A 57,671-nucleotide genomic window follows, 5' to 3' on the forward strand; every position below is an offset into this window, starting at 1 on the left:
TTTGGATACAGTTTTATCCATTATTCCTTTTTATAAAATAAGATTTATCGGTGGAATTATTTATTTTATTGGATTCATTTTAATGATTTATAATATAGTTAAGACTATAAAAAAAGGTTATTTTCTTAATGATGAATTTTTTCAAGGAATTCCATTTTATGATAATTCTCATAATAATAAAAATGAAAAGTTTCATAGTTGGTTAGAACAAAGGCCTATACAACTAACTATCCTTTCTTTTATAGCTGTTGCTATTGGGGGATTTATAGAAATCATTCCTACTTTAGTAATCAAATCTAATGTTCCTACTATTAATAGTGTAAAACCTTATAAAGCTCTTGAATTAGAAGGGAGAGATCTTTTTGTAAGAGAAGGTTGTAACGCCTGTCATAGTGCACAAGTTCGTCCATTTAGAGATGAAGTGGTTCGTTATGGAGAATATTCTAAAGCTGGAGAATTTGTATATGATCATCCATTTCTTTGGGGATCTAAAAGAACAGGACCTGATTTAGCAAGAGAAGGAGGGAAAAATCCTAATTCTTGGCATTATAAACATATGCATAACCCTCGTTCAACATCTCCTGGTTCTATTATGCCAAGGTATCCTTGGTTAATTTACAATAAATTAGATAGATCTAATACAGAAAAAAAAATAAAAGCTATGATAAAATTAGGAGTTCCATATACTTCGGTAGATATAAAAAATTTGAATCATGATATGGATTTTCAAGCAAATAAAATTGTTTCTGATATATATAATGAATATCCAGAAATAAAAAAAGAAATAGATTTACAAAAAGTAAAAGAAAAAGAGAAATTTATCCCTTTGGAAAAAAGAGAGGTCATAGCTCTTATTTCTTACTTACAACGTTTAGGAATCGATATTAAGTCTTAATGATAAGTTTTTTTAAACAATACTTTTCAACAGAAAAGTATATTGGAATTTTTCAATCTATTATATTAATTTTATTTTTAATGACTTTTTTTTTCATTTTATTTTTTGTGTTTTCAAAACCTAAAAAATATTATGAAAAAGTCAGGGAGTTGCCTTTAGAAGGGAATAAAAAAAAACAGGAATATTTATGAGATCAAAAATTCCTTATTTTATTATGATTCCTTCTATTTTATCTGTTATAATGTTTATGTTCTATATTATTTTTGGGGATCATTATATAGGACATCCAATAACTATATCCTTTTTTATAACGATAACAATTTTACTATTTATTTTAGATTCTATTGATGATTTAATATTTCGTAGAAAAATAAAATTTTTAACAGAAAAAAAAAGACGTCAGATTTTGGAGGAAAATGAAGGAAATTATTTTTTTATATTTTATAAATTTATATTTCATGATCCTAAAATAAATCAAGAAGTTAAAAGAATAGATCATGGATTTGATGGGATTATAGAATTAGATAATAAATTACCAATGTGGTGGATTCATCTTTTTTATCTTACAATTGTTTTTTCCTTTATTTATTTTTTTTCTTATTTCTTAACAGATTTTTCTAATCCTTATAAAGAATATGAAATAGCTTATAAAAAACAGTTAAAAGAAATAGAAATTTTTGAAAAAAAAACTCCTCAAGTTACTATAGCAAATGCTTTTTTTAACAAAAAATTTATAGATAGTGGAAAAATTCTTTTTGAAGAAAATTGTGCTACTTGTCATCAGTCTGATGGAAGTGGAAATATAGGACCTAATTTGACAGATGATTACTGGATAAATATTGTGGATAAAAATTTATTTAAAAATATATTTTCTATAATTTGGAATGGAAGTAAAAATAATCCCACTATGCGAGCTTTTGGAGAATCAGGAGAAATTAAAGGAAATGATATTCAAAAAATATCTAGTTATGTTTATTTTATAAATACAAAATCAAAAAAACCTATAAAATCTAAAACTCATCAAGGAAAAAAAATTATGGATTGGAACTGATTTATTAAATTTGAATAATGAAAATAAAATTTTCCTGGGAAACAGGAATTGTATTATCTTTGTTTGTTTTTATAATTTTTATTATTTACACTGCATTTTTTTTTCCTCATGTAGAAAGTCAACTTGTATCAGATAGATATTATGAAGAAGAAATAAGATATCAAGAAATTATAAATGAAAAAAAAAATGCATTAAAACTTCCTAAAAAAATTAAAATATCCATTTTATCTTCTGGAATTAAAATCATATTTCCACAGATTTTAGATAATGTTCATGGTTTTTTTACTTTATTTAGATATTCTTCTAAAGATTTAGATGTTTCACGTTCTTTTTCTTTTAAAACGATAAGAAATTCAAATAAAACATTATTTATTTCTAAAAAATTTTTGAAAAAAGGATATTACAAACTTATCATTAGATGGAAATCCAATGAAAAAAAATTTTTTTTAGAAAAAAATTTTTTTTGGTCATAAAAAAAATATTGTGATTGTTTACTTACAATTTATTTTTTTTATCTGTTTTCAGAATTTAATAAAATATAATGAGAAAAAATATAAGTAGGAGTTTTCGTGAAGAATCCTTAGACTATCATAGTCAATTTCCTTCTGGAAAAATACAAATTACTCCAACTAAAAAATACAGTAGTCAAAGAGATTTATCTTTAGCGTATTCTCCGGGAGTTGCAGAACCTTGCAAAGAAATAGCTCGTTCCTCTAATGAAGTTTATAAATATACATCTAAAGGAAATCTTGTTGCGGTGATCACTAATGGAACAGCTGTATTAGGTCTTGGAGATATTGGTGCGTTAGCATCTAAACCTGTTATGGAAGGAAAAGCTCTTTTATTCAAAATATTTTCTGGAATTGATGTCTTTGATATAGAGATAGATGAATCTGATCCAGAAAAATTTATAGATGCAGTAAAAGCTATAGCTCCAACTTTTGGAGGAATCAATTTAGAAGATATAAAAGCTCCAGAAGCTTTTGAAATAGAACGAAGACTAAAATCTGAATTAAATATTCCTGTCATGCATGATGATCAACATGGAACAGCTATTATTTCAGGTGCGGCATTAATTAATGCCATTAACTATGTTGAAAAAAACATTCATGATATCAAAATGGTAGTTAATGGAGCAGGATCTGCTGCTATTTCTTGTACAAGAATTTATAAACAACTTGGAGTCAATCCGAAAAATATTCTTATGTTTGATAGTAAAGGATTATTACATCTTTCACGAAAAGATTTAAATGAAGAAAAAAAAGAATTTGCAGTAAACACTTCTTCTTCTATTCAAAAATTAGAACAAGCTATTCAAAATGCGGATGTTTTTATCGGATTATCCATAGGTGGGGTTTTAACTCCAAAAATGTTAAAAAGTATGGCGAAAGATCCTATTGTTTTTGCTATGGCTAATCCTGATCCAGAAATAGATTATAATTTAGCAGTAAAAATACGTCCAGACGTAATTATAGCTACTGGTAGAAGTGATTATCCTAATCAAGTCAACAATGTATTAGGATTCCCTTATATTTTTAGAGGGGCATTAGATGTTCATGCAAGCATCATTAATGATGAAATGAAATTAGCAGCGGTTCATGCTATCGCTTCTTTAGCAAAAGAACCTGTCCCAGAACAGGTAAATATTGTTTATAATAAGAAAAATATTTCTTTTGGAAAAGAATATATTATTCCTAAACCTTTTGACAATCGATTAATAACTCGTGTAGCTCCTGCTGTTGCTAAAGCGGCTATGGATTCTGGAGTAGCAAGAAATCCTATTTTAGATTGGAAAATCTACCAAGAAAAATTACTTGATAGGATGGGATACGAAAGTAAAATACTCAGAATGATTCAAAATAGAGCACGTACGAATCCTAAAAAAGTTGTTTTTTGTAATGGAGTAGAATATGACATTCTAAAATCTATTCAAATTCTTAATGAAGAAGGAATTATTTCTCAAGCTGTTGTTTTAGGAAATGAATATAGAATAAAACATTTAATAAATGAAAATAATTTAGATGTTGAATTGATAATAATAGATCCTGAAAAAGAAGAAAATAGAAAAAAAATAGAAGATTATGCTCAAATTCTTTGGAAAAGGAGAAATAGAAAAGGATTAACTCTATATGATGCAAAAAGTCGCATACGTACTCCTGATCATTTTGGAGCAATGATGGTTGATCAAGGAGAAGCAGATGCTATTATAACAGGATATTCAAGAAGTTTTTCATTAAGTTTACGACCTTTGTTAGAAGTTATAGGAAGGGCAGATTCTGTATATAAAATAGCAGGAATGATGATTTTATTAACTAAACGTGGGCCTCTATTTTTAGCAGATACGGCCGTTATTCCAGATCCAACTAGTGAAGAATTGGCTAGAATAGCATTAATGGCTTCTTATGTAGTAAAAGCTTTTGATATAGAACCCCATATAGCTATGTTATCTTTTCAAAATTTTTCATCCAGTTCGAAAACTTCTTCTAAAGTATCTCAAACCGTTGCTTTTTTACATAAAAAATATCCAGATTTAATAGTAGATGGAGAATTACAACCAGATTTTGCATTAAATGAATTTTTGTTAGCTAGTAAATTTCCTTTTTCTAAACTTGTTAAAAAAAGAGCAAATATTTTTATTTTCCCAAATCTTGAATCGGGAAATTTAACTTATAAATTTATTAGAGGATTAGGAAATGTTCAAACTATTGGACCAGTTATGTTAGGAATGCGAAAACCAGCACATGTAATGCAAATGCAATCTAGTATAGAAGAAATTGTGAATTTAGCTACTTTATCCGTAATAGATGCGCAAATTAGAAAAAATTAAAAATATGTGTTTTAAAAAAAACTTTTTTTCCAAAAAAAATTTGAACTTGTTTTTTAAAAAATGAAGAAACAGAACTTGATGTATAAAAGATAGAGATAGGATTATTATTCCATGTAGGATTAGGATGAAATAAATTATTTTCATATAATTTTTTTTGTATATCTTGAACTACTATTTTTTGTACATCAATTATGCGTACTTTTCCATGATAAAAATTATTTATTTCATTTTTTATAAATAGATAATGAGTACAAGCTAATAATAATGTATCTATTGATTTCAAATGATTCAAATAATATTCAATGATAGAATGAATCTTTTTTTTTTCAAATCCATTTTCAATAATAGAAGCTAATAAAGGGGTCTCCATTTGAACTATATCCAAATCTAAATGATGAAAATATTTTTTTATTTTTTTTGGAAAAAAATTTGAACGTATAGTAGCAGGGGTTGCCATAATTCCTATTTTTTTAGAGGAAATTAATGTATTATTTTTTATTACAGGTTCTATCACGTTAAATATTAATAATTTTTTACAAAATTCTTTTTTAATGATCTCTAAAGCGTTAGAGACTATTGTATTGCAAGCGATGACTATTGCTTTGCATTTTTTTTTGTAAAGAAAAGAAGCAATTTTTATTGAATATTTTTTAATAAATTCTTTAGATTTATCTCCATAAGGCATATTTGCAGTATCTCCAAAATAAATAATACATTCATTAGGCATATGTATTTTAATTTCTTTAGCTATCAGAAGTCCTCCAATTCCAGAATCAAATATTCCTATCGGAGATGATGATGATGGAATCATTATCATTTTTTTTTCTTCTTTTATTTTTTTAATAAAAAATTTTTACTTAATTTTTTTTTTAACCTTGCAGCTTTATTCATATGGATGATATTTCTTTTAGCTAACTTATCTATCATAGAAAATATCTTGGAAAATTCTTCTTTTTTATTTTCCTTTATTTTTATTAATTTTTTAATAGCTGTCCTTGTACTTTTATATACATATTTATTCCGTAAACGTCGGGTGTGGTTCTGTCTAATCCTTTTTATAGCAGATAAATGATTTGCCATGTTTATATATATAATAAATAAAATAATAGCCCATAGGGGAATCGAACCCCTCTTTCCAGGATGAAAACCTGATGTCCTAACCAATAGACGAATGGGCCTTTACTTCAGATTCTTCATCTCATTAAAAAGTACAAATTAAATTTTTTTTATGTTTAATACAAGTATTTTACTTATATTTGTTTGATGGTCTGAACTTTTGTTCTTGGAAATTTTTTTCAAAAAGTAAAAATTATCCTGATCATAAAAAATTCTAAAATTGTTTTTTTTATATTATTTTACTCTCATTTTTTTTCTATTCCTCTGTTTGGAAATATAGAATATAAGAAGAATAAGAAAAAATATGAAAAAATTTTTTTTAGAAAAAAGAAACAAAAACCTTCATCCACAAAAAAATCAAAATCAAAAAATGATTATAAAATTTTTGAGAAAAAACTTTTTTCTCAAAAAAAAACTGATTCTATTATTCAAAAAGCTAAAGATTATATCTATACTCCATATAAATATGGAGGAAATAACAAAGAAGGAATAGACTGTTCTGCTTTTATAAAAAATATTTTTGATTCTCATCAAATATTATTACCACGGGTATCTTACAATCAAGCGAAAAAAGGATTTTTCGTTCCCAAAAAACAGATAGAAAAAGGAGATCTATTATTTTTTTCTACAGGAATAGAAAGAAAAAAAATTAATCATGTGGGAATGGTAATTCATGTAGAGAAAAAACACAACAGCATATTCTTTATTCATGCCTCTACATCAAATGGAGTAATTATTTCTCAATTATATCAAAAATATTGGAACAATAGGTTTATTACAGCAAGAAGGATTCTTCATTCATCAAAATAATCAATTGAAAATCCTAAATGTTTCAAATCTTTCCAAAAATCAGGATATGATTTTTCTACAACATTTGGTTCCTCTATTCGCAAAGAATAACATAATCCAAATGGAGAAAAAGCCATAGCCATTCTGTGATCTTGATAAGTTTTTATTCTGATAAATGAATTGATTTTTTTTTTTGAAAAAAAATCTGTTATTTCTAAACAAGAACTTGTAATGTGAATTTTTACTCCTAATTTGAATAGTTCATTCTTTAATGCTTGTAATCTATCTGTTTCTTTAATTTTTAATGTTTCTAATCCTTTTAATAGACATTTTATTCCTAATGATGCACAAGTTACAACGATAGTTTGCGCAATATCTGGAGTTTTATTTAGATCCAAATCAATAAATTTGAATGGAGTAAAATCGAACTTTTTATTCAGTACTATTTTATTTCTATTAAAAATAGTGGATATTCCAAAATATTTATCATAAATGGAAGTGACTTCTTTATCACCTTGTAAACTTTCATTTTTATGATTATATGATTTTAAAGTAATATTGCATTTTTTTGATATAGCTGCCATAGAATAGTAATATGAAGCTGAACTCCAATCTGATTCTATAGAGAAACATTTTTTTCCTTTTTTTTTTCCTGGATAAATATGAATCATATTGTTATTCCAAAAAGCTTTTATCCCAACTTGGGTTAATAAATCAAAAGTCATTTTGATATATGGAATTGATGTAATCTCTTTTTTTAAATAAATTTTCAGTCCTAAATCAAATTGACTGGCTATTAACATTAAAGAACTAATATATTGACTACTTATTTTTGCATTAACATCAATTTCTCCCCCTAATATTTTTTTTCCAATAATTTTTATTGGAGGAAATCCTATTTCTTCTAAGTAATAAATTTCTGAACCTAATTTTTTTAAAGCATTTACAAGAACGGATATAGGTCTTTCTTTCATTCTATTTGATCCTGTTAAAATCACTTTTTTTCCTTCTTGTATAGAAAAATAGGAAGTTAGAAACCGCATAGCGGTTCCCGCATGGTGAATGTCTAAGATTTTAATAGAATTAGAAGAAGTATTATGATTATTCAAACTTTTTTTTAGAACTTCTGTATCCTGACAATTAGAAAGATTTTCTAGATGAATATCATCTGGATAAATAGCTTTTAAAATTAAAAGACGATTAGATATACTTTTAGATCCTGTTATAGATATAGAACCATACAGTGAAGAATTTTTTAATTTCTGAATAGTAATGTAAGAATACATATTATTTTTTTAGTTTTTCATTACTGTGGTGTCTTTTGTGATCTCTTATTTTCTTTTTTTTTAACTTTTTATTAAAAGATTCTTCCAAATTGATTCCAGTTTGATTTGCCAAACAAATTAAAACAAATAATACATCCGCTAATTCTTCTCCCAAATCATCCATTATTGAGGTTGTTGCTTCTATATTGTTTTTGAAATCTTTCTTTTGGGATTGTTCTCCATAATTTCTTGCAATAATTCTAGAGACTTCCCCTACTTCTTCAGATAATAGAATAGTGTTGGTTAATACGTTAAAATAACGTACTCCATGAGTTATAATCCAATTATGAACTAATTTTTGTATATTTCTTATTTCTAACATTTTTTTTTATCGATTCTTTCTTTTTAGTATTCTTTTAACATGATCTATGATGGATTCACGATCAATTTTATATTTATTTAACAATTCCATTGGTTTTCCACTTTCTCCAAAAGTATCATTTACTGCCACTATACTTTGACAAATAGAATGTTTTTTATTATTTGTTGTAGTAGTAATAATTCTAGCAATACTCTCTCCTAATCCTCCTAAATAATTATGTTCTTCTGCAGTGACAACACATTTTGTTTTATTAATAGAATTTAAAATAGTTTTCTCATCTAATGGTTTTATTGTATGAACATTGATTACTTCACAATTAATTTTTTCTTTTTCGTATAATATTTTAGCGGCTTCTAAAGATTCCCATACCAAATGTCCTGTGCTAACAATAGTTACATCATTTCCTTGAGTTAAAAGAATTGCTTTTCCAATTTCAAATTTTTGATTTAACTCTGTAAAATTAGCGACAGCAGGACGTCCAAAACGCAAATAAACAGGACCTAAGTAATCAGCTATAGCTAAAGTAGCGGAGTAAGTTTGATTATAATCACAAGTATTGATTACTGTCATTCCAGGGAGCATTTTCATCATTCCAATATCTTCTAAACTTTGATGTGTTGCTCCATCTTCTCCTAAAGTTAATCCAGAATGGGAAGCACATATTTTTACATTTTTACAAGAATAAGCAATGGATTGACGTATCTGGTCATAGACACGAGATGTTGCAAAATTAGCAAATGTTCCAGCAAAAGGAATATATTTTCCAATACTGAGTCCAGCTGCTATGCTCATCATGTTCGCTTCTGCAATTCCAATTTGGAAAAATCGTTCAGGAAATTCTTTGGAAAATTTATTCATAAATAAAGAGCTAGTCAGATCAGCACATAATGCAACAATTTTTTTATTTTTTCTACCTAATAATGTCAAAGCATTTCCAAATCCAGCTCTAGTTTCTTTCAATCCTTTATTTTCATATAATTTCATAATTTTTTTCTATTCATATTTATAATGGATAATCTCCTAAATAAGTTTCAGGAAGTTGAGAAAGTGCTTTTTTTAATTCCTTTTGATTAGGAGATTTTCCATGCCATACATGATTTCCTTTCATAAAATCTACACCATACCCCATTTGGGTATATAAAATAATTAAAATAGGTTTTCTTTTCCCAGTCTCATTTTTTGCTTTTTTTAAAACATTAATAACTTTTTCTATATTATTTCCTTCTAATTCTTCTAAAACCATCCAATCAAAAGACTCAAATTTTTTCTTAATATTTCCAAGAGGAAGTACTTTGTCAATAGGGCCATCTATTTGTTGTCTATTATAATCTACAGTAGCTATATAATTATCTATGTGATTGGCTCCTGCATATAAAACGGCTTCCCATATTTGTCCTTCATTTAATTCTCCATCTCCATGTAAACTATAAATGATTCTATTAAATTCTTGACTCAGTTTTTTTGATATAGCTGCTCCAATTGCAACAGACATCCCTTGTCCCAAGGATCCAGAAGAAATTCGTATTCCTGGAAGACCTCCATGGATGGAAGGGTGTCCTTGTAAACGAGAATTCAACTTTCTGAAAGTTGATAATTCTTTTATAGAAAAAAAACCCGTACGAGCTAATACACTATAATAAACAGGAGATATATGTCCGTTAGATAGAAAAAAAAGATCTTCTCCTTCACCATCCATAGTAAATTTTTTTGGATCGAAATACATAATTTTTTGATATAAAGCTACTAAATACTCTGTACATCCTAAGGATCCACCAGGATGTCCCGAGTTTGCGTGATTTACCATACGTAGAATATCTCTTCTTACTTGAGTACATAAGTTCTTTAAATCATTTATATTCATCATATCTCATATTATCATTATTGATTATTAATTAAAAGAAAAATTCATAATTTACACGACATGAATTGAATTTGTTTTATTCAAACAATTTTTTCATTTTAAAATCATTAAAAAAGTAAAATTTTCAAACACACAAAAGTAACAATTAATTTAATTATGAGTATTCTAAACAGAAAAGCAAGATTTCAATATAAATTTATTGAAGAATATATAGCTGGTATACAATTATTTGGTACTGAAGTAAAAGCTATAAAACAAAATAAGGCAAATATAACGGAAAGTTTTTGTCAAATAAAAAATGGAGAATTATATTCTATGAATATGTATATTTCTGAATACAAATTTGGAACTTATAATAATCATCAAAGCAGAAGAGAAAGAAAATTATTATTAAACAAAAAAGAATTAATGAGAATAGAAAAAAAATTGAAAATTCCTGGATTGACTGTGATTCCTACTAAACTATTTATTAATGATAGAGGATATATAAAATTACAAATTGTTTTAGCAAAAGGAAAAAAAATATACGATAAACGTGAATCTATACGAAAAAAAGATATTCTTCGTGAATTAAAAAAAATGGGTTAAAAAATTGTTGTTAAATTCATTACTCCAATAAATAAATAAAATGAATGAATGATTCATGATCATATCATAAAACATAAAATCAGAAAAATTCATCATACTCATATTCTAAATAAATAGATTCTTAATTTATTATATTTGTTTATATTCAAAGAAATTATATAGTTTTATGAAAAACGTAAATTTTTTTATTATTACTTTATTTGTTTTTTTTTCATTTGTATTTTCCCAATCTTCTCATTCTACTAAAAAAAAATGGTCTCTTAAAATAAGATCGCATGATATAAATTATTATCCTGTTAAATCTCCTTTTATTATTAAATCTCCTTTTATAAATTTTTTTCATAAAAAAAATAATACGATTAATCCTTTTTTTTCGGATATAGAAATCGTGCATCATCTCACTAAAAACATAGGATTATATTTTAATAGTACATTAGGAATGGTTGATAATAATAGATGGAAAATCATGAATTGTTTTTTTGTGAAATTAACCCATGGAATTAATTTTCATCCATTATATCAATATAAAATTGATCCTTATTTAAGATTGGGAGGTGGATATCATCAATTTAATTACGAGAATAGCATATTGAAATTCAATAATTCAAAATTTTATAAATTAAACCAAAAACATTTTTTTTTGTTGGATGGTGGATTAGGAATAAATTTTTGGATTGTTTCTAATGTTGGAATTAATGTTCAAAGTAACTACAATCATGTCATTGCACATCTTTCTAAAGACTATTTGAATTTTTGGGATCATTCTATGGGATTTGTATTTCGTTTTGGAAATGGGAATAAAAATCAAGAAGAAAAAGAAAAATCTGACTCTGATGTTCTTCTAAAAAAAGAAGAAAAAGAAAAGAATATTATTACAGATAATTCTGAAGAATATGAAGAAAAGGATAATAGAAAAAATTGCGGAGAAGAGGAAGGGATTGATAAAGATAGAATTTCAGATAAGAAAAATTTATGTCCTAATCAATTAGGATTAAAAAAATTTAATCTTGAGAAAAACATAATTTTCAAACCTATTTTATTTGGTTCTGGTCAACATGCATTATCTTCCAATTCACTATCTATTATTAATGAAATAGCTGAAATTATGATAAAAAGGATTCCTCATTCTAAATTTTATATAAGTGGATGTACAGATTTTTATGGTAAATATTCTTTTAACAAAATTTTATCCATGAAAAGAGCTCATTCTGTATTTAAAGCTTTGGTTTCCAGAGGTGTTAATCCTTATAGGATGAAAATGAGAGGATTCATAAAATGTAATAAAAAAAATAATGATAAAGGACGACGTGTTGAAATAATCATACGAACAACAAAAAAGAATAAAAAAACCTCTTAAACAAGAGGTTTTTTATTCTTCTTTTTCTTCTTATTATTCTTCTTAGTAGTAGAAAGAGAAAAGGAAATACAGATACTTAATTGATAAAGAATTATCAAAGGAATCAAAACAATTATTGTACTTAAAATATCTCCAGGAGTAATTGCAGAAGCAATAATTAATATAATCAAAAAAGCATGTTTTCTATACTTTTTTAAAAAAGAATAAGATAATAATTCTATTTTTGTTAAAAAATATATAAGAATTGGAAACAAAAAAGTAATTCCCATAGATAATATAGAATGCATCATCAAAGATATGTAATCTGATAAATCAAATATATTCTTTGGAAAAGAACTAATTTTAAAAGTATAACCAAAATGAATTAAAAACGGACACAATATAAAATAACCGAAAAAAATTCCTAATAAGAATAAAAATGTAACGATTGCAATGATTTCTCTAGAATATTTTTTTTCTTTCTCAGAAAGAGCAGGTTTTATAAATTTCCAAAATTCATAAAAAACATAAGGAAAAGACAAAATAATTCCTCCTATGAAACAAGTCCATATATACACATTAAATTGACCAAACATTTTTCTATTTTGTATTTCTAAGTTTTTCGAAAAAAAATCCATTTTTTTTTTTTGAAAAAAAAAATTTTCTAATTTGGAAAATATTCGGTAAGTAATAAAATCCGTTTTTGCAGGACCAAAAAGAATATAATCGAATATAATATGTTTATTATTCATCAAAAGAATCGTTGCTATTACAATAGCACATATACTATGAATCAAGTGTTTTCTGAATTCTTCAATGTGTTCCAAAAACGGCATTTCTTTTTTTTCATTTTTCATATTTTTTTTTCATAAAAAAATGAAACAAATTCTAAAACAGAGAAAGAGAAAATTCTTTGTTTTAATTTAATAAAAAAAACAAATCCAAAAAATAGATAGGATAGCATATTAAAAAAACGAAAAAAATTTTCATTAGTATGAAATGTGGAATCATAGGACTTCCAAATACAGGGAAATCAACCCTTTTTAATCTTATTTCTAATTCTAAAGCTTTGTCAGAAAATTTTCCTTTTTGTACCATAGAACCCAATTATGGAATTACAAATGTTCCAGATAAAAGGTTATATGAACTAAAAAAATTCATTAATCCAATAAAAATAATTCCATACAAAATAAAAATTGTAGATATTGCTGGATTAATTAAAGGATCACATAAGGGAGATGGATTAGGAAATAAATTTTTATCTCATATTCGTGAAACAAATGTCATCATTCACATGATACGTATTTTCACTGATGTTAGTGTTATTCATGTGGAAGGGTCCATCAATCCCATTAGAGATAAAGAAATTATTGATTTAGAATTACAGTTAAAAGATTTAGAAACAATAGAAAAAAGATTAGAAAAAGAGAAAAATAAAACCAATCAATCTTATATTCTGTTGAAAAAAGTTTCTTCTTTTTTAAAAGAAGGAAAAAATATTAGAATGTTTCCGTTTCAAGATCATGAAAAAGAATTTATAAAAGATTTACATTTATTGACCATAAAACCTGTTATTTATGTCTGTAATGTAGAAGATGATAATAAGGATTGTAATAGTTTTTATGTAAAAATTATAAAAAAAATGGGAGAAAAGGAAAAAGCCCCCACAATCGTTTTATCATTGAAAAACGAATCAATGAAAAAAAAAAAAGAAAATTTCCATGAACATGAATCTGGAATTAATAAGTTGATCAAAAAAGCATATCAACTGTTAAATTTGCAAACTTTTTTTACGATAGGAAAAAAAGAAATTCGCGGATGGTCTATTCCAAATCACTGGACAGCTTATCAAGCTTCTTCTGTAATCCATACAGATTTAAAAAAAGGATTTCTTTGTGCAGAAGTCATTCATTACAAAGATTTTATTAAATATGGATCCTCAGAAAAAGCAAAAAAAGCAGGAAAAATGTTTTTGGCAGGAAAAAATTCCTTTTTACAAGATGGAGATCTTATTCATTTTCGATTCAATAAGTGATCTATTTTTAAATTATTAATCTCTTTTAAAGATTCAAAAATTAATTGTATAGTTTTTTTTATGTCTTCTTTATGAATCATTTCTACTGTAGTATGCATATATCTAAGAGGAAGAGAGATTAATGCAGATGCAACTCCTTTATTTGAATAAGCGAAAGCATCTGTATCTGTTCCAGTAGATCTAGATGAAACTAAACGTTGAAAAGGAATTTTTTTATTTTTAGCAGTATTTATAATAAGTTCTCTCAGATTTTTTTGTATTGAAGGAGCATATCCAATAACAGGTCCTTTTCCACATCGAATATCTCCTTGTACTTTTTTATCAATCATAGGAGTAGAAGTATCATGTGTTACATCCGTGACTATAGCCATATTAGGTTTTATAGTATTGGAAATCATTTTAGCTCCTTTCAATCCTATTTCTTCTTGAACAGAATTTACCACATATAATCCAAATTCAAAATTATATTGATATTCCTTTATCATTTTTGCGACTTCAGCAATTATAAATCCTCCTATTTTATTATCTAACGCTCTGCATACAAAATAATTATTATTCATGATAAAAAATTTATCAGGATAAGTAATTACACAACCTATATGAACTCCCATTTTCTCTACTTCCTTTTTATTTAAAGCGCCTATATCTACAAATATATTCTCTATATTAGGGGTTTTTTCTTCTGAAGGTTTTCTCGTATGAATAGCAGGCCAACCAAATATTCCATGAATATGTCGTCCATTTTCTGTGTGGATGATGACTCGTTTAGATGTAGCTATTTGATGATCTGATCCTCCATTACGTGATACATAGATGATCCCATCATCCGTTATATGATTCACATACCAAGATATTTCATCAGCATGTGCTTCAATAATTAATTTTTTTGAAGAATTTGGATTAATGATTCCGACTACCGTCCCGTATAAATCGGTTTCTATTTTTTCTACATAATTCCTTATGTAGTCTTTCCATATTTTTTGTCCTTCATTTTCATATCCTGTTGGAGAAAAACTATTTAGATAATTTTCTAGAAATTTTATAGACTCTTCATTTATTGAATAAAAATCTTCCATTTTTCATGTTTTAAATATTGATACATCCTTCAAATATAAATTTGACAGAACCAGTTAAATAAATTTCTTTATATTTATTTTGTATTTTTTTTAATGAAACCCACAATTTTCCTCCTAAAGTATGAACTAAAAATTCCTTAAAATTGAGATGAGGGTTCCTACAACACGGAATTTTTTCCATTTCATATGATGCGATCACAGAAGCAACAACTCCTGTTCCGCAGGATAAAGTTTCATTTTCTATACCTCTTTCATAAGTACGAACTTGTAAAGTATTATCTTCAAGTATATTTACAAAATTTACATTAACACCACCTATTTGAGAATAACGATTATGAAATCGTATAACTCTACCTTGTTTATAAACATCTATTTCTTTTAGATCTTTTTCTACAAAAAGAATATGATGTGGGGAACCTGTATTTAAAAAAACATGATTCGAATTAACCTTTATCATATTTCTATTTATATCAAGTAACTTTACAGAAACTAAATCTCTATTTTGGATTATTCCATAATGATATCCATCTATAGCTCTGAAATAGGTTTGATTTTCTTTTGCTATTTTTAATTTTTTTGAAAAAAAAACGGCACAACGTCCTCCATTCCCGCACATTGTACTTTCTTTTCCGTCAGAATTATAATATTTCATATAAAAATCACTTGTGGAATCATTTTTAATGAAAATAATTCCATCTGCTCCAATTCCAAAATGTCTATCACACAATTTTTGAAAAAAGAAATGATTTTTTTTTTCCTGTATTTCCTTTATTTCCTTGTTTCGAATATCTATTAAAATGAAATCATTTCCTGTTCCTTGAAATTTTAAAAAATCTATTTTCACAAAAGTAAAAATACAAAATTATTTAAATGAAGTTAACATTATTTTTTTGAAAAAGTTGAATTTTAACTATTTTTAATCATCATTATATAATATATTTGCGTTGTGTGTGTAGAGTTGATTATTTTGTTTTTTTTATAATTTCAAAAATATGAAGAAAATAGTCGCTTATATTATTATTAGCAGTTTGATGAGTTCAGTAGTAACTATTGCTGCATACAAAAAATATGCTGACAAAGAAAAATCTTTTCTCTTTCCTTCATATTCCGTTTCTCCTTCCTTAAAAACAAAACTGACATCATCTGATGCTTCGTTAGTTAGTTCTGCAGGATTACCTGATTTTACTAGAGTTGTAGAAAAAACAATTCATGCAGTAGTGAATGTGAAAAATTATTCTAAAAAATATAATAATAATGGAGTGGGGAATAGTAAATTTGATCCATTTGATTTTTTCTTTGGATTTCCTGATGATTTTGGAGGAGAAAGAGGAAGAATTCCTAAAAAAAATGATTTTATAGGGCTTCATGGATCTGGGGTGATTATATCTCCTGATGGATATATTGTAACCAATAATCATGTCATCAAGAATGCAGATAAAATAGAAATAACTCTTAATGATCAAAGATCTTATAGAGCAAAACTCATTGGAACAGATCCAAGTACAGATATAGCATTGTTAAAGATCAACGAGAAAAATCTACCATTTATTTATTTTTCAGATTCTAATAAAGTACGAGTAGGAGAATGGGTTTTAGCGATAGGAAATCCTTTTGATTTAAATTCCACTGTTACTGCAGGAATTATAAGCGCTAAGAATAGAAGTTTAGGAATTTTGAGAGGAGAAAATCAATCCAATCAAGCCGACGCAGCTACTACTATAGAATCTTTTTTTCAAACAGATGCAGCTGTTAATCCTGGAAATAGTGGAGGTGCATTAATCAATACAAATGGAGAATTAATTGGGATTAATACTGCTATTTCTTCAGTATCAGGAAATTTTATAGGATATAGTTTTGCAGCTCCTTCTAATTTAGTGGGAAAAGTAATACAGGATTTAAAAAAATATGGAACTGTACAACGTGCATTTTTAGGAGTTAGAGGAATAGATCTTTCTAAAGATGAATCTTTAAAAGCTTATAATCATGAAACACATCAAAATATAAAACAACAACAAGGGTTTTTAATTGGAGAAGTTCTTTCCGGAAGTGGAGCTGATAAAGCAGGAATTAAAAAAGGAGACATTATCAAAAGTATAGATGGAAATCCAATACAAAACATTGCTGATTTATCATTTATTGTTGGAACAAAACATCCAGGAGATCAAATAAAAGTGAATATTCTTCGAAATGGAGAAAGAAAGAATTTTTACGTGATTTTAAGAGATATGCAAGGAAGAAAAAAAATTAGAAGAAGAGAAGAAATCACTTCATCGGAATTATTGGGAGCAACCTTTGAATCTCTTGGAAAAGAGGAGAAAAAATATTTAGGAATTAATTACGGAATTAGAATAAAAAAAATAAGTCCAGGTCGTTTGAGTAATATGGGAATGGAAGAAGGAGATATTGTTTTATCTATTAATGGAGAAAAAATGGAAAAACCTAATGATGTCGATCGTGTCTTATATCGTGTATTAAAAAAATATTCAGGAGACGTAACTATAAAATCCATTAAACAAAATGGTCAAGTCTATATAGTAGGATTTGAAATAAATTAGATTAGATTTCTATTCCAGTAAAGTAAAATTGTTATCATTCCAAAAATTCCATTTGGAAGCCAAATAGATAAATAAGAAGGAAAATAATCTTTTGAAGAGTATACTTTTGTAATTTCTATGAAAAAAATATATAAAAAAGCTAATATGATTCCAATTATAAGATTGTTTTCTGTGCTTCCTATTTTTTTTCTTGATGAAATAGATAATCCTAAAATAGTAAATATAAAAGTAGAAAAAGGCAAACTTGTTCTTTGATAATATTCATTCAAGTGAATATTTATATTTTTAGATCCCCTTTTTTTTTCTATTTCAATAAATTTTTTCAGTTCAGGAATGGTCATTGTTTCTGCTGTATATTCTTCAGGTAAAAGTTCTTCTGGAGAAAGAGGAAAATAAATTTTCCTATAAATTCCTCTTAAAAAGAGATCCTTATTTTTTCTTATGTAGGTTTCACTATAATCATATAGGATATATATCCTATATTTTTTTGACCAAAATATATTTTTGGATTTGAGAATATATACTAATTTTTTTCCATTAAATTTTTGATAGACACATTCCTGTCCTATATTTTTTTTTTTTGAAAAATTTCGAATAAAAATATATTCATTTTTCGATATTTGAGTACTAATTGTTTTATAGTTTTCATATTTATTCTTATATCTTGAACTTAACAAATATTGGTAATGGAATTTATTTTTCCTTTTATTAGCTAAGGGTAAAAAAGAATAGTTTATTGTAAAACTAAACAATCCTATAATAGAAGATGAAATAAGATAAGGAATTGTGATTCTTTTGAAACTAATTCCGCTTCCTAGAATAGCAGTAATTTCTGAATTTTGGTTTAATCTGGAAGTAAAAAAGATAACAGATAAAAAAATGGCAATAGGAGAAAAAGTATTGGCTAACCAGATCGACCAAAATGGATAATAACGGATTAAAGCTTCTTTAATTGATCCTTGGTTATTTTCTAACCTATGCATTCGTTGAGTGATATCGATAACTATCGATAATACTTGTATTCCAATAATAATAAATAAAAAGGTTCCAAGAACATTACGAATAATATAACGATCAAGTATTTTCATATTTTATTTTATAAACGTTTTTTCAATAAAGGGATTACTGATTTTTTCCAAGAATAAAAGGTTTCTTGCATAAGATGATTTCTTGCTTTCTTAATTAGATTGAAATAAAAAGAAAGGTTATGTAAAGAAGCTATTTGTTTTGCTAAATGTTCTTTGGAATAAAAAAGATGTCTCACATAAGATTTGCTATATGATTTATCTACATAAGAACTTCCAAATTCATCTAAACATGAAAAATCTTTTTCCCATTTTTTATTTTTTATATTAATGATTCCTTTCCATGTAAATAACATTCCGTGACGTCCATTTCTTGTAGGAATTACGCAATCGAACATATCAATCCCAAGAGATATTCCTTCCAATATCTCTTCAGGTCTTCCTATTCCCATTAAATATCTAGGTTTTTCTTTAGGCAAAATATCTGTGACTATATCCGTTATATATTGTGTTTTTTCTTGATCCTCTCCTAAACTTAATCCCCCTATAGCATTTCCTTCAGTATCTTCTAATAAAGAAATTTCTTCTGCAGAAAATTTTCTTAAATCAGGATAAATGCTTCCTTGAACTATAGGAAAAAAACTTTGTTTATAACCGTATTTTTCTGGATTTTTTTTTAAAAAGGAAGAACATCTTCTTAACCAATTGTGTGTTCTTTGAAGAGATGATTTTGCATTACTATGACTACAAGGAAAAGGGGGACAATCGTCCAAGGCCATAATCATATCTCCTCCTATAAAACGTTGAATTTCCATAGATTTTTCTGGAGAAAAAAAATGATAAGATCCATCTATAATAGATTGAAATCTTACACCGTTTTCTGTTATCTTATTCAATTTTTTCATAGAGTAAATTTGAAATCCACCACTATCAGTTAAAATAGATTCTTTCCAATTCATAAAAGAATGAAGTCCTCCTGCATGAAATAATACTTCAATCCCAGGACGAAAATATAAATGATATGTATTTCCAAGAATGACCTTATATCCTACATCATATAGTTCATGTTTTGGGATCGATTTTACACTTCCTTTTGAAGCTACTGGCATAAAAATAGGAGTTTCTATTTTTCCATGATCTGTTTCTATAATCCCGACTCTTGCTTTAGAAAAATTATCTTTTTTTATTAAATGAAATTTCATTTTTTTTGTAAAAATTAAATCAAATGATTATAAAACATAATTTCGTAAACAAAAAAAACCGATTACAAAGAAAAAAAACAAAAAATGAATTTACAACATTATTCTTACTACCATAATCCAGTTCTTCTGAAAGAAAGTATAGAGAATCTGATTACAGATAAAAATGGAATTTATGTAGATGTCACATTTGGTGGAGGAGGACACTCTTCTGCTCTTTTAAAAAGGTTAGATAGGAAAGCTATTTTAATTGCTTTAGATAAAGATAAAGAAGCAATTAAAAATAATTTCATAAAAGATGAACGATTTCGTTTATTTCACGATAATTTTATTCACATTAAACATATATTAAATTACAACCATATTCAAAAAGTATCAGGGGTATTAGCAGATTTAGGAATCTCTTCTTACCAAATAGATAATCCTATAAGAGGATTTTCTTATCGATTTAACTGTATTTTGGATATGAGAATGAATCAAGATGATCCTTATTCTGCTCAATATATTCTTAATAAATATTCTAAAAATAAATTATTTCATATATTTTATGAATATGGAGAATTCAAAAATGCAAGAAAAATTGTTGAAAAAATATTAGAAAGACGTTTTAACAAACCTATTAAAACAACATTCGATTTAATGAATATTTTTTTACTAAAAAAAGTATCTTTTAAAAGAAAAAGAAGATTTTTTTCTAGACTTTTCCAATCTCTACGAATAGAAGTTAATAATGAAATAAATTGTTTAAAACATTTTTTGCTAGAATCTTCTAAAATTCTACTACCAGGAGGTAGAATTGCTATTATTTCCTATCATTCTATAGAAGATAGGATCATAAAATATTTTTTTAAAACAGGTATTTTTCAAAAAAAAAAAGAAGAAACGATTATAATAAGTAGTGATAAAAAAAGTATGATTCCATTCAAAATGATCCATAAAAAAATCATTAAACCAAATAGTTTAGAAATTATAAATAATCCAAGATCTAGAAGCGCTAGATTAAGAATTGCTGAAAAACTATTATAAATATTTTAATTTAAAAACAATCTATATATAAAATAATATATAATCAAATGAAGAAAAATTTTTCTCTCTCTATCAAAGACATCCTGAAAGGAAAATTTTTAGTTAAAAAAAATGCATATCGTAGTTGGAATTTTATTGTTTTTCTGACTGTCCTTTCTTTAATAAGCATTACGAGTTCTCATATTATGGACAGAAAAATTAGAAAGATGACTAAGATTAGTGAAGAAATAAAAGAATTAAAATCTGTATATGCAGATGTGCATAGTCAATGTATGCAAATGCAATTGGCATCTGTTTTAAAAAAAAAATTAGTCAATAATAAATTGAAATATTTAAAGGAACCACCATACGAATTAATTTTAGAAGAAGAAAAACATATGGATTAGAAAAAATGATGAACCAAAAAAGGTTATTATATAGATCTTATTTAATTGGTTTTTTATTCATATTTATTGCTGTACGAATTATTTTTAACTTATTCCAGATTCAGAATTCTTCAGAAAAAGATAGAAAATCTGTTATTAGAACCAATTTAATTAAAGCAAAACGTGGAAATATTTATGCTTCAGACAATAGTCTAATAGCTATGTCTATCATAAAGTATGATATTCATATAGATTTTAGATCTATTTCAGAAAAATTATTTCAAGATAATATTTCTTTTTTATGTGATTCTTTGGAATGTTTGTTGAAAAAATCAAGATCTTTTTTTTATGAAACATTTCAATCAGAAAAAAAAAAGGGGAATAGATATTTTTTGTTAGTCAAAAATTTGAATTATCCATATTTCAAAATATTACGAGGATTTCCTATTTTCAATCAAGGACAAATACGAGGAGGTTTTATTGTAGAAAAAAAAATATGTAGAATTCATACATTAGAAAATATAGGAAAAAGAACATTAGGATATGATGATCATAGAGGAAAAGCGGGATTAGAGGGAGCCTTTAGTCAATTTCTTAAAGAAAAAGATGGAAAAAGACTAGAACAACGTATTAGTTATAAAATATGGAAGCCATTAAAAAATGAAGTAGATCCAGAAGATGGAAAAGACGTTTATTCTACTATAGACATAGACTTACAAGATATTGCTTATCATGCATTACTTAAAGAATTGTCCATTTCTCATGCAGAACATGGATGTGTGATTCTCATGGATGTAAAAAGTGGAGAAATCCCTGTCATGATGAATCTGGAAAAAACAAAAAAAAATACTTATGAAGATTTAAGAAATTTTGCGGTATGGGAAGGAAATGAACCTGGATCAACTTTCAAAACTATGGCTATTCTTGCTGCTCTAGAAGATAAAAAAATAGATGTAAACATGATTATAAATACTGAAGGAGGTGTTTTTAAATTGAAAGGAAAAGAAATACGCGATAGTCATTATAGAGGAGATAAAAAAATGAATCCCAAACAGATTTTGGAACGGTCCTCAAATGTAGGAGTAGCAAAAATTATTTATGATCATTATAAAAATGATCCAAAAGGATTTATCAAACATTTATACAAATGGAAATTAGATAAAAAAATAGGAATAGATATTCCCGGAGAAAGTGATCCTTTTATTCCAAAACCTGGAAAAAAAAATTGGAGCGGAATAACGTTACCATGGATGACTTTTGGATATAACATTAAATTAACTCCTTTACAAATTCTTACTTTTTATAATGCTATTGCAAACGAAGGGAAAATGATAAAACCTCTTTTTATTAGAGAAATTAAATTTCATGGAAAAAGTATAAAAAAATATACAAAACCTATAATCATCAATCCTTCTATAGCGGGAAAAACCTCTTTAAAGAAAATTCAAGACATGTTAGAAGGAGTTGTCAAAAATGGAACAGCTAAAAAATATTATCATCCAGAGTATCCTTATGCAGGAAAAACTGGAACAACACAATTAGATTATTGGAAAAAAGGATTTGTAACAACTTATAATAGTTCTTTTGTAGGATATTTTCCTGCTCATGCCCCAAAATATTCCTGTATTGTTGTTATTTCAAAACCAGAAAAAGGCTATTATGGAATAGAAGTAGCAGTTCCCGTATTTGATAAAATAGCTAGATACATCTATACAAGAATAGGAAAAAAAGTGTTTTCGAAAACAAGAAAAATAAATATTGATTTTCTTAAAAAAATTAAAGAATCGAAAAAATATTCTCTTGACAAAGGAATCATGCCAAATATTATTTCTGTTCCTGGAAAAGAAATCATTCCCATTTTAGAGAATCAAGGGTTCCATATAAAATATAATGGAATAGGAAAAGTTATTCATCAATCAGTGAAACCAGGAGAAAGATTGAAAAAAAATCAAATTATAGTTCTTGAATTAGAAGAATGAAAAAAATATTAAAAGATCTTTTAAAAAAAGTACATGTATTAAAAATTATAGGAAATACTTCAAAATTAATAGAAGGAATTTCTATGAATTCTAAAATAGTAAAAAAAAATATGATTTTTGTAGCCAATAAAGGAAAAAAAAGAGATGGACATCAGTTTATTATGGAGGCTATACAAAAAGGGGCCAATACTATAGTTTGTGAAAAAATACCTTTTAGACTACTACTCCATCAGAAGATTACCTATATACTTGTTACAGATTCAACGGATTCTTTAGGAATGATTTCCTCTAATTTTTATGATCATCCTACAAAGAAAATAAAATTAGTAGGAATTACGGGAACAAATGGAAAAACTTCTGTTGCGACCATGCTTCACCAACTATTTTATAAAATGGGAGAAAAGTCTATTCTTATTTCTACCATGGGGATAAAAATACTATTAGAAGAATTTCCTACTATCCATACCACTCCTAACATTATTGAAATTAATAAATATTTAAATCTATCTATACAAAAAAAATGTAAATATGCATTTATGGAAGTTAGTTCACATGGAATTCATCAAAAAAGAATTTCAGGATTATTATTTACAGGGGGAGTATTTACTAATATTACACATGATCATTTAGATTATCATAAATCTTTTGATAATTATCTATCAACTAAAAGGTCTTTTTTTTCAAATTTTTTGCATAAAAATGCTTTTGCATTAATTAATTCAGATGATAAAAATTCACATAAAATCATAAGAAATGTTTTGGCAAAAACTTATTTTTATGGAGTAAAAAAAAAAGCAGATTACAGTATAAAAATTTTAGAGAAAAATATTAATGGGAACAAGTTGCTGATAAATGGGAATATTTTTTTTACCCGTTTAATTGGGGAATTTAATGTTTCCAATTTATTAGCAAGTTACGCAACAGCTATGCTATTGGGGAAAAAAGAACATAAAATATTGAAAAGAATAAAGACAATCCACCCCATTAAAGGACGTTTTGAACAATTTTTATCCAATTCAGAAATACGTATAATTGTTGATTACGCTCATAATCCATATGGATTAAAGACCGTTTTAAATACTATTAATAAAGAAATGAAAAGAAAAAATGAAAAATTAATTTGTGTGATAGGTTGTGGAGGAAACAGAGATAGAGGAAAACGTTCTTTAATGGGGAAAATAGTTTATGAAACATGTGATTTCTCTATTTTCACATCAGATAATCCTAGGGAAGAAGATCCAAATCAAATATTAACAGATATGAAAAAATTTAGATCATCTCTAAATAAAAAAAAATCTGCTATTAGAACTATTCTAAATAGAAAAGAAGCTATTAAAACCGCAATTCAAATTGCAAAAAAAAAAGATATTATTCTTATAGCAGGAAAAGGACACGAGAATTATCAGGAAATTAAAGGAAAACGTTATCCTTTTGACGATATGAAAATCGTTAAAACATTATTATTAAATAAATAAAAAAAATTATTATTGTATGTTCTTGATTCATTCAATAATACTTTGTAAGTATGATGATTTTTCAGAGTTTTAAAAACTTTATTCCTGATTCTTATTTTTTTGTAAATTCTATTTTTTTTAGATCAGGAATTGCTTTTATTTTATCTATTTGCATCGCATTGATTTTTTATCAAAAAATTATTTGTTGGAATCATAGAAAAAACAAAATAGGAGAACATATACGAGATCTTGGACTTGTTGGACAAAAAGAGAAAGAAGGAACTCCCACAATGGGGGGAATTATAATTATAATTTCTGCATTAATTCCTACATTTTTTCTTTCTACATTAGATAATGTATATGTGATGATTTTAATTGTCACTACACTATATATGGGATGTCTTGGATTTATAGATGATTATATAAAAATCAAATATAATAATAAAAATGGACTAAATGTCATTGGTAAAATATTTGGTCAAATCATTTTAGGAATTTTTATTGGAAGTACTATGTCTTTTCATAAAAAGATTACTATTAAAAAAATAGATCATGATCCTATCAAAAATATTCAACCCCATTTAGTTGAAAAAGAAAAACATGTTTTTAAAACAACTCTTCCTCTGATTGTTCAATCAAATTCATTTGACTACGCTTGTATTTTAAGATGGTATAATAAAAAATGGGAAAAATATGCATGGGTTATTTTTATTCCTATCGTGATTTTAATTACGGTCTCTTTATCCAATGGGGCAAATCTTACTGATGGAATGGATGGGTTAACCGCTGGAATTTCTTCTATTATTTTACTTACATTATTTTTATTATCTTTAATTTCCAGTAATAAAAATTTATCCTTTTATCTTCATAGTCTCTATATTCCTAATATAGGAGAAATATTTATATTCTTTTTTTCTTTTTTAGGATCCTTGATTGTATTTCTTTGGTATAATACGTATCCAGCACAAATTTTTATGGGAGATACAGGGAGTTTAACAATAGGGGGAGTTATTTCTGCATTGGCTATTATTACTAGAAAAGAATTAATACTTCCTATTTTATGTGGTATTTTTTTTATGGAAAATCTTTCTGTCATAATACAAGTATTATATTTTAAATGTTCTAAAAGAAAATATGGTATAGGAAAAAGAATTTTTCTAATGGCTCCTTTACACCATCATTTTCAAAAATTAGGATATCACGAAAGAAAAATAGTCAATCGTTTTTTTATTATACAAATGATGCTTTCTATAATTGTATTGATTTTGTTAATAATAAATTAAATAATACAATGAAAAGAAATTTTATAGTTGTATTAGGAGGGGGAGAAAGCGGAGTTGGAGCTGCTTTATTAGCGAAAAAAAAGGGGTTTATCCCATTTGTATCTGATTCTGAAATTATTCCTAATAAATACAAAAAAATTTTAATAGAAAATAAAATTCTTTTTGAAGAGAATGGACATACAGAAAGTTTAATCGCTAAAAAAGCAATCAAAGTAATAAAAAGTCCTGGAATTTCTAGAAGAATTCCGTTGATAAATAAAATAAAACATTTGAAAATCCCCATTATTTCTGAATTAGAATTTGGAAAAAGTTATAGTAGGAAAACTTCCTATTTTATTGGAATTACAGGAAGTAATGGAAAAACGACTACCAGTTTCATTGTTTACAAAATTCTTCAGAAAGAAGGTGTTCGTGTAGGAATAGCAGGAAATATTGGACATAGTTTTTCACGGGAAGTTCTAAAAAAAAAAGAAAAAGATGTTTATGTTTTAGAATTGAGTAGTTTCCAACTAGATGATGTCTTCAAATTCCGTTCTAATATTGCAGTCATATTAAATATTACAAGAGATCATTTGAATAGATATAATAATAATATTGAAGACTATATTTTTTCTAAATTTAAAATTGCAACCCTTCAAAGGAAGGATGATTTTTTGATTTATAATTACGATGATCCTCTTATCAGAGAAGGATTAAAAAAGTATCCAATTCAATCTAAATGTATTCCCTTTTCTATTAAAGAAGAATTACATGTAGGAACTTATATAAAATGGAATAACATATTTTTTAGAAAAAAAGAAAATGAAGAAAGAGATATTCTAAATGTGGAAAATATTCCTTTAAAAGGAGATCATAATCTTTATAATATGATGGCTTCAATTACCATATCAGAAACATTAAATATTCAAAAAAAATCAGTAATCTCTGCTATATTAGGATTAAAACCTATAAAACATAGGATGGAAAGAGTATTAAGCATTAATGGAGTCCAATTCATCAATGATTCTAAAGCGACTAATGTCAATGCTGTTTTTTATGCATTAAAAAGCATGAGTTCTCCTATAATCTGGATTGCAGGAGGAAAAGATAAAGGAAATGATTATAGTGAACTTGTCCCCTTGGTTAAAGAGAAAGTAAAAGCAATAATTTGTTTAGGGAAAACAAATAAGAAATTTGTAAATTTTTTCCAAAATATTATTGATATTATTGTGGAAACAGATAGCCTGAAAAAGGCTGTTCGTATGGCTTCCATTTTATCTACTCATGGAGATAATATTCTTTTATCTCCTGCATGTTCTAGTTTTGACCTTTTTCAAGATTATAAAGAAAGAGGAAATAAATTTAAACAAGAAGTAAGAAACCTTTTCTATGAAAAAAATAGATATTTTTTTTAATAGATATATAAAAGGAGATAGATATTTATGGGCTTTTATCACGTTGTTAGCTCTATTTTCTTTTTTACCAGTTTACTCAGCGAGTACAAATTTAGTGACTACATATGGAGGAACAAATACAGTATTCAGTTATTTATTCAAACATGCTCTTTTTTTGCTAATAGGGTTCTGCATTCTTTTTTTTACTCAATTCATAGACTATAAATATTTTTATCGTCTATCTATCCTTTCAATGCCTATAGTATTCATTTTACTAATTTTGACTATTAGTCAAGGAAAAGAAGTATATGGCGTCAATGCTTCTCGTTGGTTGCATATTCCTATTATTAATATATCTTTTCAAACTTCTAATATTGCTGGATTAGTTCTCTTTATTTATTGCGCTAGATATTTAGCAGCTAAAAAAAAGAAAAAAAGAATCAATATTTTGAATTCTTTTTTCTCCTTGATATTTCCTATATTTTTTATTATTGGACTGATTTTTCCATCTAATGGATCTACAGCAGCAATTGTTTTTATTTCAGTTTTAATTTTACTTTTTATAGGAGGATATCCATTTACAGGGATTATAGGTATCTTATTAATGGGAATCATAGCTGCAAGTGGATACATTTATTCTGTTCTCAAATGGGGAGAAAAAAATCCAAAAAATAGAGTTTATACATGGAAAAGTCGTATAGAAAATTTTTTGGATCATAACTCTAAAGAAAGTTATCAAATGAAACAATCCAAAACAGCTATTGTTTTAGGAAATAAATTTGGACGTGGTCCTGGAAAAAGTGTTTTGAAAGCTTTTCTTCCTCAATCTTCTTCAGATTTTATTTATGCTATTATTATAGAAGAATATGGATCTGTAGGAGGAGTTATTCTTTTGTTTATTTATATCCTTATTTTACTTAGAATTATGATCATTGCAACAAAAGTACAAAATTATTTTTGTACTTTATTGGTCCTTGCTGTAGGATTCCCAATTATCAATCAAGCGCTGATTAATATGGGAATCACAGTTGGTTTATTTCCTGTAACAGGGCAAACTTTACCGTTGATTAGTGCTGGAGGGACTTCTATGTGGGTTACTTTTTTTAGTTTTGGAATAATACTGAGTGTTAGTAGAAGAATACTAATAGATAATAATAAAAAACATACTGATACTTCTTCTAATGATCCTACTAATTCTTCTATTACTAGAAAAACAAGGTCGACTACTAACAATTAAAAATTCATGAAGACATGAAAAAAATTTCCCCTAGAATTATTATTGGGAGTGGAGGAACCGGAGGCCATATTTATCCAGGAATAGCGATTGCAGATGAACTGAAAAATAAGATTCCAGAAATAAATATTTTATTTATTGGATCTAAAAAACACATGGAAATGCAAGAAATTCCTAAATTCGGATATCAAATAGAAAGTATTTGTATTTCAGGTGGGAAAAAAAATTTTTTTTCTTTGTCAGGAGTCATTTTGTTTATGGAACTGATATATAGTTGTTTTTTAGCAAATAAAATCATTCAAAAATTTTCTCCTAATTTAGTTATTGGAACAGGAGGATACGTGAGTTTTCCAACATTATATGCTGCAGAAAAAAATAGAATTCCCATTCTGATTCAAGAACAAAATTCTTTTCCTGGGTTAACCAATAGAATTTTTTCTCGTTATGCGAAAAAAATATGTATTGCTTATGAAGAATCCAAAGAATTTTTTCCCCAAAAAAAAACCATAATCACTGGAAATCCAGTTCGATCTGGAATATTACAATTACCTAGTAGAGAAGAAGCTTGTCTTCATTTAGGATTAAAAATAGAAAAACCAATTATTTTATCTATGGGAGGAAGTCAAGGGTCAAATAGTATTAATAATGCTTGGGGAAAAGGATTAAAAAAATTGATACATTTAGATATACAACTTATTTGGCAGTTAGGAAAAGGGTCTCTTCAGAGAATTAGAAAAAATAGAATTTCTCATCATAAAAATTTTCTTTTAATGGAATTTATTGATCATATTCCGATATGTTATGCCGCAGCAGATATCATTGTATCTAGAGCTGGGGCTTTAACTATATCAGAGATCTGTTTAATAGGAAAACCTTATATATTAATTCCTTTTCCTTGGTCATCAGATGATCATCAAAATAAAAATGCAAAAATATTGGAAGAAAAAGAAGCTGCTTTGATAATAAAAAACGAAGAGATAGATAAAAAATTAGTAGATTCTACTATACAACTTCTCAATAATTCTAGTATGAAAAAAAAAATGAGTAAAAATATTTTACAATTAGGAAAACCTAAAGCAACGAACGATATTGTAAACGAAATTTTACAGATTATTTTATGAATATAAATCAAATTGATTTTTTTTATTTTTTAGGAATAGGAGGGATGGGAATGAGTTCTTTAGCCAGATATTTTCATTATCTTGGAAAAACAGTATCTGGATATGATAGAGATAAAACCCTTTTAACGAAAAAGTTAGAAAAAGAAGGGATATCAATTAATTATCATGATCATACAAAAATATTGCCTAAATGGATTCATTCTAGACGATGTTTAATTGTTTATACTCCAGCTATTCCAGAGAATCATCCCCAATGGATTTTTATAAAAAAATATGGTAAAAATATAAAAAAACGTTCTCAGGTTTTATCTTTAATTACAAAAGATAAAATTTGTATAGCTATAGGAGGAACACATGGAAAAACAACCACTTGTACTTTATTAGCACATATTTTATATAGTTCTGGAAAAAATATAACGGCTTTTTTGGGAGGAATATCTGAAAATTATCAATCTAATCTTATATCGAATGGAACGGAAATTTTCTTAGTAGAAGCTGATGAATTTGATCGTTCTTTTTTATCTTTATCCCCAAATATAGCATGTATTACGTCTTTAGATCAAGACCATATAGATACTTATCCAAAAAGAGAATCCTTAATCGAGGCTTACGTAGAATTTTCAAATAGAATAAAAAATCCATATAAAAAAATATTTCTTTGCAAAGAAGAATTTCTTTCATCTCAAAACGCGATCTATTATTCTGTAGAAAAAAAATCAGCAAATTATTATTCTAATCATGTTTATGTAAAAGAAAATAATAAATGGTATTTTGATTTTCATACTTCAACAGAAACATGGAAATCTCTTCCCTTGCCGATTCCAGGAATTCATAACTTAAAAAATGTGACGGCGGCATTAGCTATATCAGATTATTTAAAAATAAAAAATGAAGATGTTCGAAAGGCTTTATTTTTATTTAAGGGAATTAAAAGAAGATTTTCTATCCATTATCAATCTATAAAAAAAATATATATAGATGATTACGCACACCATCCTACAGAAATTAATGCCTTAATTACTACTGTCAAAAAGTGTTTTCCAGGAAAAAAAATATTAGGAATTTTCCAACCACATTTATTTAGTAGAACTAAATATTTTGAAATTTTTTTTGCTAAAAGCTTAGAAAAGCTTGATTTTCTAATTTTATTAGATATTTATCCCGCCAGAGAGTTCCCCATTAATGGAATTAGTTCGAATAGATTATTAGATAAGATTCAAATGAGTTCTGAAAAAAAAGAAGGATCTTCTCTAAACATAAACAAAGTTTTAGAAAAAATTGAAAAAAAAAATTTTGATATTCTACTAACAATAGGCGCCGGTAATATTGATATATTAATCCGTCCTATCAAAGAATGGTTGGATAAACGATATGGATAATAATATAATGAATAGAAAAAAAAACAAAATGATATTTATCGCTATTTTAGTATTATATACAATTTTTATGATATTCTTTTCTTTTTTTTCTCAAAAAATACATAAAAATAGAAATTTAAAAAAATTCAATATAATCATTTATCCATTATCATCTAATGATCATTTTATAAATGAAAAGCTTATTAAAAGGATTCTATTTTCTAGAATAGAAAAAATTGAAAAAAAAATCGGTCAATTATGTATATTAAGAATGGAAAAACAATTAAATGATTCCCCTTTTATAAAAAAATCTGAAGTGTTTATTAATGTGGATGGAACCCTAAATATTAAAGTTTTGCAAAAAGAACCGATTTTAAGAATAAAAAATGGAAATAAAGAATATTATCTGACTAAAGAAGCGGAAAACTTAGAACTTTCTTCTTTTTATTCATCAAAAGTGATTTTAGCAAAAGGATCCTTTTCAAAAGAAGAAAAGAAACATTTAGTTAATTTAGTCAAGGAAATCAACTCGGATGAATTATTAAAACATCAAATTATTAGTGTCAAGAAAACGGTTTCTAACTTATTTATTTTAATTCCAAAAATAGGAAATCATAAAATTATATTAGGAAATCTAGAGGATTTTAAAAGTAAATTGAATAAATTAAAAGCTTTTTATAAGCAGTACTTAAATAAAGTAGATATTAATCAATATCAAAGTATTGATTTACAATATAAGGACCAAGTAGTCGCTAAAAAAAGATAAGTCTATGGAATATCAAGATATAGCTATAGGTCTTGATGTGGGAACTACGAAGATTGTAGCTATAGTAGGAAGGAGAAATGAATATAATAAAATTGAGATTTTAGGTATAGGTAGATCTAAAAGTATAGGTGTACATAGAGGGGTTGTGAACAATATCACTCAGACAATAGAAGCCATTCGGGAAGCTGTATCGGAGGCGGAACATAGTTCCGGGTTAAAAATAAAAGAAGTGGTTGTTGGGATTGCAGGACAACATATTAGAAGTCTACAACATAATGATTATATTACAAGATTAGATTTCGAAAATGTTATTAATCAAAAAGATATACAAAAATTAATTGATCAAGTTCATAAACTTGTTATGCTTCCAGGAGAAGAAATAATTCATGTTCTTCCACAAGAATACAAAGTAGATAGTCAAGCAGAAATAGTAGAACCGATAGGAATGTATGGAAGTCGTTTAGAGGCAAATTTTCATGTAGTAGTAGGACAAATTTCTTCTATTAGAAATATTGGAAGATGTGTAAAAGCCGCAGGATTAAATTTGGCAGGAATGACTTTAGAACCTTTAGCTTCTGCAGAAGCTGTCTTAAACATGGAAGAAAGGGAAGCAGGTGTGGCTCTAGTGGATATAGGAGGAGGGACGACGGATGTTGCTATATTTAAAGATAACATTATTAGACATACAGCCGTCATTCCTTTTGGGGGAAATGTAATCACTGAAAATATTAAAACAGATTGTTTAATTATTGAACGACAAGCAGAATTGCTAAAAATAAAATTTGGATCTGCGTGGCCAGGTGAAAATAAAGAAACAGAAATTGTTTGCATTCCTGGATTAAGAGGTCGTGATCCTAAAGAGATTTCTTTAAAACGTCTTTCCCAAATTATCCATACAAGAGTATGTGAAATTTTGGAACAAGTCAATATAGAAATAAAAAATTATGGAAATGAGGAACAAAAAAAACGACTTATAGCAGGATTAGTGATGACAGGAGGAGGATCTCAATTAAAACATATTCGTCCTTTAACAGAATATATTACTGGAATGGATGTCCGTGTAGGGTATTCAAATGAGCATATTGCAGGAGGAGAAAATGGGATGATAAGTAATCCAGAATATGCAACATCTATTGGATTAATAATTAACGGGTTAGAAGATAAAAAAAATTGTAAAGAAATGGTTTCTAGATATGATGAGGAAAACCCTTCTGAGTTTTTTCCTATCTCTCATCGTAGAGATTATAATAATAATGATAAAGATTCTTTAAAAAAGAAAAAAAATAAAAAAAAATCTAAATCTTTTCTTGAAATTTGGGCAGATAAATTCCGTCAAATATTGAATGATACAGAATAATAAACAATGAAAAAAGAAGATTTCATACAACAAAAAAAAGAGAACGTTCAATTTGGTTTTCCAAAAAATCGTTCCGCGGCAATCAAAGTAATTGGTGTAGGAGGTGGAGGAAGTAATGCTTTAAGCTATATGTTTGAACAAGGAATTACTGGGGTAGATTTTATAGCGTGTAATACAGATGCACAAGCTCTAAATAATAATCCAGTTCCCGTAAAAATTCAATTAGGAGCTTCTATTACAGAAGGATTAGGAGCAGGTGCAGATCCAGAAGTAGGAGAAAAAGCCGCTTTAGAAAGTCTAGAAGAAATCAAAAGTATTTTAGATTCTAATACAAAAATGACCTTTATCACAGCAGGAATGGGAGGTGGAACTGGAACAGGTGCAGCTCCCATTATTGCAGGAATTTCTAAAGAAAAAGGCATTCTTACTGTAGGAATTGTTACAATTCCATTTTATTTTGAAGGAAAAATGAGGCTACAACAAGCCCAAAAAGGGATAGAAGCTCTAAGAAAAAATGTGGATTCTCTCATTGTAATTAATAATGATAAATTGAGAGAATTATATGGAAATCTTGGATTTAAAGCAGGATTTGCAAAAGCAGATGAAGTCCTTACCACTGCTGCTAAGGGAATAGCAGAAGTTATTACTCACCATTATAAACAGAACATAGATTTGAGAGATACTAGAACAGTTCTTAAAGAAAGTGGAACAGCTATTATGGGATCAGCAATTTCTGTTGGAGAAAATAGAGCAAAAGAAGCCGTTGTTCAAGCGTTAGATTCTCCATTATTGAATGATAATAAAATAACGGGAGCAAAAAATGTTCTTTTGCTAATTGTTTCAGGAAAAATTGAAATTACTATAGATGAAATAGGGATCATCAGTGATTATATACAAGCAGAAGCAGGAAACAATGCTAATATTATTATGGGAATAGGAGAAGACGAAAGTTTAGAGGAAAGTATTTCAGTGACTATAGTCGCTACTGGATTTCCTACTGAAGTTCAGAGAGCTATTCACCACGAAGAAAAAAAAATATTTCATAGGTTAGAAGAACCTTATAAACAAAAATTAACGAAAGTAGAAGAAATTCATTCTTATTCGACTACGAGAAAAAAACGAATAGATTCTTTTCCTCCTACCACTAAAGATTATTCAGTTGGAGAAATAGAAATCCCTTCTTCTACTACTAATAATAAGAATAAGAAGAGGAAAGGAAACTTATTATCATCAAAAAAAAATATTTTTAATCAATCTATTAATCTTAATAATACTTCCAGTAGGAATTTTTTAGAAGAAGAAAAACATAAAAAATATATGCTAGAAGATTATTTTGATCTTCCTATTTCTTCTTCTTACGAAAAAATAAGGACCCCATTGAAAGATAATCATAAAAAAAAACGATCTCACATACTAAAAAAAGAAAATAATCCAAATGAGGATTTTTGAATGATTTTCTTTTTTAGAATTATTAATTATTTGTTGATTCTTATTTATTACTAACTAACTACTATTTTTTTTTATGAACGATTCTATCGGAATTCCCAAAGGGACCAGAGATTTTTCCTCAATGGAAATGAAGAAACGAAACTATTTAATTCAAATTATTCGAAATTGTTTTGAGCTTTTTGGTTTTTCTGGAATAGAAACCCCTTCTTTTGAAAAAATTTCCACTTTAATTGGAAAATATGGGGAAGAAGGGGAATACTTAATGTTTAAGTTACTTCATTCAGGAAATTTTTTAAGTAAAAAAATTTCAGATTTTTTAACGAAAATCAAAAATAAAGAAACGACTATTGATATTGATATGATAAAACATTTAACTGAACAAATATCCAATAAAGCACTTCGATATGATTTAACGGTTCCTTTTGTTCGTTATGTAGTAATGCATAGAAATGAAATTATTTTTCCTTTTAAAAGATATCAAATACAACCTGTATGGCGTGCGGATAAACCACAAAAAGGAAGATTTAGAGAATTTTATCAATGTGATGCGGATATTATAGGGAATTCTTCTTTCTCTTTATGGCAGGAAATAGAATTCATTCAACTTTGTGACGAAATTTTTACTAAATTAAAGTTTCCTATAATCATTAATATTAACCATAGGGATATTTTAGGAGGATTAGTAGAAATTTCTGGAATAGAAGATCATCTATGGAAAAATTTTACTACATCTTTAGATAAATGGAATAAAATAGGACGACATTTAGTAAAGAAAGAAATGCTTAGAAAAGGAATTTCATCCCCCTCTTTCGAAAAGATAGCATGTTTCTTTGAAATGAAAGAAAATTTTTCAAAAAAAAAGGAATTTTTAAACGTTGCTTTCAAATTTTCTAAAAAAGGAAAAAAAGGAATAAAAGATCTTAGTTTTATTTTTAGAAAAATAAAAAATATTTCTTTAAAAAATACAAAATTAGAATGGAATATTTCTCTAGTCAGAGGAATGAATTATTATACAGGAACAATATTTGAAATATTCCCCAATCATCATAAATCCAATCCTGAAAAGAAGTATTCTATTGGTGGAGGAGGTCGATATGACCAACTAGCTAGTTTTTTTGGGATGGAAAACATTTCTGGAGTAGGAGTTTCTTTAGGGTTAGATAGAATTTATTTGTCTATGGAAAAAGAAAATTTATTCCAAACTATTTCTACTTTTCCTTCAAAAGTATTGTTTATTAACTTCGGAGATGAAGAGGTTTTATATGCATATAAGATGATCAATTTTTTGAGAAAAAAAGGGATTTCTACTCAATTGTATCCCAATGCGGTGAAAATCGATAAACAATTTAAATATGCTAACGATAATAATATTCCATTTGCTATCAGTATTGGAAAGAATGAAATGGAAAAAAAGAAAATACGAGTAAAAAATATAAAAAAAAGAATAGAAACAGAATATGACAATATAGAGGACGTGGCAAATCAATTATTGATGATAATATAAAAAAAATATAATAAAAAAAAACTCCTACTCCTTTTTTACACATACATCCATTATTAACATTTCAATATTAATTGAATTAATATTATTTGTGATTCTTCTTGTGAAGAAAAACTTGTTTTTTCCAAATCACATAACCTTCTATAGCCAATAAAACAAGAAAAATAAATAAAAAACCTGTTAAAACAAGACCTTTCAAAAAATAAATAGGTACGGAAATAATGTTTCCAATTATCCAAAATATCCAACTTTCTACCTTTTTCATAGCCATTTGATACATTCCAGAAAAAAAAATACCCGTTGTAAATACATCTAATCCATCTGTCCAATAATCAGAATTGGATTGAAGTTTTTCATTGAAATAATAATAAACCATTGTACTGAAAATACAAGTCGATACAAACAATAAAGCTGTATAAAAATAATCTTTTTTCCTTGAAAAAGCTATCGGGTGATTTTTTTTATTTTTTCTGGAATACCATCCATATAAACTCATTCCTGTATAATATAGGTTAATAATACAATCTCCATAAAGAGAAGTGATAAAAGTTAAATAACTGTATATCATCGTACTTCCAATTCCTATTGGATATAACCATATATTATTATTTTGTGCAAATATTACACTGAATATACTCAATGTTGCAGCAGAAAATTCTAAAAAAATATGAAATAAACTCCTATTAGGAGATAAAAAAATATGAATCCATTCATTCATCAATTGATTTATTATTTTTATTTATCTATAATATAAACAAGGTAATGTTCATCTATTTTTCTATAAAAAGCAGAAAATCTCTTACTATATGATTTTTTCAGAATCCAGCACGATATACAAAAATCCTTGTTTATGCAAAAAGGAGAAACTTTATAATGATCCAAAAAACTTGAGGAAAGACCTCCTTCTAATTTATATAAACTTTCTTTGATCCCCCATATAATATGAAGATACTCTTCTTCATGATTTGGATGTATAAAAATAGATTCATCCTCTCTAATAAATTTTTTCTTTACTTTAATTATTTTTTTATCTTTTCTGAATTTTTCTATATCTATTCCTATATGGTAGGAGCTAATTGCTATAGCTATTCTTTCAAAAGAATGACTCAATGAAATATTATAATTATCCCTTTTTTTTTTAGGAAAAAGAAAAGGTTTTCTCTTTTCATTGTAAAAAATATTCATAATTCCTATAGATCTGAGAGCATAACGGACTCCTAAAAATTCTCTTTTACGTTTTTCGGATAAAGATAAAAAAAACTTTCTCTCTTTTTCAGAAAGTTCTGAAAGAAGAATTAATTGTTCCGAAAAGATCGTTTCTAAATTCAACCATTTAAATTTAAAAACGATAATTTTCGTATGAAAATTATTCAATATGAACATAAGTGGTAGGAATTCATAAGAATCATTTTATGATTTATTATTTTATAAAATTTAGCCATTTTTTTTTGTACTATTGTGAAAATAAATCTCAATCTAGAGAATCCATGTTATTATAATCTTTTTTATGAAACAAAAAATTACAAAAGCATTAGAAAATGTTTTTACTATTGATAATAAAAAAAATATTATTGAAGCAGGAATAGTTAAAAATATAGATTTCTTGAAAGACGAAATCATAATCCACATCCACTTATCTAATCCTACTCTGCATATAAAGAAAAAATTAGAAAAAGATATTCACCAATCTATAAAATATCAAAATGTAAGTCTTGATGCAAAAAGAATTAGGATAAGAATAGAAACGATAGTATTAAATACTAAAAAAAAAATAGATGGAATAAAAAATATAATTGCCGTTGCTTCTGGAAAAGGAGGAGTAGGAAAATCCACAATAGCAACAAATATCGCTGTTTCTTTAGTGAAAATGGGATTTCATGTAGGATTGTTAGATGCTGATATTTATGGCCCTTCTATTCCTTTAATGTTTAATCTTCTAGAAGAAGATATGATTTCATCATGTATTATCAAAAAAAATGGGAATTATCTGATGAATCCTATTATTCGATATGGGGTTAAAATTCTATCTTTAGGTTTTTTTTCAAAATCTGGACAGGCTATTGTTTGGAGGGGCCCTATGGCTACTAAATTTTTAAGAAAATTTATTCATGAAACCGATTGGGGGGGGTTAGATTTTTTAATTGTAGATTTACCTCCAGGTACAGGAGATATCCATTTATCCCTTTTACAAGAAATTCCATTAAAAGGAATTATCATTGTTAGTACTCCTCAAAAAATAGCTTTATCTGATGTTCATAGAGCTGTAGAAATGTTTCGAATTAGATCTATTCATGTTCCAATACTTGGAATCATAGAAAATATGTCTTTTTTTTTAATCAAAAAAGAAAAATACTATTTTTTCGGAAAAAATGGAGTAAGAAATTTTTCCAAAAAAATGAATATTTTTTTTCTAGGAGAAATTCCTATGTTACAAAACATACGAGAATCCTCTGATTTAGGAGTTCCTATTGTTTTAGAAAACGATCAGATAAGACAAATTTTTGGAAGAATTACGAAAAATATAATCGATCAACTAAACTATCATATATCATAAAACATAAAAAATAATAAAATAATTAAGAACAGAATTTGATAAATTCTTTTACAATTAATATTAGAATAGGGATAGATTTTTCCATTTTTTGAAAAATGGAATCGGTGTGATGAGATTTATGTTGATTCGATAATCCCATCATAATAATGGATATAGCAAATACTCGTAAATTCATAGATCTAGCTGCAATCACGTATGAAATGATATTATTCATTCCAACACTATCTCCCCCCATGGATCGTATCATTGCATATTCTGCAGTTGTTTTATAATTTGGATAAGGAAAAGTGACATAGACCCCTTTTTGTATGATTATATTATGATTCATAGCTATATTTTCTGCTATTTCAAGCATTTTTTTATCATATGGTTCTTCTGTAACCCCAAAAAAACTATTCTGATTTTTCATAGGATTCATAGAAAAAATAGATTTCTCTGGAAAAAGATTGATATGATCTTTAACCAACATAACGTCTCCCATTTTGTAATTAGGATTCACTCCTACAGAAATATTGATTAGTATTAACTTATCTATTCCTATATTTTTACACAATACAATAGGAAAAGTATTTTTTTCTTTCTTATCCTCATACAAGGAAAAAGGTTCTATTAAAAAAACAACTTTTTTTTCTTCTATCTCTCCGAAAATAAATTTTCCATATAATTTTGAAAAATTTGGTATTTCTTCGTAAGAAATACATATAGGTTTTTTTATTTCCTTTACAAGTTGATTAAACTGGCTTCCTAATAATAGGATTCCAAAATCAGGTTTTGTTTTGATTTTATTTTGGATATATATTGTTGATTTTTCTAAAGGCATTGACATAAATTATTAATTTTTAATCAAATAAAATTATTGCACCCATTTCCTACTACTTACTACTATACTATACAAACAAAAAGGAAAAGGTAAATAATAAAAAATAAAGTAAAATGGATTGAAATAAGATAAAATTATCACATTTTAGTGAGTTTTTTTTGATTTATTTTATAATAGATATAATTAATTAATAAGGGGAAAAGATGATCTATTATAGGATGACATTTACTTCTCTAGATAAAACAATCCCTAACTTTTTTTTTATGTCTTTAGTTATTTTTTCTGAAAAAGAATATATATCTATCCCACTCGCCTTTCCATAATTTACTAAAACTATAGGTTGTTTTTTATATACTCCTACATCACCTATTTTTTTCCCTTTCCATCCAGCTAGTTCAATTAATGAACTAGCAGATAGTTTCACTTTTTTTTTAGAAATGGAATATCCAATAATAGTTGGATATTGAGATTTAAATTTTTTAAACTCAAAAATTCCTACTATAGGATTCATAAAAAAACTACCAGCATTTCCAATTTTTTTTGGGTCGGGTAGTTTTTTTTGTCTAATGTGAAGAATTGCCTGACTTAAATCATAAGGAGTGGGTTTTTTAATATTCATTTTTTCTAATTCTTTTTGGATTTCAATGGATGATGTATTCAATTTGTGATATTGTTTTCTTAATAGAAAAAGAACAGATAAAATAAGGAATTTATTTCTGTATTTTTTAAAAAAAGAATGACGGTATTGGAGTTGACATTCTTCACGTGTTAATTCTCTAATTCTTCCCTTCTCAGTTTCATAAACCTCTACTTTCAATAAAGTATCCTTTATTTCTGTTCCATATGCTCCAATATTTTGAATAGGAGCCCCACCAACTGTTCCAGGAATAAAAGATAAATTCTCTAACCCACTGAATCCTTTTTTTATAGTCCAACTGACAAATTCATTCCAATTTTCTCCAGCAAAAGCTTTCACTATTACTTGATCGTTGTTTTCCTGAATGATCTTTTTTCCTTTTATCCCCATTTTTATTACTAATCCCTGATAAAAACTTTTAAAAAAAAGAATATTACTTCCATTTCCCAAAAAAAGTTTTGGTATAGATGGATATTTATAAAAAATTTCTTGTATCTCTTCTATACTTTTCACATTTACAAAATAATGCGCATAAACATTGATTCCAAATGTATTCAATTTTTTTAGAGAAAAATTTGTTTTAATATTTAACATGAAGAAAAATATTTTGAGAAATCAATAAAGACAATTTTGTACGTAAATATTGTATGATTAAATTTATCTATTATTATAATAAAATTGTTATTTTTTATGAAAAGAGTAGGAAGTTTTTTTTGGGGAGTCATCTTAGGAACAATGGCAGGAATAGTTGTTGGAATTCTATTAGCTCCCAAAAAAGAGTCTAAAATTAGAAATATACTAGGAAAAAAAACTGAAGAATTGAGAGAAAATTTACAAGAAATAAGGAAAAAAATAGGAAATAAAGTCCATAAAATAAAATCGGATTTTGAAAAAAAATGGAGCAAAAATAAAATAGATAATAAAATGAATCAAGAGAAAATGGATCAAGTAGAAGATGAATTGGGGACTTAATAAGTGTTTCTTTTTTATCTTTTTTATTAAAAATTTTTTCAATAGAAAGTTGACCTTTTTTAAAAAGGAAGCAATTAAACTGTTCGTTTCCATAATGACAGAAATTTTTTTGAATTTTCTTATTCTTATATTTTTCATAATTGTCCTTTTTGTATTAAGTCTTTCTTTATCTTTTTTTTTATCCTATTATTTTGGAAATTATGTTGTAGGATTTGGGATACTTACTTTTTTATATATTTTTATTTTCTTATTTTTATTATTTTTCTGTAAAAATATGATACGTATTTTTATAAAAAATTCATTAAAAAAATCAATATTTAAAATTTTTGAAAAAAAATAAAAATTTGACCTCATGAAGAGATCAGAAGTTATTTATGGAATTCATCCCCTGATAGAAGCCATTCAATCTAAAAAGACTATTAGTAAACTCTTTTTTCAAAGAGGACAGCAACAAAGGTCTAATACTTATAAAAAATTAATAAATCTTTCTAAAAAAGAAAATATTCCAATTCAAATTGTTTCAAGAAAAAAATTTCATCAATTAAAAAATAAAAATCATCAAGGAGTTTTTGGGATTTTATCTCCAATAGTCACTTATCATATAGAAGATTTACTTCCTATGTTTTATGAAAAAAAAAATCCCCTTTTGCTCATTTTAGATCGTATTACTGATGTTAGAAATTTCGGATCTATAATTCGTACTGCTGCATGCGCAGGAACAGATGCTATCATTATTCCAAAAAAAAATACCGCATTGATAGGATCTGATTCTGTAAAAACTTCTTCAGGGGCTTTATTTAAAATTCCAATATGTAAAGAGAAAAATATTCAGAAAACGATAGAATATTTAATGTCCTACGGATTAAAGATTGTTTCAGCGACAGAAAAGTCCAGTATATATTGGTATAATATTGATTTTTCAGGACCTACAGCGATAATATTAGGAAATGAAGAAAATGGAATTTGCACGAAATATTTAGAACTTTCTTCAGAAAAAGCAAAAATACCGGCATCCATGAAAGGAATATCATCTTTAAATGTATCTGTAGCTTGTGGGATTATTTTATATGAAGTCTTTCGACAAAGAAAAACATCTACGCGACGTAAGTAACATAAAAAAATTTTTTTAATAAAAAAAATCACTTTGAAATTGTTTTAAAAAACGAATATCATTATCGAAATAAATTCTAATATCATTGATTTTATAAATGAGTAGAGCGAGTCTCTCTACACCCATTCCAAAAGCAAATCCAGAATAAGTTTCTGAGTTAATGTGAACGTTTTTCAAAACTTGTGGGTCTATCATTCCACAACCCATGACTTCTACCCATCCTGTTTTATCATATAGATCCACTTCAGCACTAGGTTCTGTAAATGGAAAATACGAAGGACGAAATCGTATTTTTACGGATTCTCCAAAAAGAGAGTTTATCAAATATTGAATGATTTTTTTTAGGTCTAAAAAGGATACTTTTTTGTCTATATAAAATCCTTCTGCTTGATGAAACATAAAATTTGAACGAGATGAAATTGTTTCATTTCTATACACTTTTCCTATAGATAAAACACGAAAAGGAGGCTTATGTTTTTTCATATATCGTATTTGTACAGAGGAAGTATGTGTCCGTAATAAAATGTCTGGATTTTTGTACAAAAAAAATGTATCCTGCATCTCCCTAGATGGATGATCTATAGGAATATTTAAAGCTGTGAAATTATGCCAATCATTTTCTATTTCAGGCCCCTCAACATAAGAAAACCCAATCATTTTAAAAATGTCTATAATCCTATTTATTACAATAGATATGGGATGTAAAGATCCTATTTCTATAGATTTTCCTGGAATTGTAGGATCGAATTTTAATATTGTTTTATTTTTTATGAGATTTATTTTTTGATAATATCGTATTTTATCTTGAACATTTTTTTTTAATTCATTGATAATTATACCTAAATTTTTTCTTTTTTTATATGGAATTTCTTTTAATTTTTTAAAAAAAATAGTTAAAATTCCCTTTTTTTTTCCAAAAAATTTAATTCTAAACAATTCTAAATCCTCATATGTTTTAGCTTGAAAACACTTGATCTCCTCTCTTATTTTGTCCATTTCTTTTTTATCCATAATACATACATAAATTTTTATGACATTATTACATGATAATTTCATCAAAAATTTTTTCGTCACTCATATAACGAATGATAGCTTTTTTAATCAAAAAAGATTGTTCTTCATTATTTAATAATGGAAGATTTTTTATCAATAAATAATGAGGCCATCCTTCCCTATCTCTTCCAATAAAAACATAATATCCAAAAGGTTCTAATATTCTGCATATTGCAATATGCAGAATATTGATTTTATCTTCTCTATTAAAAAATCTATTTTTACCTTTTCCTAATTCTTGAATTCCTATCAAGTAAATAATTCCAATGGGATCAATTTTTCCTTCTATGCAAAAATGATTTCGTATATATAAAATAACTTTATTCCAATTGAAATGAAATTGTTGAAAAAATTTTTTTTTCATTTTATTTAATAAAATAGTTCTTATTATGACTGGTTCAGATATAATGATTATAATTATAGTTTTATATGGTGGATATCAAGGATTTATAAAAGGTCTACTTTCTCAGTTATTTTTATTTATGATATTTTTTATTCTAATCTACAAAGGAGTAGATTTATTTCATTTTTCTTCAAATGTTTTAATCAAAAAAGTAAATATAAGGAATAATCAAGAACCTTTTTTTACAGTATCCTCTCTAGGAATTTCATTTTTTCTGATAACTCTTATAGCTTTTTTAACAAAAAAAATCATAGAATTTTTTTTGGTCATTACATGGATCAATCCTATTGATAAATGGATGGGTGGAATATTAGGCATGATTAAATATTTTTTTTATTTATCAATATGTCTTCTTTTGCTTCTTGAAGCAAATAAAAAAATAGATTTAATTCCTGATAATTTTTTAAAAAACTCTTTTGAAAAAGAATTTCAATATATTTTCTCTATCTATAAGAAAGGGCCCCTACTATTTTTTTTTAGAAAATTAGAAGAATTATACTTTTTATTTTCAAATTTTATAAAAAAATGAATTTTAAAAAAAATATTTTTTCTATAACATCAAAAAAAGAATTTGAGGATTTAACTTTAAAAATATTCAATTTTCAAATAAAAAATAACAAAATATACAGAAATTATATTCAATTATTAAAAGTTGATCCATTTCAAATTAAAAAAATTTCTGAAATTCCTTTTTTGCCTATTTCCTTTTTTAAAACACATTGTATTTGTTGTTGTAGTAGTAGTCAAAAAAAGAGAAATCCAGAAATGATTTTCACAAGTACTGGAACTACAGGAATAAAAAGTAGACATTATATATCGGATTTGTTGATTTATATTAATAGTATTTATAAAGGATTTGAATACTTTTATGGGGCTATAGAAACATTCAAATTTTTAGCCTTATTTCCACCAGTCTTTTTTAGAAGAAGAAATAGAAATGATTCTTCCTTAATTTATATGATGAAATATTTGATACAAAAAACATATAAAAACGGAAGTCATTTTATTTCTTATAAGGATAGGATTTCCCTGAAAGGAGATATAAAAAAAAATATTTTCATTTTTGGACTCAGTTTTTCCTTATTAGATTTTATAGAGAAAAACAAAAATCCTATTATAGACGAAAATAGAAAAAATAATATTATTATTATGGAAACAGGAGGAATGAAGGGAAAAAGGAAAGAAATCATTCGCGAAGAATTACATCATGTTTTAAAAAAAGGTTTCTGTGTAGAAAATATTCACTCAGAATATGGAATGACAGAATTGCTTTCTCAAGCATATGCAAAAAAAAACGGAAGATTTAGATGTCCTCCTTGGATGAAAGTATACATCAGAGATACGGAAGATCCTTTGATTCATATCAGAAAAAATAATAAAATAGGGGGAATTGATATTATTGATTTATCTAATTATTTATCTTGTCCTTTTATTTCTACCGATGATTTAGGAAAAAAAATCAATGAAGAAGAATTCGAAATCTTAGGAAGAATGGATTTTTCAGATATACGAGGATGCAATTTGATGACATTCTAAAAAAAATTATAGGATCCATAATCCTAATAATAACATAATAGGTATGTATTTATTGTATATTAGAATAATATCTTCTATATTTTCTGTAATTTTTTTTGATTGTAAAAGCACATCCAACATTAATAGAGTATTTTTCGTTCCATATTTTTGATGAATGATTCCCATTACCTGTTGATTGATTTGTTCCTCTATTTTTATGAGAATTTTAATTTTTGTATGATTTCCTTCTTTTCCATATTTTTTTTCATATGTTCTATTTCTATTATTATTATCTGTGATTTTTTTTTTGATAATGTTAAAATGTTCCATCATAAAATGCTCAAGTGTAACTAAATTTTTTTTTTGTTGATATTTTAAAGGTTTATGACTATTCATCACATGAAATAAGGTTCTATTCGTAATAATATCTGCAGATTCAATGATTTCTTTAGTTTTATTGTATATATGAACATAAAGGATACCAGCTGGTTCACTTTCACTGTTTCTTGTTTTTCTAATGACTCTAATTAAAGAATTATGGATACTAGAAAAATTTTCTTTTACTTTTAAAAGAATTTTCCTACTGTATTGAAGAGTTTTAAAATTTTCTTGAGTAATTCCTTCTATGCTATTTTTATAAATATTTTCTATTGATTCAAGTATAGGTTCTAAAAAATAAGAAGTTTTTTTTAAAGTTTTTACTAAAGTTAAATCCTCTATTTCTTCTTCTACTATTCCAAAAATGCTTTTTTTATCTTCTCCTTTTTTATTTTTTACCACTATTTGAGAGTTTTTTTGATAACTCTTATAAAAAACAAAAATAATTGAAAAAATAAAAAATATAAGTGCCCATGCTTTTACAAAATACAAAAAATAGGCAGTGACTCCTGCCATCAAAAAAGCTATTAATCCTGTTAAAAACCACCCTCTTATAACTTTTAAAACTCCTGAAACTCTATAAACAGCACTTTCTCTATCCCAAGCTCTATCTGAAAGAGAAGTTCCCATAGAAACCATAAAAGTGACAAAAGTTGTAGATAAAGGAAGTTTATGAACTGTTGCTATAGAGATCAATATACTAGATATGGTTAAATTAGCAGAAGCCCGAACCAAGTCAAAAGCAACATTGTCATTTTGTTGTTTTTTTTGCTTAAAATTTTTTTCTATTTTAACCAAAAATCTTTTAGGAAATAATTTAAAAAATTGATTTCCTAAATATAAGAATAATCGAACGATTCCTCTAGAAAAAGAGTTGGATAAAAATTTTTCTGTTCCTTCATTTTGTCTACTCAAATTAATTTCCGTACTGGTAATTGTTTTTGTTTTTTTGGAAAACCAAAGTGTTAATATCATAATTATTCCTGAAAATATCAAAACTAAAGATGGTACCTTTACATTTCCGGACAAACTTTTCATATTGAATTTTTCTGCAGGGGGACTTCCTGCTTCTTTCCAGATATGATAAGATTGGATACTTGCTATAGGAATTCCTATAAAGTTTACTAAATCATTTCCAGCAAATGCCATTGCTAATGAAAATGTCCCATATAATACGACAAATTTTAAGATATTATATCCTAGAGAAACAAATAGATTTGCTACAATAATCCATGTAGAAAATAATACAAATAAAAAAACAAAAAAATGATTGTGAATCCATCTTATAATAAAATGGATAAATAAGGAAAATCCTCCTGTAAAATTATCGAATCCTTGTAAAGTACTATACAGTCCTTTTACAATAAGAAAATAAGTCATACTACTCAATGAAATAGCGGCCCATATGATTACATATTTTAATCTATTTTTATATTCAAAACTTAATAAAAATCGTACAAAATAGTGAATAAAAGCACCAGATACAAAAGAAATTATAATAGATAAAAAAATTCCTATACTGATTGTTAATGTTTTTTCCGCTTTAATGTATTGACTTAAATGATGAAGAGGTTCATGACTGTAATACATTTTTATCATGGAGATACTGAATGCTCCGCCTAATAAACAGAATACCATAGAAACTGTAGTAGAAGTAGGTAATCCTAATGTGTTAAAAACATCCAATAAAATAATATCGGAGATCATTACAGATAAAAAAATAAAAGTAAGATCAGAAAAATAAAAATAGGAAGGATCAAAAACTCCTTTTCTTGCGACTTCCATCATTCCACTTGATAAAAAAGCTCCCAATAAAATGCCTAAACTAGAAAAAATTATGATTGTTTTACGAGAAGCAACTTGAGATCCAATAGCGGAATTTAAAAAATTTACGGCATCATTAATCAAACCCACAATAAGATCAAAAATAGATAATACAAAAAGGATCACTATAATTGAGGGATAAAAAAGTTTCATAAAGAGTTAAGTATTAATTAATAATCTAATTAATAATCAATTTCAAGAAAAAAACAAAAGTATATCATTTTTAGGGGTTGTTTTTTTTTATAATTCTTATGATTTTGCAATTTTTTTTAAAGATTCTTTGATGAGGGTTTCTACAGAAAATTCTGGATGTTTCTCTAAAATTTCATCCAAAACTTTATTAGATTCTTTAGGAGAAAAACCAAGGACGTTCAAAGCACTTAAAGCTTCTTTTTTTATTATATTAGGGAAGTTTTCTTTAACGTTGTTTTTTCCTGTTTTCTTCTTAGGAAAAAAAACTTTAGAAATTTTATCCTTCAGTTCAATTATAATTCTTTTTGCTGTTTTTATTCCGATTCCCTTTACTCTATTAAATGTTTCTATATCTTCTTGATATATAGATTTTTCTATTTCATATGGAGTTAAGGAAGACAATAAAATTACAGCAGAATTTGGACCTATTCCATTGACAGAGATCAAACATGAAAATATTTTTCTCTCTATTTTATCAAAAAATCCATACAAAACATGTTGATTTTCTTTTATAAAAAGATAAGTATATATGTGTATTTTTTTTCCTTCTTTTTTTTCTAATAATGACGAATAAGTATACGAAGATATATGAATATAATATCCTATTCCATGACAATCTATTATTAAATAAGATTGATTTTTTTCTATTAATTTTCCTATTAAATGTGTTATCACCGTATAAAGAAAAAAAAGTTTTTTTCATCAAAAATTAGACAAATTATTTTTTTCTAAAAAAAATTTGTATAGGAACTCCTCTGAAATCAAAGTGATAACGAATCTTATTTTCAATAAATCTTTTATAAGATTTTTTTATATACTGGGGAAAATTAGAAAAAAAAATAAATTTTGGCGTATATGTGGGTAGCTGAGTACAATATTTGATTGTTATCAACTTTTTTTTTACAGAAGGAGGAGGATTGTTTTGCATAATGGGTAACATCACTCTATTTAAGAGATTTGTTTTTAATCTATTTTTACGTAATTGAAAAACTTGATGAGCTGTAGAGAGTATCTTGTTTATTCCTACTTTTTTTTTAGCAGAGATAAAAAAAATAGGAACATTATCAAATGGAGCAATTTTTTTTCTAATAGAAATTTCGTAATTTTTCTTAGAAAAATTTCTACTTAATAATAAATCCCATTTATTCATAAGAATTATGATTCCTTTGGAATTTCTTTCAATTAATCGGAAAATATTCGTATCTTGTGCTTCCCATCCACGAACAGCGTCCACCATCAAAAGACAAATATCTGTATATTCAATCGTTTTTACCGTTCTCATAGTAGAATAAAATTCAAGACTTTCACTAATTTTTGATTTTTTTCTCACTCCTGGGGTATCCACTAAAATACATTTATATCCCCATTTTTTGTAGAATACATCTAGACTATCTCTAGTAGTTCCAGAAATATTTGTGACAATATGATGGTTTTTTTCTAAAAAAGAGTTAATCAATGTCGATTTTCCTACATTTGGACGACCAATGACAGAGAAACGGGGAATATCCTCGTTTTTCTCTATTCTTATTTTTTTTCTTATTCTTTTCAAGATTTCTATTAATCTATCTAATAATTCTCCTGTTCCACTACCATTTATAGCAGATATACAGTAATAGTTGCTAAATCCTAACAGAAAAAAATCTGTATCGTAATACATGTATTTTCCATTATCTACTTTATTCACGACTAACAAAATAGTTTTTTTTAATTTTCTTAATATTTGAGAAATTTCTCTATCCGTATCTAAAATCCCCATTTGTATATCTACTAAAAATAAAATGACATCCGATTCTTTTACAGAGATTAAAATTTGGTTTCTAATTTCTTTTTCAAGAACATTGTTATTATTTTTTTCTGCATTCTTCTTATAAAAAGAAGTATATCCTCCTGTATCTATTATAGAAAACGGAACTCCATTCCATTCAGAATTTCCATAAATACGATCTCTTGTTACACCGCTTTTGATATGAACAATCGCTTTTTTTCGTCCTACAAGACGGTTAAATAGGGTAGATTTTCCTACATTTGGACGACCAACTATAGAGACTATATAACTCATTATTACCTTATGAAATAAAAAATTATTATGTATGACAAAGGTAGAATTTTTTCATTAGTTTCATTCATAGATTTTTATGAGTCAATTATATTTATAATAAAAACTAAACTTAAGAATCATGCGTTTCGATATTGTTAGCGTTATTCCTGAAATTCTCAAGGGTACATTCTCCAATTCTATTTTAAAAAAAGCTATAGACAAAGGATTAATTGAAATTTATGTTCATGATTTAAAACAGTATGGAATTGGAAAACGTAAGCAAGTGGACGATTATCCTTATGGTGGAGGAGATGGAATGGTGATTAGAATAGAACCTGTATATCAATGTTTTTCCAATCTTTTATCCGAAAGAGATTATGATGAAAAAATTTTCATGACTCCTGATGGAAAAGTTTTCTCACAAAAAGATGCTCACGAATTAACTCACAAAAAAAATATTCTTATTCTTTGTGGACGTTACAAAGGAATTGATCAGAGAATTAGAGATCACTTGATTTCCAAAGAAATATCTATTGGGCATTATGTTTTGTCTGGGGGAGAACTTGCGGCAGCTGTAATAGTAGAGGCAATATCCAGATTGTTACCTGGAGTCATCAATAATACAGATTCTATTCTTACGGATTCTTTTCAAAAAACTATTCCACCTCCTCCTCTTTATACCCGTCCAAAAATCTACAAAGGTTGGGAAGTCCCAAAAATTCTTTTATCTGGACATCATAAAAAAATAAAAGATTGGAAATCTAAAAAATCCTTGCAGGAATTAATAAAAAAAAAATAAAATATTGATCAAATTAAATGAATTTTTCCATAAATTAATCGTTCAATCACTTTATCTATTTTTTCGAAATCAAATTCTTTGATTACATCTTGCATCATTTTTCTAATTTTTTGATTACATAAATTTCCTATACTCCCTTCATGAGAATGAGAAAATATCTCTTTTGTCAATGGTTTAAAAGATCCATTTTGGATATCCAATCCTACTTTTTGATAAGCTTCTCTAAATGAGTAACCTTCTTTGACTAGTTTATTAACAACTTCTACACTGAATAAATAGTGATATTTATCCTCTTTCAGGATATCATTTTTCACTATGATATTGTTTAACATATACCTAAATATAGAAAAACATTTTTTTAATTCATCAAAAACAGGAAGGAATCTTTCTTTAATAATTTGAAAATCTCTATGATATCCTGAACACAAATTGGACGAAATTAAAGAAATTTCATTTGGCAAAGAAGAGATCCTATTACATTTTGCTCTGATGATCTCAAAAACATCTGGATTTTTCTTATGAGGCATGATACTAGAACCGGTAGTTAGATGATCAGGAAAACTAATGAAATTGAAATTTTGACTTAAATATAAGCAAATATCTTGAGCCATTTTACTCAAAGTTCTTGCGCAAGAAGAAAGTGATTCTGTAACTATTCTTTCCATTTTTCCACGTCCCATTTGAGCATATACAACGTTATAATTTAAATTTTCAAATCCTAATAATTCAGTGGTCATTTTACGATTTAAAGGAAAAGAAGATCCGTACCCAGCTGCGGATCCTAAAGGGTTTTTATTGGTAATACGATAAGCTGTACGAATTAACAACATATCATCTATCAAACTTTCTGCATAAGCAGCAAACCAAAGACCAAAAGAAGAAGGCATCGCTATTTGATAATGAGTGTACCCAGGGACTAATACGTTTTTATATTGTTCACTTAATTCTAATAAGAAGTCAAAAAAAGAAGAGATGATGAATACAATTTCTTTGATTTTTTCTCTAACAAATAGTTTCAAATCTACCAAAATTTGATCATTTCTTGATCTACCACTATGAATTTTTTTTCCTACTTCTCCTAAACGATCTGTTAATAAGAATTCTATTTGAGAATGAATATCTTCTATTCCTTCATTTATTATAAAATGATTTGTTAATATTTCGTTGATATAAATATTTCGTAATTCTTGAATTAAAACTTCTAAATCTTTTTTATTTAACAATCCAATATTTTCTAACATAATCACATGAGCGATGGTTCCTATAACATCATGTGGAGCCAGAAGTATATCTAATTCAGAATCTTTTCCTGAAGTAAAATCTTCTATTTCTTTATTTTTAATAATATTATTTTTTTCCCAAATTTTCACGTAGTAATATTTTTTAGATTTTATCTATCTTTATTTTGTATAGAATATAATATTATTATAAAACTATAAATTTTTATGGAAATAGGAAAAATTTATTCTAATAAAATTCATGGATTATGAACAAACATAATGAGAATAATAATAAAAAAAAAAATACCGACTCTATTTCTTCTTCTCCTACTACTATGTATACGGCAGATAGTATACAATCTCTAGAAGGAATTGAGCATATAAGACTTAGACCTTCTATGTATATTGGAGATGTAGGAATTAGAGGGTTGCATCATTTGGTCTTCGAAGTAATAGATAATTCTGTTGATGAAGCATTGGCAGGTTTTTGTAATAAAATATGGGTAACTATTCACAAAAATGGATTTGTGACAGTATTAGACAATGGACGTGGAATCCCAATAGACATTCATAAAAAAGAAGGTAAGTCTGCTCTTGAAGTGGTTATGACGAAAATTGGTGCAGGTGGAAAGTTTGATAAGAATTCCTATAAAGTTTCTGGAGGGTTGCATGGAGTAGGAATATCCTGTGTTAATGCTTTATCAAAAAAACTTATAGTTACAATTTACAGAAATGGAAAAATTTATCAACAAGAATATTTCAAAGGAAAACCTGTTTATGAGGTAAAAAATTTAGGGGAAACGAATATGCAAGGAACAAAAATTCATTATCTAGCTGATAGTTCTATTTTTAGTTCTATTATATATAATTATGATATATTGTCTACACGTTTGAAAGAATTATCTTTTTTAAATAAAGGACTTCACTTATTTTTAACATATGAAAAAAACAACATAGAAAATAATTCAAAAAAAGAGTATTTTTTTTCTAAAAATGGATTAAAAGAATATCTTCCTATTCTAGATAAAAATCAAGAATCATTAACAAAAAATATTCTTTTTATTGAAGGAGAGAAAGAAAATACTTTTGTGGAAGTAGCTATGCAATACAATACTTCTTTTAAAGAAAGAATTTATTCTTATGTTAATAACATAAATACTTATGAAGGAGGGACACATCTTTCTGGATTTCGAAGAGCTTTAACCAGAACGTTAAAAAAATATGCAGAAGGACATGGAATTTTTTCCAATAAGGATAAAGTGGAATTTACGGGAGATGATTTCCGAGAAGGAATTACAGCTATTATATCTGTTAGAGTTATGGAGCCTCAATTTGAGGGACAAACTAAAACAAAATTAAGTAATCACGAAGTAGGAGGAGTTGTAGAGAAAATTGTAGGGGAAATGTTTAATATTTATTTAGAAGAACATCCTGTAGATAGAAAAAAAATTATTGATAAGGTGATATTAGCGGCTAAAGCACGTCAAGCAGCTAAAAAAGCACGTGAATTCATACAAAGAAAAAATCCAGTAAGTAGCAGTCTTTTACCTGGAAAGTTAGCAGATTGTTCTTTAAACAATCCAGAAACTTGTGAAATTTATTTAGTAGAAGGAGATTCTGCAGGTGGAACAGCTAAACAAGGGAGAGATAGAAATTTTCAAGCTATTTTACCTTTGCGAGGAAAAATACTAAATGTAGAAAAAGCAATGCAATATAAAATATTCGAAAATGAGGAAATAAGAAACATATTTACTTCTTTAGGAGTTTCTATTGGAACAGAAGAAAATCAAAAAATTTTAAATGTCACAAAACTTAGATACAATAAAATTATCATTATGACAGACGCTGATATAGATGGAAGTCATATTTCAACTTTGATTTTAACATTATTCTTTCGTTATATGAAACCTTTAATAGAAAAAGGACATATTTATATTGCTACGCCACCACTTTATTTAATCAAAAAAGGAAATCATTCTCAATATGCTTGGAATGATCAGGAAAGAGAAGCCATTCTCAATAGATTAGGAGGAAGAAAACATGTCAATGTTCAACGTTATAAAGGATTAGGAGAAATGAATGCAGAACAACTTTGGGAAACGACTATGAACCCTAAAAAAAGAACCTTACGAAAGGTTCATATAGAAAATCATTCGGAAGCCGATAAAATATTCTCCATTCTTATGGGAGATGAAGTTCCTCCTCGTAGAAATTTTATAGAAACCAATGCGATACATGCAAAAATTGATGTTTAATCATAAACATTTTCTTTCTTTTTTTGGATTGACAAAAATAATAAAAAATTAATGAATTATACCCAATCAATCCTATTAGGTATTATTGAAGGTCTTACAGAGTTCTTCCCTATTTCTTCTACAGGACACATGATTATTGCAGCATCTATGATGGGGATACTTGAAAAAAAAATAACTAAATTATTTCTAATCACTGTTCAGTTTGGAGCTGTTTTATCTGTATTCGTTTTATATAGAAAACAGTTTTTTTTTCGAAAATGGGATTTTTATCTAAAAATTTTGATAGCTAGTCTTCCCATAGGATTTTTTGGTTTTTTATTGAATAATAAAATAAATTTTTTTTTAGAAAATCCACTGATGGTAGCCATATCCATTTTTATAGGAGGATTAATCATTCTAAAAGTAGAAAATTATTATGAAAAAAACTTGACTAAAAATAGTAGGATCACTTATTTTAAAGCTTTTATTATTGGATTATGTCAATGTATGGCTCTGATTCCAGGAGTATCTAGAAGTGCGACGACAATCGTTTCTTGTATGCTACAAAATATTAATAGAAGAAAGTCTATTGAATTTTCTTTTTTTTTATCCGTCCCTATTATTGGGATTGCTACATGTAAAAAGTTATTTGACTCTTATTTTCATTTTTCATTTGATTTTCGTAGATTTTTTATTTTTCCAAATTTATTATGGAAACCATTCTTATTGCAAGAAATAGGATTATTAGTTATTGGAAATATAGTATCTTTTATTACAGGAATGATTGCTATCAAATGCTTTATGACATATCTAAAAAAAAATAATTTTAAATTATTCGGATACTACAGAATCATCTTGGGAATTGTTTTTATCGTGATTCATTATTTTTTTGTATTATAAAATTTTGATTTTGAATTATTCAGAATTCATACATGGAAAACGTTTATTAATAGATAAACCATGGGGGTATACTTCTTTTGAAGTAGTGAAAAAAATTAGGAAAAAGATTAGAAGTTCTCTTTCTTCTATAAATTCATTGAAAATAGGACATGCGGGGACTTTAGATCCTCTCGCAACAGGACTTTTAATTGTTTTGACAGGAAGATATACGAAACAAGTAAATCGTATTCAAAATTACAATAAAATTTATACAGGAATTATAAAGCTTGGATGTGAAACTCCATCATTTGATTCAGAAACAGAAGAATGTAATTTTTCTTCTTTATCTCACATTACTCCTGAATTGATTCAACAAGTTTCTAAAAAAAAATTTCTAGGTGAAATTGATCAATTTCCTCCCTATTTTTCTGCCTTACAAATAAAAGGAAAACGATCCTATGAGTATGCTAGAAAAGGCAAAAAAATCAGTCATCTGAAACCTAGACGTGTAAAAATTTATCAATTTTACATTCTAAAAATTAGAATTCCCTATATCAAATTTTTTATAGAATGTGGGAAAGGAACTTATATTAGATCTATAGCTAAAGATTTTGGTCAAGCATTAAAAAGTGGAGCATATTTACTTTCTTTAAGAAGAGAACAAATAGGATATTTTTCTATGAATAAGCCTATGGAATTAGAACTTTCAAAAATTATAGGATTTCCATGTTACATGGAATAAAACTATTGAATTTTATATTTTTTTTTGTTTGTACCACATATGAAATTTTCTATGGACTTCTTCATCAGTTAATACGCCTTTTTTTACTCCTTCTAATAAATGTTTTTTGAGGAATACACCATTTTTAGAAAAAATGGATTTTACCGTTTCTGTAGGTTGTGCTCCTTTCATCAACCATGAAACAGCATTTTTCATTTTTAATACTGTTGAAGGAGGATCCGTATGAGGATTATAAGTTCCTAGTTTTTCAATAAATTTTCCATCTCTTGGAGAACGAGAGTCTGATACAACTATATGATAAACAGGATTATGTTTTTTACCAATTCTTTTTAAACGTATTTTTACAGACATAATTTTTATGATGTTTTGATTTCAAGAATCAAAAATTTCTTGACTTCATTAGTAGAAGACTAACTAAAAATACAAAATTATCTTTTTTTTCTCTATCATACAATAAATGAATATGACGATTTATTGTTGAAAAACAGACTTATGAATCCATACACCCTATCACTTTCCTTCCTTTACTTATTATAATGTTTTTGAAAAAAAAATGGTATATATTTACATTTTTCATATTTTATAAGACCCGTTGTGTAACGGTAGCACAGCAGATTTTGGTTCTGTTAGTTGGGGTTCGAGTCCCTGCGGGTCTGTTGCCGTATTTTTTTTTGTGTTTGGGGAAGAAGAATACAAATACACTTTTTTCTGAGAAATGTTGAATTTTACAAAATGAGTATTGGAATGAAAGTAAAAAAAGAAAAAATTTTACTAATAGCATTTTTAAGTGTTTTAGCATATGTGTTGATCCACTTATTAAAATCCTTTTTGGGATTGGAAAAATTTCCTCTTTGCATATTTAGATATTTTGTCATATCTCTTTTTATGTTATATGCCTTTCTTAAAAAGGACTTAACTACTTGGATTTTGTTATCCATCATTATAGGAATAGAAGTAGGAATAGATTTTCCAAAGATAGCTATAGAATTGAGATTTTTATCTCAAATTTTTTTAAGAATGATCAAAACAATTATAGCTCCCATCTTATTTTCCACTTTAGTTGTTGGGATAGCGAGTCATTCAAATATTAAACAATTAGGGAATATGGGATGGAAATCCCTTCTTTATTTCGAAATAGTTACCACTCTCGCATTGTTCATAGGTCTTATTGCAATTAATTTATCTCAAGCGGGAGTAGGAATTGTAATGCCATCAGGAATCACGGAACAACAATTGCCTAAAGTAGAAAGTAAAACTTGGCAAGAGACTATTCTTCATGTATTTCCAGAAAATTTTATTAAGTCAATATATCATGGAGATGTACTCCCTATTGTTGTATTTTCCGTCATATTTGGGATATCTATGGTATTCTTGGATGAAAAAAAACGTACCCCTATATTACTCTTTGCAGAGAGTCTTTCCGAGATCATGTTTAAATTTACTAAGATAATTATGTATTTCGCTCCTATAGGAGTAGGATCCGCTATTGCTTATACAGTAGGACATATGGGATTGGATATATTATATAATCTTTTTCAGTTATTATTAACACTTTATATCGCTTTACTGATCTTTTTGATATTTGTTTTATTTCCCATTCTTTTATGGATAAAAGTCCCTTTAAGAGGTTTTGTTAAAGCCTTAACTGAACCTGTATCATTAGCATTTGCTACTACAAGTTCAGAATCGGCTTTACCTCTTCTTATGGAAAATTTAGAGAAATTAGGGGTTCCTAGAAAAATTATTGCTTTTGTTATTCCTGCAGGGTATAGTTTTAATTTAGATGGGACTACTCTTTATCTATCTTTAGCTACTGTATTCGTCGCACAAGCTTCTGGAATCCCTTTAAGTTTTAGTCAGCAAATCTTTATCGGGTTAACTTTAATTTTAACAAGTAAAGGTGTCGCCGGAGTTCCTAGAGCCTCTTTAGTCATTCTTTTAGCTACTGTAGCATCTTTTGGATTACCGACTTGGCCTATTTTAGCGATTATAGGAATAGATGAATTAATGGATATGGCTAGAACTACCGTAAAT

Annotated in this window: 54 protein-coding genes and 2 tRNA genes (2 of these 56 running past the window's edge); 33 read left to right on the forward strand and 23 right to left on the reverse strand. The window is 26.7% G+C overall.

The annotated features are described in order from the left end of the window. The 4 genes from ccoN to H0H53_RS01100 form a co-directional block, all read left to right on the forward strand. Window positions 1-895: the end of a cytochrome-c oxidase, cbb3-type subunit I gene (gene ccoN, locus H0H53_RS01085; protein WP_185870774.1), read on the forward strand. Its footprint begins 1,298 nt before the window's first position; 895 of the gene's 2,193 nt are visible here — the last part of the coding sequence; its start codon lies beyond the left edge, outside the window; its stop codon occupies window positions 893-895. 187 nt (window positions 896-1,082) lie between these two features. Then, the gene (locus H0H53_RS01090; protein WP_185870689.1) at window positions 1,083-1,946 is read left to right on the forward strand and encodes a cbb3-type cytochrome c oxidase N-terminal domain-containing protein; all 864 of its coding nucleotides are present in this window, start codon (window positions 1,083-1,085) and stop codon (window positions 1,944-1,946) included. A gap of 17 nt (window positions 1,947-1,963) precedes the next feature. Beyond that, window positions 1,964-2,419, forward strand: a complete 456-nt coding sequence (locus H0H53_RS01095; RefSeq protein WP_185870690.1) for a FixH family protein — start codon at window positions 1,964-1,966, stop codon at window positions 2,417-2,419. A 68-nt stretch (window positions 2,420-2,487) separates the two neighbouring features. Then, on the forward strand, window positions 2,488-4,773 hold the full coding sequence (locus H0H53_RS01100) for an NADP-dependent malic enzyme (protein WP_185870691.1): 2,286 nt from the start codon (window positions 2,488-2,490) through the stop codon (window positions 4,771-4,773). Here the strand turns inward: H0H53_RS01100 and murI are convergent. The 3 genes from murI to H0H53_RS01115 all read right to left on the reverse strand — a co-directional run bounded on the left by murI (window position 4,760) and on the right by H0H53_RS01115 (window position 5,951). Further along, complete coding sequence (gene murI, locus H0H53_RS01105) at window positions 4,760-5,584, reverse strand: glutamate racemase (protein ID WP_185870692.1); 825 nt, start codon at window positions 5,582-5,584, stop codon at window positions 4,760-4,762. The genes H0H53_RS01100 and murI overlap by 14 nt on opposite strands. A 20-nt stretch (window positions 5,585-5,604) precedes the next feature. Further along, entirely contained in the window at window positions 5,605-5,853 is a 249-nt protein-coding gene (rpsT, locus tag H0H53_RS01110; RefSeq protein WP_185870693.1) for a 30S ribosomal protein S20, read from the reverse strand. A 26-nt stretch (window positions 5,854-5,879) separates the two neighbouring features. Continuing rightward, window positions 5,880-5,951: transfer RNA gene (locus H0H53_RS01115), tRNA-Glu, on the reverse strand. 445 nt (window positions 5,952-6,396) lie between these two features. Here H0H53_RS01115 and H0H53_RS03065 point away from each other — a divergent pair. Next, on the forward strand, window positions 6,397-6,699 hold the full coding sequence (locus tag H0H53_RS03065) for a C40 family peptidase (protein WP_238784286.1): 303 nt from the start codon (window positions 6,397-6,399) through the stop codon (window positions 6,697-6,699). Here H0H53_RS03065 and H0H53_RS01125 read toward each other — a convergent pair. The 4 genes from H0H53_RS01125 to H0H53_RS01140 are packed head-to-tail and all read right to left on the reverse strand — an operon-like array spanning window position 6,684 to window position 10,189. After that, window positions 6,684-7,964: a 3-phosphoshikimate 1-carboxyvinyltransferase gene (locus H0H53_RS01125; RefSeq protein WP_185870694.1), complete on the reverse strand. Its 1,281-nt coding sequence runs from the start codon at window positions 7,962-7,964 to the stop codon at window positions 6,684-6,686. The two genes, H0H53_RS03065 and H0H53_RS01125, sit on opposite strands and share 16 nt — an antisense overlap. Before the next feature lies 1 nt (window position 7,965). Further along, window positions 7,966-8,325 carry a nucleotide pyrophosphohydrolase gene (locus H0H53_RS01130; protein ID WP_185870695.1) on the reverse strand — a complete coding sequence of 120 codons (360 nt, stop codon included), beginning with the start codon at window positions 8,323-8,325 and terminating at the stop codon, window positions 7,966-7,968. Between the two features lie 6 nt (window positions 8,326-8,331). Beyond that, entirely contained in the window at window positions 8,332-9,309 is a 978-nt protein-coding gene (locus H0H53_RS01135; protein WP_185870696.1) for a transketolase family protein, read from the reverse strand. A gap of 19 nt (window positions 9,310-9,328) precedes the next feature. After that, window positions 9,329-10,189 (reverse strand): transketolase, encoded by an 861-nt coding sequence (locus H0H53_RS01140; protein WP_394798645.1) that lies wholly within the window; start codon window positions 10,187-10,189, stop codon window positions 9,329-9,331. Window positions 10,190-10,342: 153 nt separating this feature from the next. Here H0H53_RS01140 and smpB point away from each other — a divergent pair, with 153 nt between their 5' ends. Further along, complete coding sequence (gene smpB / locus H0H53_RS01145; RefSeq protein WP_185870697.1) at window positions 10,343-10,774, forward strand: SsrA-binding protein; 432 nt, start codon at window positions 10,343-10,345, stop codon at window positions 10,772-10,774. A 166-nt stretch (window positions 10,775-10,940) separates the two neighbouring features. Continuing rightward, window positions 10,941-12,131 (forward strand): OmpA family protein, encoded by a 1,191-nt coding sequence (locus tag H0H53_RS01150; RefSeq protein ID WP_185870698.1) that lies wholly within the window; start codon window positions 10,941-10,943, stop codon window positions 12,129-12,131. On the opposite strand, the gene tatC is transcribed toward H0H53_RS01150, so the two are convergent. Continuing rightward, a complete protein-coding gene (tatC, locus tag H0H53_RS01155; protein ID WP_185870699.1) occupies window positions 12,128-12,967 on the reverse strand; it encodes a twin-arginine translocase subunit TatC in 840 nt (279 codons plus the stop codon). The genes H0H53_RS01150 and tatC overlap by 4 nt on opposite strands. A gap of 137 nt (window positions 12,968-13,104) precedes the next feature. Here tatC and ychF point away from each other — a divergent pair, with 137 nt between their 5' ends. Further along, window positions 13,105-14,145 (forward strand): redox-regulated ATPase YchF, encoded by a 1,041-nt coding sequence (ychF, locus tag H0H53_RS01160; protein WP_185870700.1) that lies wholly within the window; start codon window positions 13,105-13,107, stop codon window positions 14,143-14,145. On the opposite strand, the gene H0H53_RS01165 is transcribed toward ychF, so the two are convergent. Then, window positions 14,124-15,221 (reverse strand): M42 family metallopeptidase, encoded by a 1,098-nt coding sequence (locus tag H0H53_RS01165; RefSeq protein ID WP_185870701.1) that lies wholly within the window; start codon window positions 15,219-15,221, stop codon window positions 14,124-14,126. The two genes, ychF and H0H53_RS01165, sit on opposite strands and share 22 nt — an antisense overlap. A 10-nt stretch (window positions 15,222-15,231) precedes the next feature. After that, window positions 15,232-16,065, reverse strand: a complete 834-nt coding sequence (dapF, locus tag H0H53_RS01170; protein ID WP_185870702.1) for a diaminopimelate epimerase — start codon at window positions 16,063-16,065, stop codon at window positions 15,232-15,234. A 148-nt stretch (window positions 16,066-16,213) separates the two neighbouring features. Between dapF and H0H53_RS01175 the strand changes: the two genes are divergently transcribed. After that, a complete protein-coding gene (locus H0H53_RS01175) occupies window positions 16,214-17,776 on the forward strand; it encodes a Do family serine endopeptidase (protein ID WP_185870703.1) in 1,563 nt (520 codons plus the stop codon). On the opposite strand, the gene H0H53_RS01180 is transcribed toward H0H53_RS01175, so the two are convergent. Beyond that, window positions 17,773-18,864 (reverse strand): LptF/LptG family permease, encoded by a 1,092-nt coding sequence (locus H0H53_RS01180; protein ID WP_185870704.1) that lies wholly within the window; start codon window positions 18,862-18,864, stop codon window positions 17,773-17,775. The genes H0H53_RS01175 and H0H53_RS01180 overlap by 4 nt on opposite strands. Before the next feature lie 8 nt (window positions 18,865-18,872). Then, window positions 18,873-20,003 (reverse strand): tRNA guanosine(34) transglycosylase Tgt, encoded by a 1,131-nt coding sequence (gene tgt, locus H0H53_RS01185; protein ID WP_185870705.1) that lies wholly within the window; start codon window positions 20,001-20,003, stop codon window positions 18,873-18,875. Between the two features lie 84 nt (window positions 20,004-20,087). Between tgt and rsmH the strand changes: the two genes are divergently transcribed. The 13 genes from rsmH (at window position 20,088) to hisS (ending at window position 36,269) form a co-directional block, all read left to right on the forward strand. After that, window positions 20,088-21,026: a 16S rRNA (cytosine(1402)-N(4))-methyltransferase RsmH gene (rsmH, locus tag H0H53_RS01190; RefSeq protein ID WP_185870706.1), complete on the forward strand. Its 939-nt coding sequence runs from the start codon at window positions 20,088-20,090 to the stop codon at window positions 21,024-21,026. Between the two features lie 47 nt (window positions 21,027-21,073). Next, entirely contained in the window at window positions 21,074-21,412 is a 339-nt protein-coding gene (locus tag H0H53_RS01195) for an FtsL-like putative cell division protein (RefSeq protein ID WP_185870707.1), read from the forward strand. A gap of 5 nt (window positions 21,413-21,417) precedes the next feature. Next, on the forward strand, window positions 21,418-23,370 hold the full coding sequence (locus H0H53_RS01200) for a penicillin-binding protein (RefSeq protein ID WP_185870708.1): 1,953 nt from the start codon (window positions 21,418-21,420) through the stop codon (window positions 23,368-23,370). Continuing rightward, the gene (locus H0H53_RS01205; protein WP_185870709.1) at window positions 23,367-24,845 is read left to right on the forward strand and encodes a UDP-N-acetylmuramoyl-L-alanyl-D-glutamate--2,6-diaminopimelate ligase; all 1,479 of its coding nucleotides are present in this window, start codon (window positions 23,367-23,369) and stop codon (window positions 24,843-24,845) included. Before H0H53_RS01200 ends, H0H53_RS01205 begins: the two co-directional genes overlap by 4 nt. A 53-nt stretch (window positions 24,846-24,898) precedes the next feature. Beyond that, complete coding sequence (gene mraY, locus H0H53_RS01210; RefSeq protein ID WP_185870777.1) at window positions 24,899-26,107, forward strand: phospho-N-acetylmuramoyl-pentapeptide-transferase; 1,209 nt, start codon at window positions 24,899-24,901, stop codon at window positions 26,105-26,107. An 8-nt stretch (window positions 26,108-26,115) separates the two neighbouring features. Beyond that, on the forward strand, window positions 26,116-27,501 hold the full coding sequence (gene murD / locus H0H53_RS01215; protein WP_185870710.1) for a UDP-N-acetylmuramoyl-L-alanine--D-glutamate ligase: 1,386 nt from the start codon (window positions 26,116-26,118) through the stop codon (window positions 27,499-27,501). Further along, window positions 27,476-28,717 carry an FtsW/RodA/SpoVE family cell cycle protein gene (locus tag H0H53_RS01220; RefSeq protein WP_185870711.1) on the forward strand — a complete coding sequence of 414 codons (1,242 nt, stop codon included), beginning with the start codon at window positions 27,476-27,478 and terminating at the stop codon, window positions 28,715-28,717. Before murD ends, H0H53_RS01220 begins: the two co-directional genes overlap by 26 nt. Window positions 28,718-28,731: 14 nt before the next feature. Beyond that, complete coding sequence (gene murG / locus H0H53_RS01225) at window positions 28,732-29,835, forward strand: undecaprenyldiphospho-muramoylpentapeptide beta-N-acetylglucosaminyltransferase (protein ID WP_185870712.1); 1,104 nt, start codon at window positions 28,732-28,734, stop codon at window positions 29,833-29,835. Then, complete coding sequence (gene murC, locus H0H53_RS01230) at window positions 29,832-31,214, forward strand: UDP-N-acetylmuramate--L-alanine ligase (RefSeq protein WP_185870713.1); 1,383 nt, start codon at window positions 29,832-29,834, stop codon at window positions 31,212-31,214. Before murG ends, murC begins: the two co-directional genes overlap by 4 nt. A gap of 7 nt (window positions 31,215-31,221) precedes the next feature. After that, window positions 31,222-31,959 (forward strand): cell division protein FtsQ/DivIB, encoded by a 738-nt coding sequence (locus H0H53_RS01235; protein ID WP_185870714.1) that lies wholly within the window; start codon window positions 31,222-31,224, stop codon window positions 31,957-31,959. A gap of 4 nt (window positions 31,960-31,963) precedes the next feature. Continuing rightward, complete coding sequence (ftsA, locus tag H0H53_RS01240; RefSeq protein WP_185870715.1) at window positions 31,964-33,316, forward strand: cell division protein FtsA; 1,353 nt, start codon at window positions 31,964-31,966, stop codon at window positions 33,314-33,316. Between the two features lie 6 nt (window positions 33,317-33,322). Beyond that, complete coding sequence (gene ftsZ, locus H0H53_RS01245) at window positions 33,323-34,765, forward strand: cell division protein FtsZ (protein ID WP_185870716.1); 1,443 nt, start codon at window positions 33,323-33,325, stop codon at window positions 34,763-34,765. A gap of 73 nt (window positions 34,766-34,838) precedes the next feature. Next, window positions 34,839-36,269, forward strand: coding sequence for a histidine--tRNA ligase (gene hisS, locus H0H53_RS01250; protein ID WP_185870717.1), 1,431 nt, complete (start codon window positions 34,839-34,841; stop codon window positions 36,267-36,269). Between the two features lie 82 nt (window positions 36,270-36,351). On the opposite strand, the gene pnuC is transcribed toward hisS, so the two are convergent. Beyond that, window positions 36,352-36,984: a nicotinamide riboside transporter PnuC gene (pnuC, locus tag H0H53_RS01255; protein WP_185870718.1), complete on the reverse strand. Its 633-nt coding sequence runs from the start codon at window positions 36,982-36,984 to the stop codon at window positions 36,352-36,354. A gap of 17 nt (window positions 36,985-37,001) precedes the next feature. Continuing rightward, window positions 37,002-37,649 (reverse strand): 4'-phosphopantetheinyl transferase family protein, encoded by a 648-nt coding sequence (locus tag H0H53_RS01260; RefSeq protein ID WP_185870719.1) that lies wholly within the window; start codon window positions 37,647-37,649, stop codon window positions 37,002-37,004. A 124-nt stretch (window positions 37,650-37,773) separates the two neighbouring features. Here H0H53_RS01260 and H0H53_RS01265 point away from each other — a divergent pair, with 124 nt between their 5' ends. Further along, window positions 37,774-38,820 carry an Mrp/NBP35 family ATP-binding protein gene (locus tag H0H53_RS01265; protein ID WP_185870720.1) on the forward strand — a complete coding sequence of 349 codons (1,047 nt, stop codon included), beginning with the start codon at window positions 37,774-37,776 and terminating at the stop codon, window positions 38,818-38,820. A 22-nt stretch (window positions 38,821-38,842) separates the two neighbouring features. On the opposite strand, the gene H0H53_RS01270 is transcribed toward H0H53_RS01265, so the two are convergent. Both H0H53_RS01270 and murB read right to left on the reverse strand, forming a co-directional pair. Beyond that, entirely contained in the window at window positions 38,843-39,646 is an 804-nt protein-coding gene (locus H0H53_RS01270; protein WP_238784281.1) for a purine-nucleoside phosphorylase, read from the reverse strand. Between the two features lie 205 nt (window positions 39,647-39,851). Beyond that, window positions 39,852-40,871 (reverse strand): UDP-N-acetylmuramate dehydrogenase, encoded by a 1,020-nt coding sequence (gene murB / locus H0H53_RS01275; RefSeq protein ID WP_185870721.1) that lies wholly within the window; start codon window positions 40,869-40,871, stop codon window positions 39,852-39,854. Between the two features lie 96 nt (window positions 40,872-40,967). Here murB and H0H53_RS01280 point away from each other — a divergent pair, with 96 nt between their 5' ends. After that, window positions 40,968-41,249 carry a YtxH domain-containing protein gene (locus tag H0H53_RS01280; protein WP_185870722.1) on the forward strand — a complete coding sequence of 94 codons (282 nt, stop codon included), beginning with the start codon at window positions 40,968-40,970 and terminating at the stop codon, window positions 41,247-41,249. 352 nt (window positions 41,250-41,601) lie between these two features. Beyond that, window positions 41,602-42,360, forward strand: coding sequence for a 23S rRNA (guanosine(2251)-2'-O)-methyltransferase RlmB (gene rlmB, locus H0H53_RS01285; protein WP_185870723.1), 759 nt, complete (start codon window positions 41,602-41,604; stop codon window positions 42,358-42,360). Window positions 42,361-42,375: 15 nt separating this feature from the next. On the opposite strand, the gene pheS is transcribed toward rlmB, so the two are convergent. After that, complete coding sequence (pheS, locus tag H0H53_RS01290) at window positions 42,376-43,371, reverse strand: phenylalanine--tRNA ligase subunit alpha (protein ID WP_185870724.1); 996 nt, start codon at window positions 43,369-43,371, stop codon at window positions 42,376-42,378. Between the two features lie 28 nt (window positions 43,372-43,399). Then, entirely contained in the window at window positions 43,400-43,777 is a 378-nt protein-coding gene (locus tag H0H53_RS01295; RefSeq protein WP_185870725.1) for a hypothetical protein, read from the reverse strand. A gap of 25 nt (window positions 43,778-43,802) precedes the next feature. Here H0H53_RS01295 and H0H53_RS01300 point away from each other — a divergent pair, with 25 nt between their 5' ends. Beyond that, the gene (locus H0H53_RS01300; RefSeq protein WP_185870726.1) at window positions 43,803-44,345 is read left to right on the forward strand and encodes a CvpA family protein; all 543 of its coding nucleotides are present in this window, start codon (window positions 43,803-43,805) and stop codon (window positions 44,343-44,345) included. Beyond that, window positions 44,342-45,352, forward strand: coding sequence for a LuxE/PaaK family acyltransferase (locus tag H0H53_RS01305; protein WP_185870727.1), 1,011 nt, complete (start codon window positions 44,342-44,344; stop codon window positions 45,350-45,352). Before H0H53_RS01300 ends, H0H53_RS01305 begins: the two co-directional genes overlap by 4 nt. 6 nt (window positions 45,353-45,358) lie before the next feature. Here the strand turns inward: H0H53_RS01305 and H0H53_RS01310 are convergent, their stop codons facing one another. The 3 genes from H0H53_RS01310 to der form a co-directional block, all read right to left on the reverse strand. Next, complete coding sequence (locus H0H53_RS01310; RefSeq protein WP_185870728.1) at window positions 45,359-47,686, reverse strand: inorganic phosphate transporter; 2,328 nt, start codon at window positions 47,684-47,686, stop codon at window positions 45,359-45,361. Between the two features lie 96 nt (window positions 47,687-47,782). Continuing rightward, a complete protein-coding gene (gene ruvA / locus H0H53_RS01315) occupies window positions 47,783-48,400 on the reverse strand; it encodes a Holliday junction branch migration protein RuvA (protein ID WP_185870729.1) in 618 nt (205 codons plus the stop codon). A 43-nt stretch (window positions 48,401-48,443) separates the two neighbouring features. After that, window positions 48,444-49,784, reverse strand: a complete 1,341-nt coding sequence (gene der / locus H0H53_RS01320; protein WP_185870730.1) for a ribosome biogenesis GTPase Der — start codon at window positions 49,782-49,784, stop codon at window positions 48,444-48,446. 118 nt (window positions 49,785-49,902) lie between these two features. Between der and trmD the strand changes: the two genes are divergently transcribed. Next, window positions 49,903-50,562 (forward strand): tRNA (guanosine(37)-N1)-methyltransferase TrmD, encoded by a 660-nt coding sequence (gene trmD / locus H0H53_RS01325; protein WP_185870731.1) that lies wholly within the window; start codon window positions 49,903-49,905, stop codon window positions 50,560-50,562. 8 nt (window positions 50,563-50,570) lie between these two features. Here trmD and argH read toward each other — a convergent pair whose 3' ends face one another. Continuing rightward, on the reverse strand, window positions 50,571-51,932 hold the full coding sequence (gene argH / locus H0H53_RS01330; protein ID WP_185870732.1) for an argininosuccinate lyase: 1,362 nt from the start codon (window positions 51,930-51,932) through the stop codon (window positions 50,571-50,573). A gap of 185 nt (window positions 51,933-52,117) precedes the next feature. Here argH and gyrB point away from each other — a divergent pair, with 185 nt between their 5' ends. From gyrB to truB, 3 genes are read left to right on the forward strand one after another with little or no spacing between them, the layout of a single operon-like run. Continuing rightward, window positions 52,118-54,037 carry a DNA topoisomerase (ATP-hydrolyzing) subunit B gene (gene gyrB / locus H0H53_RS01335; protein ID WP_202983702.1) on the forward strand — a complete coding sequence of 640 codons (1,920 nt, stop codon included), beginning with the start codon at window positions 52,118-52,120 and terminating at the stop codon, window positions 54,035-54,037. Window positions 54,038-54,088: 51 nt separating this feature from the next. Beyond that, window positions 54,089-54,916 carry an undecaprenyl-diphosphate phosphatase gene (locus tag H0H53_RS01340; protein WP_185870734.1) on the forward strand — a complete coding sequence of 276 codons (828 nt, stop codon included), beginning with the start codon at window positions 54,089-54,091 and terminating at the stop codon, window positions 54,914-54,916. A 4-nt stretch (window positions 54,917-54,920) separates the two neighbouring features. Then, complete coding sequence (gene truB / locus H0H53_RS01345; RefSeq protein WP_185870735.1) at window positions 54,921-55,637, forward strand: tRNA pseudouridine(55) synthase TruB; 717 nt, start codon at window positions 54,921-54,923, stop codon at window positions 55,635-55,637. Window positions 55,638-55,649: 12 nt separating this feature from the next. Here truB and rpsP read toward each other — a convergent pair whose 3' ends face one another. Further along, window positions 55,650-55,988, reverse strand: a complete 339-nt coding sequence (gene rpsP / locus H0H53_RS01350; protein WP_185870736.1) for a 30S ribosomal protein S16 — start codon at window positions 55,986-55,988, stop codon at window positions 55,650-55,652. A gap of 234 nt (window positions 55,989-56,222) precedes the next feature. Here rpsP and H0H53_RS01355 point away from each other — a divergent pair. Together H0H53_RS01355 and H0H53_RS01360 are read left to right on the forward strand one after the other, a co-directional pair. Then, window positions 56,223-56,293 (forward strand) — tRNA-Gln (locus tag H0H53_RS01355). Window positions 56,294-56,369: 76 nt separating this feature from the next. After that, window positions 56,370-57,671, forward strand: the 5' portion of a protein-coding gene (locus H0H53_RS01360; protein WP_185870737.1) for a dicarboxylate/amino acid:cation symporter. The gene runs 102 nt beyond the window's last position; 1,302 of the gene's 1,404 nt are visible here — the first part of the coding sequence; it begins with the start codon at window positions 56,370-56,372; its stop codon lies off the right edge, out of view.

Source organism: Blattabacterium cuenoti (genome assembly GCF_014251955.1).
In the GTDB taxonomy this organism is placed as follows: Bacteria; Bacteroidota; Bacteroidia; order Flavobacteriales; family Blattabacteriaceae; genus Blattabacterium; species Blattabacterium cuenoti_L.

What these genes read in the sequence shown, in the direction of transcription:
- H0H53_RS01090 (WP_185870689.1), top strand. Translation starts at nt 1,083, where the DNA reads ATGAGATCAAAAATTCCTTATTTTATTATGATTCCTTCTATTTTATCT.
- H0H53_RS01095 (WP_185870690.1), top strand. Translation starts at nt 1,964, where the DNA reads ATGAAAATAAAATTTTCCTGGGAAACAGGAATTGTATTATCTTTGTTT.
- H0H53_RS01100 (WP_185870691.1), top strand. Translation starts at nt 2,488, where the DNA reads ATGAGAAAAAATATAAGTAGGAGTTTTCGTGAAGAATCCTTAGACTAT.
- murI (WP_185870692.1), bottom strand. Translation starts at nt 5,584, where the DNA reads ATGATTCCATCATCATCATCTCCGATAGGAATATTTGATTCTGGAATT.
- rpsT (WP_185870693.1), bottom strand. Translation starts at nt 5,853, where the DNA reads ATGGCAAATCATTTATCTGCTATAAAAAGGATTAGACAGAACCACACC.
- H0H53_RS01125 (WP_185870694.1), bottom strand. Translation starts at nt 7,964, where the DNA reads ATGTATTCTTACATTACTATTCAGAAATTAAAAAATTCTTCACTGTAT.
- H0H53_RS01130 (WP_185870695.1), bottom strand. Translation starts at nt 8,325, where the DNA reads ATGTTAGAAATAAGAAATATACAAAAATTAGTTCATAATTGGATTATA.
- H0H53_RS01135 (WP_185870696.1), bottom strand. Translation starts at nt 9,309, where the DNA reads ATGAAATTATATGAAAATAAAGGATTGAAAGAAACTAGAGCTGGATTT.
- H0H53_RS01140 (WP_394798645.1), bottom strand. Translation starts at nt 10,189, where the DNA reads ATGATGAATATAAATGATTTAAAGAACTTATGTACTCAAGTAAGAAGA.
- smpB (WP_185870697.1), top strand. Translation starts at nt 10,343, where the DNA reads ATGAGTATTCTAAACAGAAAAGCAAGATTTCAATATAAATTTATTGAA.
- H0H53_RS01150 (WP_185870698.1), top strand. Translation starts at nt 10,941, where the DNA reads ATGAAAAACGTAAATTTTTTTATTATTACTTTATTTGTTTTTTTTTCA.
- tatC (WP_185870699.1), bottom strand. Translation starts at nt 12,967, where the DNA reads ATGAAAAATGAAAAAAAAGAAATGCCGTTTTTGGAACACATTGAAGAA.
- ychF (WP_185870700.1), top strand. Translation starts at nt 13,105, where the DNA reads ATGAAATGTGGAATCATAGGACTTCCAAATACAGGGAAATCAACCCTT.
- H0H53_RS01165 (WP_185870701.1), bottom strand. Translation starts at nt 15,221, where the DNA reads ATGGAAGATTTTTATTCAATAAATGAAGAGTCTATAAAATTTCTAGAA.
- H0H53_RS01175 (WP_185870703.1), top strand. Translation starts at nt 16,214, where the DNA reads ATGAAGAAAATAGTCGCTTATATTATTATTAGCAGTTTGATGAGTTCA.
- H0H53_RS01180 (WP_185870704.1), bottom strand. Translation starts at nt 18,864, where the DNA reads ATGAAAATACTTGATCGTTATATTATTCGTAATGTTCTTGGAACCTTT.
- tgt (WP_185870705.1), bottom strand. Translation starts at nt 20,003, where the DNA reads ATGAAATTTCATTTAATAAAAAAAGATAATTTTTCTAAAGCAAGAGTC.
- rsmH (WP_185870706.1), top strand. Translation starts at nt 20,088, where the DNA reads ATGAATTTACAACATTATTCTTACTACCATAATCCAGTTCTTCTGAAA.
- H0H53_RS01195 (WP_185870707.1), top strand. Translation starts at nt 21,074, where the DNA reads ATGAAGAAAAATTTTTCTCTCTCTATCAAAGACATCCTGAAAGGAAAA.
- H0H53_RS01200 (WP_185870708.1), top strand. Translation starts at nt 21,418, where the DNA reads ATGATGAACCAAAAAAGGTTATTATATAGATCTTATTTAATTGGTTTT.
- H0H53_RS01205 (WP_185870709.1), top strand. Translation starts at nt 23,367, where the DNA reads ATGAAAAAAATATTAAAAGATCTTTTAAAAAAAGTACATGTATTAAAA.
- mraY (WP_185870777.1), top strand. Translation starts at nt 24,899, where the DNA reads ATGATTTTTCAGAGTTTTAAAAACTTTATTCCTGATTCTTATTTTTTT.
- murD (WP_185870710.1), top strand. Translation starts at nt 26,116, where the DNA reads ATGAAAAGAAATTTTATAGTTGTATTAGGAGGGGGAGAAAGCGGAGTT.
- H0H53_RS01220 (WP_185870711.1), top strand. Translation starts at nt 27,476, where the DNA reads ATGAAAAAAATAGATATTTTTTTTAATAGATATATAAAAGGAGATAGA.
- murG (WP_185870712.1), top strand. Translation starts at nt 28,732, where the DNA reads ATGAAAAAAATTTCCCCTAGAATTATTATTGGGAGTGGAGGAACCGGA.
- murC (WP_185870713.1), top strand. Translation starts at nt 29,832, where the DNA reads ATGAATATAAATCAAATTGATTTTTTTTATTTTTTAGGAATAGGAGGG.
- H0H53_RS01235 (WP_185870714.1), top strand. Translation starts at nt 31,222, where the DNA reads ATGAATAGAAAAAAAAACAAAATGATATTTATCGCTATTTTAGTATTA.
- ftsA (WP_185870715.1), top strand. Translation starts at nt 31,964, where the DNA reads ATGGAATATCAAGATATAGCTATAGGTCTTGATGTGGGAACTACGAAG.
- ftsZ (WP_185870716.1), top strand. Translation starts at nt 33,323, where the DNA reads ATGAAAAAAGAAGATTTCATACAACAAAAAAAAGAGAACGTTCAATTT.
- hisS (WP_185870717.1), top strand. Translation starts at nt 34,839, where the DNA reads ATGAACGATTCTATCGGAATTCCCAAAGGGACCAGAGATTTTTCCTCA.
- pnuC (WP_185870718.1), bottom strand. Translation starts at nt 36,984, where the DNA reads ATGAATGAATGGATTCATATTTTTTTATCTCCTAATAGGAGTTTATTT.
- H0H53_RS01260 (WP_185870719.1), bottom strand. Translation starts at nt 37,649, where the DNA reads ATGTTCATATTGAATAATTTTCATACGAAAATTATCGTTTTTAAATTT.
- H0H53_RS01265 (WP_185870720.1), top strand. Translation starts at nt 37,774, where the DNA reads ATGAAACAAAAAATTACAAAAGCATTAGAAAATGTTTTTACTATTGAT.
- H0H53_RS01270 (WP_238784281.1), bottom strand. Translation starts at nt 39,646, where the DNA reads ATGTCAATGCCTTTAGAAAAATCAACAATATATATCCAAAATAAAATC.
- murB (WP_185870721.1), bottom strand. Translation starts at nt 40,871, where the DNA reads ATGTTAAATATTAAAACAAATTTTTCTCTAAAAAAATTGAATACATTT.
- H0H53_RS01280 (WP_185870722.1), top strand. Translation starts at nt 40,968, where the DNA reads ATGAAAAGAGTAGGAAGTTTTTTTTGGGGAGTCATCTTAGGAACAATG.
- rlmB (WP_185870723.1), top strand. Translation starts at nt 41,602, where the DNA reads ATGAAGAGATCAGAAGTTATTTATGGAATTCATCCCCTGATAGAAGCC.
- pheS (WP_185870724.1), bottom strand. Translation starts at nt 43,371, where the DNA reads ATGGATAAAAAAGAAATGGACAAAATAAGAGAGGAGATCAAGTGTTTT.
- H0H53_RS01295 (WP_185870725.1), bottom strand. Translation starts at nt 43,777, where the DNA reads ATGAAAAAAAAATTTTTTCAACAATTTCATTTCAATTGGAATAAAGTT.
- H0H53_RS01300 (WP_185870726.1), top strand. Translation starts at nt 43,803, where the DNA reads ATGACTGGTTCAGATATAATGATTATAATTATAGTTTTATATGGTGGA.
- H0H53_RS01305 (WP_185870727.1), top strand. Translation starts at nt 44,342, where the DNA reads ATGAATTTTAAAAAAAATATTTTTTCTATAACATCAAAAAAAGAATTT.
- H0H53_RS01310 (WP_185870728.1), bottom strand. Translation starts at nt 47,686, where the DNA reads ATGAAACTTTTTTATCCCTCAATTATAGTGATCCTTTTTGTATTATCT.
- der (WP_185870730.1), bottom strand. Translation starts at nt 49,784, where the DNA reads ATGAGTTATATAGTCTCTATAGTTGGTCGTCCAAATGTAGGAAAATCT.
- trmD (WP_185870731.1), top strand. Translation starts at nt 49,903, where the DNA reads ATGCGTTTCGATATTGTTAGCGTTATTCCTGAAATTCTCAAGGGTACA.
- gyrB (WP_202983702.1), top strand. Translation starts at nt 52,118, where the DNA reads ATGTATACGGCAGATAGTATACAATCTCTAGAAGGAATTGAGCATATA.
- H0H53_RS01340 (WP_185870734.1), top strand. Translation starts at nt 54,089, where the DNA reads ATGAATTATACCCAATCAATCCTATTAGGTATTATTGAAGGTCTTACA.
- rpsP (WP_185870736.1), bottom strand. Translation starts at nt 55,988, where the DNA reads ATGTCTGTAAAAATACGTTTAAAAAGAATTGGTAAAAAACATAATCCT.